This is a genomic window from Mucilaginibacter lutimaris (assembly GCF_042676625.1).
Lineage (GTDB): Bacteria > Bacteroidota > Bacteroidia > Sphingobacteriales > Sphingobacteriaceae > Mucilaginibacter > Mucilaginibacter lutimaris.
Window position 1 is genome coordinate 1 of the sequence record NZ_JBHTIA010000005.1, and the last position, 54887, is coordinate 54887.

Annotated in this window: 62 protein-coding genes, 3 tRNA genes and 1 riboswitch (1 of these 66 running past the window's edge); of the genes, 29 read left to right on the forward strand and 36 right to left on the reverse strand. The window is 44.4% G+C overall.

What is annotated here, in order from left to right; all coding sequences use genetic code 11:
• Positions 1-470: 470 nt before the first annotated feature.
• Positions 471-1538 carry a PAS domain-containing protein gene (locus ACFQZI_RS09625; protein ID WP_377141774.1) on the forward strand — a complete coding sequence of 356 codons (1068 nt, stop codon included), beginning with the start codon at positions 471-473 and terminating at the stop codon, positions 1536-1538.
• A 57-nt stretch (positions 1539-1595) separates the two neighbouring features.
• Positions 1596-2363 (forward strand): hypothetical protein, encoded by a 768-nt coding sequence (locus ACFQZI_RS09630; protein ID WP_377141776.1) that lies wholly within the window; start codon positions 1596-1598, stop codon positions 2361-2363.
• 196 nt (positions 2364-2559) lie between these two features.
• Here the strand turns inward: ACFQZI_RS09630 and ACFQZI_RS09635 are convergent, their stop codons facing one another.
• The 18 genes from ACFQZI_RS09635 to ACFQZI_RS09720 form a co-directional block, all read right to left on the reverse strand.
• A complete protein-coding gene (locus tag ACFQZI_RS09635; protein WP_377141780.1) occupies positions 2560-2796 on the reverse strand; it encodes a hypothetical protein in 237 nt (78 codons plus the stop codon).
• Positions 2797-2942: 146 nt separating this feature from the next.
• On the reverse strand, positions 2943-4163 hold the full coding sequence (locus ACFQZI_RS09640) for a DUF2252 domain-containing protein (protein WP_377141782.1): 1221 nt from the start codon (positions 4161-4163) through the stop codon (positions 2943-2945).
• An 85-nt stretch (positions 4164-4248) separates the two neighbouring features.
• Entirely contained in the window at positions 4249-4731 is a 483-nt protein-coding gene (locus tag ACFQZI_RS09645; protein WP_377141785.1) for a DUF4385 domain-containing protein, read from the reverse strand.
• 35 nt (positions 4732-4766) lie between these two features.
• Positions 4767-5324, reverse strand: coding sequence for a GNAT family N-acetyltransferase (locus ACFQZI_RS09650; RefSeq protein WP_377141788.1), 558 nt, complete (start codon positions 5322-5324; stop codon positions 4767-4769).
• Positions 5325-5363: 39 nt separating this feature from the next.
• Complete coding sequence (locus ACFQZI_RS09655; RefSeq protein ID WP_377141791.1) at positions 5364-5579, reverse strand: hypothetical protein; 216 nt, start codon at positions 5577-5579, stop codon at positions 5364-5366.
• Between the two features lie 67 nt (positions 5580-5646).
• Positions 5647-5784 (reverse strand): hypothetical protein, encoded by a 138-nt coding sequence (locus ACFQZI_RS09660; RefSeq protein ID WP_377141794.1) that lies wholly within the window; start codon positions 5782-5784, stop codon positions 5647-5649.
• Between the two features lie 150 nt (positions 5785-5934).
• Positions 5935-6903 carry a 3-keto-disaccharide hydrolase gene (locus ACFQZI_RS09665; protein WP_377141797.1) on the reverse strand — a complete coding sequence of 323 codons (969 nt, stop codon included), beginning with the start codon at positions 6901-6903 and terminating at the stop codon, positions 5935-5937.
• Positions 6904-6985: 82 nt separating this feature from the next.
• Positions 6986-7783 (reverse strand): polysaccharide deacetylase family protein, encoded by a 798-nt coding sequence (locus tag ACFQZI_RS09670; protein ID WP_377141799.1) that lies wholly within the window; start codon positions 7781-7783, stop codon positions 6986-6988.
• Positions 7764-8732, reverse strand: a complete 969-nt coding sequence (locus ACFQZI_RS09675; protein ID WP_377141802.1) for a glycosyltransferase family 2 protein — start codon at positions 8730-8732, stop codon at positions 7764-7766. The genes ACFQZI_RS09670 and ACFQZI_RS09675 overlap by 20 nt, the downstream gene beginning before the upstream one ends.
• Before the next feature lie 230 nt (positions 8733-8962).
• Positions 8963-10141, reverse strand: coding sequence for a glycosyltransferase family 87 protein (locus ACFQZI_RS09680; RefSeq protein ID WP_377141805.1), 1179 nt, complete (start codon positions 10139-10141; stop codon positions 8963-8965).
• Positions 10142-10198: 57 nt separating this feature from the next.
• Positions 10199-10552, reverse strand: coding sequence for a DUF1801 domain-containing protein (locus ACFQZI_RS09685; protein WP_377141808.1), 354 nt, complete (start codon positions 10550-10552; stop codon positions 10199-10201).
• A gap of 31 nt (positions 10553-10583) precedes the next feature.
• Positions 10584-11036 carry a DsrE family protein gene (locus tag ACFQZI_RS09690; RefSeq protein WP_377141811.1) on the reverse strand — a complete coding sequence of 151 codons (453 nt, stop codon included), beginning with the start codon at positions 11034-11036 and terminating at the stop codon, positions 10584-10586.
• Between the two features lie 11 nt (positions 11037-11047).
• On the reverse strand, positions 11048-12052 hold the full coding sequence (locus ACFQZI_RS09695) for a c-type cytochrome (protein WP_377141813.1): 1005 nt from the start codon (positions 12050-12052) through the stop codon (positions 11048-11050).
• Between the two features lie 127 nt (positions 12053-12179).
• A complete protein-coding gene (locus tag ACFQZI_RS09700) occupies positions 12180-12545 on the reverse strand; it encodes a response regulator (protein ID WP_377141816.1) in 366 nt (121 codons plus the stop codon).
• Entirely contained in the window at positions 12535-14034 is a 1500-nt protein-coding gene (locus ACFQZI_RS09705) for an ATP-binding protein (protein ID WP_377141819.1), read from the reverse strand. The genes ACFQZI_RS09700 and ACFQZI_RS09705 overlap by 11 nt, the downstream gene beginning before the upstream one ends.
• 240 nt (positions 14035-14274) lie before the next feature.
• Positions 14275-14706, reverse strand: coding sequence for a hypothetical protein (locus ACFQZI_RS09710; protein ID WP_377141821.1), 432 nt, complete (start codon positions 14704-14706; stop codon positions 14275-14277).
• Between the two features lie 74 nt (positions 14707-14780).
• Positions 14781-15479 carry a hypothetical protein gene (locus ACFQZI_RS09715; RefSeq protein WP_377141823.1) on the reverse strand — a complete coding sequence of 233 codons (699 nt, stop codon included), beginning with the start codon at positions 15477-15479 and terminating at the stop codon, positions 14781-14783.
• Positions 15480-15615: 136 nt separating this feature from the next.
• A complete protein-coding gene (locus ACFQZI_RS09720; RefSeq protein WP_377141825.1) occupies positions 15616-16065 on the reverse strand; it encodes a pyridoxamine 5'-phosphate oxidase family protein in 450 nt (149 codons plus the stop codon).
• Between the two features lie 167 nt (positions 16066-16232).
• Between ACFQZI_RS09720 and ACFQZI_RS09725 the strand changes: the two genes are divergently transcribed.
• The 4 genes from ACFQZI_RS09725 (at position 16233) to ACFQZI_RS09740 (ending at position 20782) form a co-directional block, all read left to right on the forward strand.
• Positions 16233-16625, forward strand: a complete 393-nt coding sequence (locus ACFQZI_RS09725; RefSeq protein ID WP_377141828.1) for a hypothetical protein — start codon at positions 16233-16235, stop codon at positions 16623-16625.
• A 65-nt stretch (positions 16626-16690) separates the two neighbouring features.
• Positions 16691-18787 (forward strand): phosphate acetyltransferase, encoded by a 2097-nt coding sequence (pta, locus tag ACFQZI_RS09730; RefSeq protein ID WP_377141830.1) that lies wholly within the window; start codon positions 16691-16693, stop codon positions 18785-18787.
• 13 nt (positions 18788-18800) lie between these two features.
• Positions 18801-20006 carry an acetate/propionate family kinase gene (locus ACFQZI_RS09735; RefSeq protein ID WP_377141833.1) on the forward strand — a complete coding sequence of 402 codons (1206 nt, stop codon included), beginning with the start codon at positions 18801-18803 and terminating at the stop codon, positions 20004-20006.
• A 53-nt stretch (positions 20007-20059) separates the two neighbouring features.
• Complete coding sequence (locus ACFQZI_RS09740; RefSeq protein ID WP_377141837.1) at positions 20060-20782, forward strand: LOG family protein; 723 nt, start codon at positions 20060-20062, stop codon at positions 20780-20782.
• Positions 20783-21222: 440 nt separating this feature from the next.
• Here the strand turns inward: ACFQZI_RS09740 and ACFQZI_RS09745 are convergent.
• Positions 21223-21295: transfer RNA gene (locus tag ACFQZI_RS09745), tRNA-Phe, on the reverse strand.
• A 269-nt stretch (positions 21296-21564) separates the two neighbouring features.
• On the opposite strand from ACFQZI_RS09745, the gene ACFQZI_RS09750 reads away from it, so the two are divergent.
• The 3 genes from ACFQZI_RS09750 to ACFQZI_RS09760 are packed head-to-tail and all read left to right on the forward strand — an operon-like array spanning position 21565 to position 24088.
• Positions 21565-22863: a 4Fe-4S dicluster domain-containing protein gene (locus tag ACFQZI_RS09750; protein ID WP_377141840.1), complete on the forward strand. Its 1299-nt coding sequence runs from the start codon at positions 21565-21567 to the stop codon at positions 22861-22863.
• An 8-nt stretch (positions 22864-22871) separates the two neighbouring features.
• Entirely contained in the window at positions 22872-23300 is a 429-nt protein-coding gene (locus ACFQZI_RS09755; RefSeq protein WP_377141843.1) for a DUF2750 domain-containing protein, read from the forward strand.
• Positions 23300-24088 (forward strand): (Fe-S)-binding protein, encoded by a 789-nt coding sequence (locus ACFQZI_RS09760; RefSeq protein ID WP_377141846.1) that lies wholly within the window; start codon positions 23300-23302, stop codon positions 24086-24088. The genes ACFQZI_RS09755 and ACFQZI_RS09760 overlap by 1 nt, the downstream gene beginning before the upstream one ends.
• Here ACFQZI_RS09760 and ACFQZI_RS09765 read toward each other — a convergent pair.
• Positions 24083-24568 (reverse strand): hypothetical protein, encoded by a 486-nt coding sequence (locus ACFQZI_RS09765; RefSeq protein WP_377141849.1) that lies wholly within the window; start codon positions 24566-24568, stop codon positions 24083-24085. The two genes, ACFQZI_RS09760 and ACFQZI_RS09765, sit on opposite strands and share 6 nt — an antisense overlap.
• Positions 24569-24614: 46 nt before the next feature.
• Here ACFQZI_RS09765 and ACFQZI_RS09770 point away from each other — a divergent pair, with 46 nt between their 5' ends.
• The 3 genes from ACFQZI_RS09770 to ACFQZI_RS09780 are packed head-to-tail and all read left to right on the forward strand — an operon-like array spanning position 24615 to position 26070.
• Complete coding sequence (locus tag ACFQZI_RS09770) at positions 24615-25097, forward strand: ABC transporter ATPase (protein WP_377141852.1); 483 nt, start codon at positions 24615-24617, stop codon at positions 25095-25097.
• Positions 25098-25149: 52 nt separating this feature from the next.
• On the forward strand, positions 25150-25437 hold the full coding sequence (locus tag ACFQZI_RS09775; protein ID WP_377141855.1) for a YciI family protein: 288 nt from the start codon (positions 25150-25152) through the stop codon (positions 25435-25437).
• A gap of 15 nt (positions 25438-25452) precedes the next feature.
• Positions 25453-26070 (forward strand): YdeI/OmpD-associated family protein, encoded by a 618-nt coding sequence (locus ACFQZI_RS09780; RefSeq protein WP_377141857.1) that lies wholly within the window; start codon positions 25453-25455, stop codon positions 26068-26070.
• A gap of 131 nt (positions 26071-26201) precedes the next feature.
• On the opposite strand, the gene ACFQZI_RS09785 is transcribed toward ACFQZI_RS09780, so the two are convergent.
• From ACFQZI_RS09785 to rpsF, 6 genes are all read right to left on the reverse strand, one after another.
• Positions 26202-26537 (reverse strand): hypothetical protein, encoded by a 336-nt coding sequence (locus ACFQZI_RS09785; protein ID WP_377141859.1) that lies wholly within the window; start codon positions 26535-26537, stop codon positions 26202-26204.
• 24 nt (positions 26538-26561) lie between these two features.
• The gene (locus tag ACFQZI_RS09790) at positions 26562-26762 is read right to left on the reverse strand and encodes a hypothetical protein (RefSeq protein ID WP_377141861.1); all 201 of its coding nucleotides are present in this window, start codon (positions 26760-26762) and stop codon (positions 26562-26564) included.
• A gap of 44 nt (positions 26763-26806) precedes the next feature.
• Positions 26807-27547 (reverse strand): monofunctional biosynthetic peptidoglycan transglycosylase, encoded by a 741-nt coding sequence (gene mtgA / locus ACFQZI_RS09795; protein ID WP_377141864.1) that lies wholly within the window; start codon positions 27545-27547, stop codon positions 26807-26809.
• A gap of 129 nt (positions 27548-27676) precedes the next feature.
• Entirely contained in the window at positions 27677-28120 is a 444-nt protein-coding gene (gene rplI / locus ACFQZI_RS09800; protein ID WP_134335119.1) for a 50S ribosomal protein L9, read from the reverse strand.
• A gap of 16 nt (positions 28121-28136) precedes the next feature.
• The gene (gene rpsR / locus ACFQZI_RS09805; protein WP_067054791.1) at positions 28137-28400 is read right to left on the reverse strand and encodes a 30S ribosomal protein S18; all 264 of its coding nucleotides are present in this window, start codon (positions 28398-28400) and stop codon (positions 28137-28139) included.
• Positions 28400-28765 (reverse strand): 30S ribosomal protein S6, encoded by a 366-nt coding sequence (rpsF, locus tag ACFQZI_RS09810; protein ID WP_377141869.1) that lies wholly within the window; start codon positions 28763-28765, stop codon positions 28400-28402. Before rpsF ends, rpsR begins: the two co-directional genes overlap by 1 nt.
• Positions 28766-28893: 128 nt before the next feature.
• Here rpsF and ACFQZI_RS09815 point away from each other — a divergent pair, with 128 nt between their 5' ends.
• The 3 genes from ACFQZI_RS09815 to ACFQZI_RS09825 all read left to right on the forward strand — a co-directional run bounded on the left by ACFQZI_RS09815 (position 28894) and on the right by ACFQZI_RS09825 (position 31693).
• Positions 28894-29511 carry a hypothetical protein gene (locus ACFQZI_RS09815; protein WP_377141872.1) on the forward strand — a complete coding sequence of 206 codons (618 nt, stop codon included), beginning with the start codon at positions 28894-28896 and terminating at the stop codon, positions 29509-29511.
• 45 nt (positions 29512-29556) lie between these two features.
• A complete protein-coding gene (locus ACFQZI_RS09820; protein WP_377141875.1) occupies positions 29557-29799 on the forward strand; it encodes a hypothetical protein in 243 nt (80 codons plus the stop codon).
• A gap of 76 nt (positions 29800-29875) precedes the next feature.
• Complete coding sequence (locus tag ACFQZI_RS09825; protein ID WP_449288973.1) at positions 29876-31693, forward strand: DNA polymerase III subunit gamma/tau; 1818 nt, start codon at positions 29876-29878, stop codon at positions 31691-31693.
• 115 nt (positions 31694-31808) lie between these two features.
• Here the strand turns inward: ACFQZI_RS09825 and ACFQZI_RS09830 are convergent, their stop codons facing one another.
• Together ACFQZI_RS09830 and ACFQZI_RS09835 are read right to left on the reverse strand one after the other, a co-directional pair.
• Positions 31809-32237: a hypothetical protein gene (locus ACFQZI_RS09830; RefSeq protein WP_377141881.1), complete on the reverse strand. Its 429-nt coding sequence runs from the start codon at positions 32235-32237 to the stop codon at positions 31809-31811.
• A gap of 70 nt (positions 32238-32307) precedes the next feature.
• Complete coding sequence (locus ACFQZI_RS09835) at positions 32308-33024, reverse strand: hypothetical protein (RefSeq protein WP_377141883.1); 717 nt, start codon at positions 33022-33024, stop codon at positions 32308-32310.
• A 264-nt stretch (positions 33025-33288) separates the two neighbouring features.
• On the opposite strand from ACFQZI_RS09835, the gene ACFQZI_RS09840 reads away from it, so the two are divergent.
• The 3 genes from ACFQZI_RS09840 (at position 33289) to ACFQZI_RS09850 (ending at position 36741) form a co-directional block, all read left to right on the forward strand.
• Positions 33289-34518: an NADP-dependent isocitrate dehydrogenase gene (locus tag ACFQZI_RS09840; protein ID WP_377141886.1), complete on the forward strand. Its 1230-nt coding sequence runs from the start codon at positions 33289-33291 to the stop codon at positions 34516-34518.
• Between the two features lie 249 nt (positions 34519-34767).
• Positions 34768-35448 (forward strand): porin family protein, encoded by a 681-nt coding sequence (locus ACFQZI_RS09845; RefSeq protein WP_377141889.1) that lies wholly within the window; start codon positions 34768-34770, stop codon positions 35446-35448.
• Positions 35449-35760: 312 nt separating this feature from the next.
• Positions 35761-36741: a type I phosphomannose isomerase catalytic subunit gene (locus ACFQZI_RS09850; RefSeq protein WP_377141892.1), complete on the forward strand. Its 981-nt coding sequence runs from the start codon at positions 35761-35763 to the stop codon at positions 36739-36741.
• 150 nt (positions 36742-36891) lie between these two features.
• Here ACFQZI_RS09850 and ACFQZI_RS09855 read toward each other — a convergent pair whose 3' ends face one another.
• Both ACFQZI_RS09855 and ACFQZI_RS09860 read right to left on the reverse strand, forming a co-directional pair.
• Positions 36892-37326, reverse strand: a complete 435-nt coding sequence (locus tag ACFQZI_RS09855) for a response regulator (protein WP_377141895.1) — start codon at positions 37324-37326, stop codon at positions 36892-36894.
• 13 nt (positions 37327-37339) lie between these two features.
• Positions 37340-38818, reverse strand: coding sequence for a PAS domain-containing sensor histidine kinase (locus ACFQZI_RS09860; RefSeq protein WP_377141898.1), 1479 nt, complete (start codon positions 38816-38818; stop codon positions 37340-37342).
• A gap of 455 nt (positions 38819-39273) precedes the next feature.
• Here ACFQZI_RS09860 and ACFQZI_RS09865 point away from each other — a divergent pair, with 455 nt between their 5' ends.
• The 5 genes from ACFQZI_RS09865 (at position 39274) to ACFQZI_RS09885 (ending at position 43612) form a co-directional block, all read left to right on the forward strand.
• Positions 39274-40341 carry a 1,4-beta-xylanase gene (locus ACFQZI_RS09865; RefSeq protein ID WP_377141901.1) on the forward strand — a complete coding sequence of 356 codons (1068 nt, stop codon included), beginning with the start codon at positions 39274-39276 and terminating at the stop codon, positions 40339-40341.
• 189 nt (positions 40342-40530) lie between these two features.
• Positions 40531-40646: riboswitch (SAM riboswitch) on the forward strand.
• Between the two features lie 211 nt (positions 40647-40857).
• Positions 40858-41493: a peroxiredoxin gene (locus ACFQZI_RS09870; protein WP_377141904.1), complete on the forward strand. Its 636-nt coding sequence runs from the start codon at positions 40858-40860 to the stop codon at positions 41491-41493.
• Positions 41494-41507: 14 nt separating this feature from the next.
• Positions 41508-41578, forward strand: a tRNA-Cys gene (locus tag ACFQZI_RS09875).
• 257 nt (positions 41579-41835) lie between these two features.
• Positions 41836-42765, forward strand: coding sequence for a DUF5996 family protein (locus tag ACFQZI_RS09880; RefSeq protein ID WP_377141907.1), 930 nt, complete (start codon positions 41836-41838; stop codon positions 42763-42765).
• Between the two features lie 100 nt (positions 42766-42865).
• A complete protein-coding gene (locus ACFQZI_RS09885; RefSeq protein ID WP_377141909.1) occupies positions 42866-43612 on the forward strand; it encodes a hypothetical protein in 747 nt (248 codons plus the stop codon).
• Between the two features lie 3 nt (positions 43613-43615).
• Here ACFQZI_RS09885 and ACFQZI_RS09890 read toward each other — a convergent pair whose 3' ends face one another.
• Positions 43616-44272 carry a class I SAM-dependent methyltransferase gene (locus ACFQZI_RS09890; RefSeq protein ID WP_377141911.1) on the reverse strand — a complete coding sequence of 219 codons (657 nt, stop codon included), beginning with the start codon at positions 44270-44272 and terminating at the stop codon, positions 43616-43618.
• 256 nt (positions 44273-44528) lie between these two features.
• Between ACFQZI_RS09890 and ACFQZI_RS09895 the strand changes: the two genes are divergently transcribed.
• The 3 genes from ACFQZI_RS09895 (at position 44529) to ACFQZI_RS09905 (ending at position 47483) form a co-directional block, all read left to right on the forward strand.
• Positions 44529-46700, forward strand: coding sequence for a DUF5916 domain-containing protein (locus ACFQZI_RS09895; RefSeq protein ID WP_377141914.1), 2172 nt, complete (start codon positions 44529-44531; stop codon positions 46698-46700).
• 108 nt (positions 46701-46808) lie between these two features.
• Positions 46809-46879: transfer RNA gene (locus ACFQZI_RS09900), tRNA-Gln, on the forward strand.
• A 112-nt stretch (positions 46880-46991) separates the two neighbouring features.
• Positions 46992-47483, forward strand: coding sequence for a DUF416 family protein (locus ACFQZI_RS09905; RefSeq protein ID WP_377141917.1), 492 nt, complete (start codon positions 46992-46994; stop codon positions 47481-47483).
• Positions 47484-47545: 62 nt separating this feature from the next.
• On the opposite strand, the gene ACFQZI_RS09910 is transcribed toward ACFQZI_RS09905, so the two are convergent.
• From ACFQZI_RS09910 to ACFQZI_RS09930, 5 genes are read right to left on the reverse strand one after another with little or no spacing between them, the layout of a single operon-like run.
• Positions 47546-48637: an alginate lyase family protein gene (locus ACFQZI_RS09910; protein ID WP_377141920.1), complete on the reverse strand. Its 1092-nt coding sequence runs from the start codon at positions 48635-48637 to the stop codon at positions 47546-47548.
• 7 nt (positions 48638-48644) lie between these two features.
• Positions 48645-49832 (reverse strand): mannonate dehydratase, encoded by a 1188-nt coding sequence (gene uxuA / locus ACFQZI_RS09915; RefSeq protein WP_377141923.1) that lies wholly within the window; start codon positions 49830-49832, stop codon positions 48645-48647.
• 25 nt (positions 49833-49857) lie between these two features.
• The gene (locus tag ACFQZI_RS09920) at positions 49858-50220 is read right to left on the reverse strand and encodes a cupin domain-containing protein (RefSeq protein ID WP_377141926.1); all 363 of its coding nucleotides are present in this window, start codon (positions 50218-50220) and stop codon (positions 49858-49860) included.
• A gap of 3 nt (positions 50221-50223) precedes the next feature.
• Positions 50224-51447, reverse strand: coding sequence for a glycoside hydrolase family 88 protein (locus tag ACFQZI_RS09925; protein WP_377141928.1), 1224 nt, complete (start codon positions 51445-51447; stop codon positions 50224-50226).
• A 1-nt stretch (position 51448) separates the two neighbouring features.
• Complete coding sequence (locus ACFQZI_RS09930; RefSeq protein WP_377141931.1) at positions 51449-52072, reverse strand: YhcH/YjgK/YiaL family protein; 624 nt, start codon at positions 52070-52072, stop codon at positions 51449-51451.
• Between the two features lie 257 nt (positions 52073-52329).
• Here ACFQZI_RS09930 and kduI point away from each other — a divergent pair, with 257 nt between their 5' ends.
• The 3 genes in view from kduI to ACFQZI_RS09945 are tightly spaced (at most 6 nt apart) and all read left to right on the forward strand, a layout consistent with a single transcriptional unit that may run on beyond the window.
• On the forward strand, positions 52330-53160 hold the full coding sequence (gene kduI / locus ACFQZI_RS09935) for a 5-dehydro-4-deoxy-D-glucuronate isomerase (RefSeq protein WP_377141934.1): 831 nt from the start codon (positions 52330-52332) through the stop codon (positions 53158-53160).
• 6 nt (positions 53161-53166) lie between these two features.
• Positions 53167-53982: an SDR family oxidoreductase gene (locus tag ACFQZI_RS09940; protein ID WP_377141936.1), complete on the forward strand. Its 816-nt coding sequence runs from the start codon at positions 53167-53169 to the stop codon at positions 53980-53982.
• Positions 53979-54887: the 5' portion of a PfkB family carbohydrate kinase gene (locus tag ACFQZI_RS09945; RefSeq protein ID WP_377141940.1), read on the forward strand. The gene runs 132 nt beyond the window's last position; 909 of the gene's 1041 nt are visible here — the first part of the coding sequence; its start codon is at positions 53979-53981; its stop codon lies beyond the right edge, outside the window. Before ACFQZI_RS09940 ends, ACFQZI_RS09945 begins: the two co-directional genes overlap by 4 nt.

Consider the following 54887-nt stretch of genomic DNA (forward strand, 5'->3'; position numbering starts at 1 on the left):
CATACTTTAACGCTAAGCTACGAAAACTTATCCCCTGGATAAGATGGTCATTGATGATCTTTTCTTCTTTTAGCTTGTTCATCTTTTACACTATTTAAGTGTAAACTTATTTTAGGACAAGTCATTTGGGATTTGGGAGGTAGGATTTGGGAGGGAAATATTTAGTAAGGCACACGCGGCACACGTGAGCCAGCACGTGTCAAGTGGCATGGCTGGAGTTAAAAGATGTTTTGCTGGCGCACGCGTGCCGCGTGTGTCATAATTAATAGTTAGGGAACCTTGCTTGTGGGATGCCAAAGTTAATTCGGCATGACTGTATCTTTCCTGAGAGGGGAAACGCTTACCCATCGGTAAATAATAATGAATAAACTGAACAGGTATTTACCCGGTTAATAATTGTGAAATAATTTTCTTATTTATTAATATAGGGGTTCTAAACCTTTACCAATATAAACCGCCGGGATCTTGAAATGAAAAGTGTTGATGAAAAGCTATTTCACCTTTTGGTGAGCAGCGTGAAAGATTATTCGATAGTATTAATAGATATTAACGGCGAGGTGCTGAGCTGGAATGCAGGCGCCGAAAATATCAAAGGTTACAAAAGCGAGGAAATTATTGGTAAAAACATCTCCATATTTTATAAACAGGATGATAACGAAAGGTTACAGTTGCGGCATAACCTTAACCAGGCGCTAAAAAACGGCAAATATGAGTGTGAGGGTTGGAGGGTACGCAAAGATGGCAGCGTTTTTTGGGCGAATGTGGTTTTTACCACCCTTTATAATGATGCCGGCCACCTGATAGGTTTTGCCAAGGTTACCCGCGACATTACCGGGCAAAAACAAAATGAGCAGATAGCGGCGGCCAATAAGGCTAACCTGGAGCGGGAGGTAAAGGCAAAAAGCGAAAAGATAATTGCTAACGAGTTGCGCTTTAGGGAACTTATTGAAAATAGTTATGATGGCTACTCGCTGTTTAATGCCGAAATGAAGGTGATTTACCGCAGCCGCTCGTCTGAGCGTATTAACGGGTGGACCTATACCGACAGGGAGGCCGAAAACATCATGGCCATTCTTCACCCGGATGATGTTCCCCTGATGCAGCAGGGTTTGCCCGGCTTGCTAAATAACCCCGAGATCCCGGTTCATTTTACGGTACGAGTAAGGCATAAGCAGGGCCACTATGTTTGGGTGCAAGGCGTGTTTACCAATATGCTTGCCGATAAACATATCGGAGCTATCATCTGTAATTTTAGGGACGTTACCCGGCAAAAGATGATAGAAGATGAGCGGGAGAAGATGACGGCAACCCTGTTACAGCGTAATAAGGACCTGGAGGAATTCGCGTACATGGTATCGCATAACCTGCGGGCACCCGTGGCCAATATTGCGGGCCTTATAGGCATCCTCAACAACAGCGAATTTGATACTACCGACTACATACATAGCCTGCAAGCTCTTGATCAGTCTGTCACTAACCTCGATAATGTAATTAAAAAAATGAATGACATTTTGCAGGTAGGGGGTAGTAATAGGTAATAGTTTGAGGCACTGGCGGAATGCGTGGGCCGAAGTGGAAAGAAGTTATGTTTACAAATGATGAAAATAATTGAAGCTACAAAACTGATATCTAAAGGACTGTCTTTTTTGAATAACTGCAATTATTTAAAAGCTTTAAATAATGATATTTTCGAAAATATAGCGTATCAGATAATTACTTACTCTAGCGACTTTAATCAAAAAGAAATTGAGTTTGTGTTAGCAGCGGAAAGAGAATATATCGATATAATTATAAGAAGGATCAATAAAGCGGCTGATGATGAAGATGACGATAACTCCGTTAATATCAATGATGCGGCATGGTTATTAAGGGGGGGGGAGTATAACGAGGAAACATTCAATTATAATTTATCTGGCAGAGAGAATGTGATAGCTAACGCCATTGACTTGATTTATCGAAATAAAGACTTTTTTTGTAGCACGAATTGGTTTGATATGGAGGCTTTAAAAAAAAGAAAAACGGAATATTATAAGAATAAATTTAATATTGATATTTCCTTATATGATTCAAAAGATAAACCGTTGTATCGGTTTAAAGAGGCTACTCAATTTTTACAAAACGAAGGTTGGGAGTTAATACAAGATTCTGATACAATGCCTTTTTATAAACGCAAAGTTTGGTTTATTTCATTTAAGAAAGGTGAGGATATTATAAAGATAGCCCAAGCTGATTGGAGAGATAGTTATTATATTTATCAATTAATTTTTAATGGTAATTTATTGGCCGAAATTAATGCCAACAACTACAAAACAACTGCTGATATGGCGAGCCATATCAAATATCTTATCAAAGAATTGATATAACCCTCGCACGCGTGCCGCATTTGCCATGAACTGAGATAGCAGCAGCGTCATCCTGAACTTTTTTCAGGATCTCTCAGGACAACTAAGAACCTTGCTTGTGGGATGCCGAAATAAATTCGGCAAGACTGGAGTTTGTTAAAGTAGTAAAGTACAACGCCGGCCCTAAGGCAGCGCCGGTGCCATAATTGAACAGCCTCTAGAATGCCATCTTTCGCCTTACCAGTATGCTATCTATGCGTTTGCCTATGGCGTTTAATACGTGCTCGTCCAAAAAGTCTTCGTTGCGCTGCATCCATTCACTGCCCAGCTTAAACAAGGTGGCCGCCTTGCCATCGGGGAATTTTACGTTCCAAACGTGCCAGGTTTTAAAGTAGGCACTGGTAATTTCTATCAGTTGAAGGGTTCCATCGGGCAATTTAATTTTGTGTTTCATGGTATAGCAGATAGTTGTAGAGCGATGTCCTATAATTACGTTTAAAAACGCCCGAATATTGTAGGTTGTTTGTCGCCAAATTGTCTGTTTTGGTGGTACAACGCTAAGCCGCTAATTATCAATCTCAAAAAAATTAAAGCGGGCTTTTATTCGCCCGGTTCTTTTGCATCAAATACACCGGCCTTATAATCTTTAAGGTATTGTTTATAGTAGGTTTTGATCTTTTTAGCGTATGCTGAGGCATAGTTCAGCACTTCCTCCTGCCAATCGTCTGCCTTCCCAAAGGCCATCAGCTCATCAATAGTAGCCGAGCGCTGGATGCCGCCGCTGCGTAGCTGCGAGGAGGCGGTAAGCATGGCCATTTCGTCTATCACCTCATACAGGTCGCGGTAATCATCGCGGATCATCTTAAAGTTGATGGAATCTTTTACGGGCTGCAATTCCTGTATCACATAATCATCTCCTCTAAAGCTGGTGGTGCTTAGCAGCATGGGCGTTACATACTGCATGCGCTGCTGTATGGTAATAATACGCTGGGCGTTATTATCCCACTCGGGTTGTTTGGTATTTATATAATTGCCAAGAGCCGAGGGCATCGACTGCTTCATATCTATCAACAGGTATTGGTTACGCACGTTGATGCTTTTGAGCAGGAAAAGGTAGCGCTTTACCCCAATACTACCCGTACCCGCCAGCCTAAACACACAGCTTTTTACCTTATAGCTGTTTGGGCTATCGGTGCTTTGGTTTATCCAGGTGGTAAGGTGGGCAATAAGTTCGGCGCGGAGCTTTTTATCTACCTTAAAATGGCGCTCATTCTCTAAAGAAAGCACAACCTTGTTCTTTTTTGTCTCAGTGCGCTTTTCCAGCAGCCGGCTGGCCTTGCTGTTTTCGGCGGCTTTTAAAAACTTGCACACGATGCCCTTTGCCGTGCGCGGCTCTATTGCGTAGGCCTTGCCTTTTGCCAGCGTTGCCGAGTAGGTTTTAAGAAACAATTTAGCCATGCGCCCGGCACGCTCGGCATCTATCTTCAAGCTTTCGAAGCCGATAAAAATACTCGTCACCAAACGCGATACTTCGTAAAAAGCAGGGGCGAGAATGGCCTCGTCAAAATCATTCAGGTCAAAATAAACCAGTTTGTTTTCGCCGCGGTAGCTGCCAAAGTTTTCGAGGTGCAGGTCGCCGCAGATCCATGTTACGGGTGTTTTGGGGAGTTTATTGTACCCTGCCAGGTCCTGGTAAAACAGCGGGCAGGTGCCGCGGTAAAACCTAAAGGCATTCTCGGCCATGGCTTCATATTTATGTGGCAGCATTTGTGGCAGCAAGCCCTCGTTAAAAGCAATAATACGGTCGGAAAGTGCAGACATCAGGTTTAGATATATTGTACCCCTAATAATATGCTTTACCCTAAAATGGTTTGAGGTTAAAAAATTAATTAGTAGGGTAGTTGGGTTAGCCTTTTTCTTTCTTCCAGGCTGCCTTCACGCTTTTGTATTGCGGGTTAGCCTCGGCCTGTTTGTATAGATGGTAGAAAACGGCTGCTGCGCGGGCCTTTTCATCTTCGCCGGTGCCGCGGTCCAACTGGGCGTAGTTGTTTTGCTCGTCGTATTTTTTTCCGCCTTTGTAATTGGCGTAGCGGCGGGCGCGGGTATAGCCCATCTGCAGAAATTTGCGGGCCATATCGGCGCCTACAAAATCTCCGGCAGTTAAATAATCCAGAAACATGTGGTAGATAACATCGCTGCTTTGCCGCGCGATGGGCTCGGTTTTAAAGCGCCAGTGCTGGCCAATTTGGCTTTTGTAAGGTTCGCAAATGAGCACGCCCTGCTCACCTTTTCCAACGCGGTATTTTTCGGGGTGGGCGCGGTAATCTATATCCGGTTTCCAGGGATAGGCAGCTTTATTAAAATTAAGGTATGAGGGTTTATCGGCCATAGCTTATCAACAGGCATGGCGGGCGGGATGTTTGGTTAGTATAAATTCTTCTGTAAATGGTAGTGGGTGCCGCCAAGTAATTGCTTTTCGCCCTGCTCTACAAAACCCAGATCGGTGTAGAGTTTTTTGGCTTTGTGGTTGCCTTTATCTACCAGCAGGCCAACAGTAGCGTGCCCCAACTCTTCGGCGCGTTCAAACAAGGCGTTAAATAGTTTTTTGGCGATGCCTTTTCCCTGGTGCCCCGGTAATACGGCGAGGCAGTCAATGTAATATTCGCCGTGTTGGGTCTCATCCTCGGGTGTGCCGGTGAACCCTAATTTTGTGCGGGTATAATTGAGGAAAGGCCGGCGCAACACTTCAAGCTTAGCGCCATCATAAGCCATGATCATTCCGCAGGTTTCGCCTTGCTCATCCCATGTTAAAATGTTGGTGTAGCTGTACTGGTTGCCGGTAAGCTTCGCGAAGTGTTGAAATAACTCCAACTGTTTTGCAGGATCATCGCTATTGGCAAATTTGGCGGCAAGCGGGCCCATTGCTGATATAATAAGGTGCGAGATAGCTGTAGCATCAGCAGGCGTGGCTTGGCGTATCATAGTGATGTAAAGTAGTAAGAATGTAAATTAGCAGCAATATCAGGCTGCTACAAAAATGCCATCGCCCATTACCTGCCTGATATCCAGATCTACAAGCGAGATCAGTTCTGAACAGCACAGCAGGCAGGTGTGCTTTTTTCTGAAGGTTGAAATTGTGTAAGGCAACCGCAATACCTGGGCGTATTTATGGTTATATACCGAGCCAAAGCAGGCTTTGTTAAAACAGTAGTAAGATATGCTTAATTCGGTTTTCATACTTCACGGTTCATAAAAAAAGCTTCCTTTAAGAAGCTTGTTTCCATTGGTAGATGGTATATATGGATCAGGCAATTATGCCTGTAAATTGCACTTGCATGTTGTTAAAAGTCTTTAAACAAAAGGCTTTTTCTTTAAACAGGCTAACCACTTTGGCTTCTATTTTTTTTACAGTGCTGTTTCTTTTGATGTGTACTACTTTCATATTATTGGTTTATCCAATTCCGTGCCAGTAATGATCAGGGCGGCGTAAACTATACAACCACGTAGAAATACCTGTACAATTTTGCTACAAAAACAAAAACGGCTGTCTAAATAATAGACAGCCGTTCAATTATAGCTAAAAAGTGTACACTTACTTAGCCGGTGTTATAATAATGTTCCGGTAATCAATTGGTCCATGGTCGCCTTGTATAAACAATGGGCCCGGCTCACCTTCCTTGCTATCAATAGCTCCACCGGTAAGGCCCGGTATTATTTGCCTGGTAATAACTTCGGTACCGTTGGCAACGATGGTTATCATTCGGCCAACTAAAGTAATATCGTATGACTGCCATTCGCCGGCGTTTTTAGCCATCATTTTGTTTGGCGGCAAAAAGCCATATACCGAACTGAATTGATTGTTGATAGGCTCGGGTTCGTCGGTTTTGGTATCGATGATCTGGATTTCGTAACGGCCGCGCAGGTAAACGCCGCTATTGCTGCCCTGTTTATAACGGAACTCGATGTGCAGTTTAAAATCGTTAAATTTTTTGTCGCTGATGAGGTTTGCGCCCGATTTAAGGCTGCGCAGTATACCATTCTCTACTATCCACTGGTTTTTACCATCCGTATGAAAGCCTTTGGTATCCTTACCGTTAAATAAGCGGATAGGTTTGCCCCATACAGGTGCTTTGGTGCGAATCAGTTCGGGCGCGCGTTCGCCTGTAAAATTATAGCTTTTACCATCGGTGTAAACCATGGTGCCTTTTATGGTGTTGCCGCTTACTTCAAATTCAAAATCCATATTGCGGGTGCCTTCTTCCCATTGCGGAGGGATAGAAAAGCTATACTTGCCACCGGCAGGTTTTACCTCAGATATTGGCCTCGCGCTGCCAAAAGCATAAGTAAAGCGGCCTATAAGCGTATGTGTGCCCGATTTTTGAACCTCCAACCATGAAGGAATGGCCTTGCCATCTTTTTGCATGGTAATATCCCAGCGGCCAATTACATCGGGGGCTTTGTCAATTAATGCTGCTTTTGCCGGTATAGCCGTGCTTAAAAAAATAAGTAAAGCCATTACCATTTGTAGCCCGGCAAGGCGGGAGATAGTTTTGCTGATCATATTCGGTAAAAATTTGGTTTGTAAATAGATGCCTAAGCTACAAACTAAATCGGCAAATTAAAATGAAGTTGTACCGTGGGGATCAAAAGGCTTTAGATTTTTTACTGATTATACCCTCGGCAAAGTCGCCGGTTTTACCAAATACATATCCTTTTGCCTGCGCCCAGCTTATAAAGTCTTTAAGGCGGTTCACAAAAGGTTCGCCCGAGTTTTTGGCGACATAGACGGGCAGGCCTAATTTTTCTTTATCGTGCAGGTTGGTAAACTCCCAGGGGTGAAAGTAAAGGTTTAGGTAACCATCTTTTTTATAAGCGCTATTGCTAAGCCATTTAATAAGCGGCATAGGCAGGTTATGAAAGCTAAGCCAAAAAAGCGGGAACCTGATCAATGGCGATACCGACGCGGGGATCTGCAATACATTATGATCGTAAAACCAGGTGCGCGGTTTATCAAAATTATTATAGCGCCCCGGCAGCCAGGTAGGGTTTAGGGATGAGTTGTAGGCATACCCGGCCTTTTCTATTTCTGCCTCATCAACAGGCATCATCCGCGCCATGCGGAAACCCGTCACAGGTTTTCCCGAGATCTCCTCAAGTTTAAGCTTTGATTGTAAAAGATGTTCGGCTTTAAAATCTGAATGGTAATAGCCATGCGATGCCAGTTCGTGGCCCTGCGAAACAATCGCCTCAATAACATCTGGCTTGTGGATGGCATAATTAGCCGTACAAAAAAAGGTAGCCTTTATACCCGCGGCTTGCAGCACATTAAGCACTTTAAGGGTGCCGGCGGTTGAAATGGCTAACTGTTCATCAAAAGGAAGCGATTTGCCATACTCAAAGGGCATATCAAATTCCTCTACATCAAACCCCAATAAGATCATTATTTACAAGGGTAAGGTTTGTAGAACGGATAATGTAATTTGGGCGATTTTTTGACTGCATAAATATTTTGCCCACATATGTACCTATGATGCCCAATACCAATAATTGCAGGCCGCCAAAGAAAGCTATGGTGGCAATAATAGATGCCCAGCCGGTAACCGCATTACCGGTTACATAACTAATAAGCACATATGGAATGTATAAAATGGCCAGGGCCGAAAATGTTAAACCAATACCGCTAACAATATAAAGCGGGCGGGCGCTAAACGTCATGATGCTGCGCAGGGCAAGTTTAAGCAATTTAAAAAAGGAGTAGCTGGCTTCGCCGGTATGCCTTTTAGATGGGGTATATGGTATGCCCAATTGCTTGTACCCCGTCCATTTAATGATGCCCCTTAAAAATATTTCGTACTCGTCAATCTGCTTTAGCTGGTCCACAACCTTCTTATCCATCAGCCTGAAATCGGCGGTGCCGTTCTCCAGCTTAATGTCCGACAGCATATTGATGCCCTTGTAAAACATTTTTGATGTAGCCTTTTGGTAGCTTTTGGCGTGAGGGTTGGCGTTTTGACGATAGGTGTAAACAATATCGTAGGTGTTTTCCCAATAGCTCAGCATCTTCAGGATCATTTCCGGCGGGTGCTGCATATCGGCATCCATGGTTATTACCACATCCCCTTTGGCCATGCTAATGCCCGCTTTAAGGGCGTGGTCTTTACCAAAATTTCTCGATAGCTCTATGTAGTAAACATTGCGGTGCAGCTCCGAATTAAATTTGAGCTCGTTAAGGGTATTGTCCCTGCTACCGTCATCTACAAATATCAGTTCGTAATTATAGTCGGTTTGCATCAGCACTTCGTTGATCTGGCCAATCAAAAAAGCAATGTTCCTTTCTTCGTTGTACGTAGGGATTACAATAGAAATCTTCTTTTTTACAGAGGGTACCATTTAACAATAGTTAGGGGATGTAAATGTTGCGGGCCGTTTTAATATTTTATCATTTAACCTGAAGCGAATGTTGCCCTTTAACATTACGTTGAGGCACACCCTAATGATACATTCCTTGTAACATTAAAGTTGCAAGGCTATACATGGTGTAACATTCGCGTTACAAATATAAAAATATTACGACATATGCAACTGTTAAATAACTGTAAATTAAAACGGATGAATTCTATTTACTGCTGTTTGGCGTCACTTTCGGGTAAAGCTTCTGCAGAGAAATTACGCGTTAAAGTTTCGTAGATTATTTTAAGCCATATTAAAAATACGGGCAGCACTTTTAACCTGTAAGGCTGTATATACATACGGTTAATGGTTTTCGGGAAAAGGTCTGACGAGGCGAAACTTGTGATGATAATAGCAAAAACCAGCAGGAACACATCAAAGCCCGTAGGTTTATCTAAATTCATGTACCAAATGGAAACGCCCGCAAACGCGATGATAAATGTCGCCGATTCGGCCGAGCTGCTGAATATGACCGTGAAAATTAAAACGGATGCCAGTATGAGCAATTGATACTGCGTTGACCTGTAATGTTTGATACGCAGGTACGACAGGCCAAATACTACTAAAGCAGGCGCTATTACATACAGGTTGTTCAATGCAGGGTAAAAGAGCCTGCGCACCATCCCCATAACGCAGTAATCCTGCATTTTAGAGCCTTCGTTCTCGGCATTTTTGGCAATAAGGTCGTAAAACCAGTCGTGATAGGTGCGGATGATGAACGATGGTGACGATATGGCCATTGGCAACACAAATAGCACGGCCGACCAGAATATAAAGCTTGCGATAAACTTTAATTTATTGTCTGAAAAGAAGAAGAACGCAAGGCCAACAATGCCGTAAAGTTTGGTAAAGGTACCCAAGGCTATCATGAGCGCAGCCCAAAAATCCTGCTTGCGCTTAATAAAGTTAAAGCTGAGAATAATAAGAGCCGTTATAAGCGGGTTAGACTGAAAGTAAAGGGTGGACCCTACGAGGTCATTGGCGCAGAGTAATAAAATAATCACGTATTTATGCCCGGCCAGGGGCAGCATTTGAATGGCTTTAAACAATACAAAGGCGCTGAACGCTACCCAAAGTATAATGCCAACACTATCGGGCAGCAGGGCAAAGGGCGCAATGATCAACGCGAATACCGGGCCGTAGTGGTTACGGTCGAAATAAAACTCGGGCTGCTGAACGTACAGGTTTTGCTGCGAGATGGTGTTTAAAAAGTTATGCTTAAATATGAGGTAGTTATTGATTGGCTGATGCGTTAAAACGCCTTTTAAAGCTAAAAGTAGGCATACGCCAAACCATAAGGAGTACACAAAGGGCTTATTATAAATAAGCCGGGTAAGCGCTTGTTTCATTAATTAGGGGATTTAATGGATGCGAATATACAAACTCCGCTATTATCTGTAATATTCTTATACGCTCTTTTTAATAAGAGCGATACAGGCGTTTAGCTTTTGGATGATGAGCGCTATTGGAAGGTCTTCATTAGGGTCTATCACTACAGATTGGTATTGGTCTTTAGGCTTTATACCCGCATTTGCCTGCTGCAAACTTTTATCAATACAAAAGCCCATTTTCAACTTTTTACGGTCGAGCCAAAGATAGGCCAGCTTTTTGTCGTGATAGGTAAAGAACGGGATTTGGAATTTACGCACATGCCTGATATCTGGATCGACCCGCAAAACAATATCTCTCAGCGCCAGCAGGCAGCTTTGGTAAGGCTCGGGCTTAGAGAGGTAGTAGCTTTCGAGGGTTTTGGGCTGCATATGTTGTTAAGACATAAGTGTAATTGATCAATTACGGATGCACCGTTGCCCAGCCCTCGTACTGGCGCAGGATGATCTCGCCGTTTCCGCTGGGTACATAGAAGATGAAGGGGAAAAGTTCACTCTTATCAATCTTTCGCTCTCTTATGGTATTGCTGCACTCGGTTAACAGCACGCCTTTGGCTTGCAGATCTTTTAATTTTTGTTCAAAAATGCCGCTCTTCATGTACACGGCTACGCCATCGCCAAAGGCCACCAATTGGATGAAAAGTTTTCCTTTGAGGCGCGGGTCTTCCAGCGCGTTGTTGATGTTGCGCAGGGTGCCGGTTATTTTTTTCTCGTCGCCCGAGTTGAGGATGTACAAGGCGTTATAATGTTTAAGCTTAGCTGTAGCGCCGGTAAACACCGAGTCTTGTTGCTGCGCGCAGGCAGGTTTTACAAATGCTAATAAAACGAATACCGATAGGATGAGATACTTTTTCATGATATGATGTTTTACAATTTTTGGTTGATGAGCGCGGTTTCCGCGGCTTTAATAGGTTTAAAGGGACCAAATTTATGCTGTTTTTCGCTAAAGCCATCGGCATAAGGGCCAAAGGGCGCGTCAATGGGTTTTTTCTTCAGGTCGGGCCAGTCTGTTTGTTGGTCACGATGGGGGCGGGGCTGCGAGTTTACAAACGCGGCTACATTCCAGGCCTCTTCATCGGTGAGTTGCGGGTTTTTGTAAGTTGTTCCAAAAGGCATGTTGTTTTTCACAAATGCGGCAAAGTTGCTTAAACGATACATGCCGGCACCATCATTATAACTATGCTTACCCCATAATGGCGGGTACGTATACGCTTTATTATCGGCAGTGGGCAGGCCTTCGCCATTTGCGCCGTGGCAGGTTTTACATTTTGCTACAAATACCTGCCTGCCTTTTGCCGGGTCGGCCGCGTTATTCATAAAGGCCAGTTTAGTAGCGCCAGCCCCGAATGTTTTTTGGCCTTTACTCGTATTTTTGCCTACCCATGTTAAGTAAGCCAGCATGGCGCGTACTTCGGGTCCGGCGGTATCCGGCGCTTGCCCGGCAAGGCTGCGCTCAAAGCAATCTGTTATTCGTTTTGATGGTGGCTCAACTCTGCCTGTGCGGTTACTTATTTTAGGGTAACTGCTCATAAACACCCCGAAGTTATTGCCGAATAATTTGGTGCCCCCCGTTAGGTGGCAGTTCTGGCAATTCATGCCGTTGCTTATTTTAGCAATGCTGCCTTGCGGGCCAAAATACCGGGCAGTGTGCATGATAAGTTCGCGCCCGTACCTGATGGTTTCGCCGGCTTTGCCCGCGGGAATGGTATTGTCATCAGGCGCATGCCAAATACTATCTGTTGAAGTTGAGGTTTTTTGCGCGCCACCGGCCGGAGTATGAGAGTTACATGCAGAAATTAACACCGCGATTATAGGAATGCAGGTAATTAAGCCCCTAATTATATACCCGGTATCTTTTGGCTGTTGATGCATTTAAACTTAATGATCAAAAATACATTTAAAAGACCGGGATTATATGACAGGTGGCAGATTAATATCTTGAACAAAAAAAAGCCTTTAGTCTTTCAACTAAAGGCTTTCTGTTTGAATGTATTATCGGTTATGCAGCTTTTACCAAAGTTTTAACGCGGCCTAATAACTGATCGAGGTCAAAAGGTTTTGCTAAAAAATCATTAGCGCCCGCGTTCATAGCTATGGTTTTTCCGTCTCCGCTTGCCGAAATTACAATAACGGGCAGATCCTTGGTTTCGGGATTGTTTCTTAAAGCTTTTAACACCTGGTCGCCGGATAGTACAGGCATCCACAGGTCCAGCACTAACAGGTCGGGGTTTTCTTTTGTGATGATAGACGCGATGTTAAGGCTGTTAATTTCGGGCACGGTTTCGTAGCCCTCATCATTAAACACCATTTCTAACAGGTCTAATATTCCTTCATCGTCATCGCAGATCATAATTTTAGCGGGCATCTTGGGCTCCTTTCTGTTCTGATAACGGAAGCGTAAAGCTAAACACCGATCCCTTACCGGGTTCACTTTCTACCCATATGCTTCCCTCGTGATTGCGGATAATTTCGGCGCATATATATAGCCCGATACCCATGCCAGGGAAACGTTGTTGTGTACTACCTACCCGATAAAACCTGTCAAATATTTTCGGCTGTTCATCCCGTGGTATCCCCACACCATTATCTGTTATAGCGCACTTGATATAATCGCTCACTACTGATAGGTGTACACCAACCGTTTGATGGTTTGGCGAATATTTGATGGCGTTACTTAATAAATTGGTAATTACCTGTGTTATATGCGATTCGTCACCGTTAAAAGTGCAGCCTGTTTTACCCGTAACGGTAATTTTGTGCGAATGGCCGGCCTGCTGCAGGTTTTCAACAGCATCGGCAACTGCGGCATCAAAATCAAACGGTACTTTGTGCAGCTCGATATTCCCGGATTGTATCCTCGAAACATCTAATAATTCGCTAATAAGGTTGTTAAGCCTTTCTACATAGGTTGTAGTTTTTTCAACAGCGCCTTTAAGCTTTTCGTTTTGTATGTCGGCAGTGAGGCGGCCAATTATTTGTATATAGCCTTTTATAGTGGTTAAAGGCGTTTTTAATTCATGGCTGGCGATTGATAAAAAATCATCCTTTCGCTGCTCAATAGCCCGGCGCTCGGTAATATCCTCAATGGCTATCAGGATCCTGTCTTTATACTGTCCCTCAAGCTCTATGCGGTGAGCATTTAAAAGCATCAGTTTTTTACCTATATGCGGAAAATCGTGGCTTACCTCAAAATCTATAATCGGGTTGTTGGTGGGGAGTATCTTCTCCAATAATTTTTTTAGTTCGGGTATATTCCATTGGCCGTTACCAAGGTCATATAATAACTTACCTTCAGTCTCCTCACGCGATACCTTAAATGTTTTGATGAAGTGGGAATTAACGCTCAGCACTTTCAGGTTTGGCGATAGCACTATCAAACTTTCGCGCACGGTTTGTACAATGCTTGCCAGGTATTCTTCGCTTTCGCGGAGGCTTTGGGTACGCTCCTCAATGCGTTGCTCCATCTTTTTCTTGTCAGACTGTAACTCTTCTTCTGCAAGTTTCCTGCGGGTAACGTCATTTTGCACGCCAATAAAAAATAAAACGTTGCCGTTTTCATCTGTTATGGGCGACATGTAAAGTTCATTCCAAAAAAGTGTACCATCCTTTTTGTAGTTACGTATCTCAACCACACATTTTCCACCTTCTTTAATGGCGTTAAACAACGTTTCGCGGGCCGGCTGGTTGCGGTCTTCCTGCTGAAGAAAGCGGCAATTATGGCCAATAATCTCAGACCGTGTGTAACCTGTTATATCTTCAAATGACTTGTTGCAATAAATGATAGGGTTATCCGGTTGTTGATGATCCGTAATAATAATGCCTGAAATAGAAGCATCCAGTGCTCCAGTTAACAACTGGAAGTCTTGTTTTGACGTTTGATTAGTAAAGGAAAATTGTCCTCTTTGTAAGCTATCCAATTTTAAAATTTTACATTATAATACATGCAAGTGCCTATAATGTTTTGAGCTTTTGTTACATGCATGTGATTAACCTGGTTGCTGAGTGTCAGATGATGGCTTTGTATAACCAAAAGATTTAATTAACGCCCTTGATCTTTCAGCTAAATTCAATCATTTTAGGTCGTAAAAACAATCTTAAGAAACAGCATCTATTTTTAATTTACCTTTTATTTTTATGATGATGAGGTTAATGGTGACCGTTTCCTTTTGTAGCTTCCCCTTTTCATTATATTCCTCATAATAATAAGATACGGTGTATGAGTTTGGGGTTTTACTATCTCTTTTAATGGTTAAAGTTTTAGCATAACTGGCATCACTATCCTGCCCTTTTATGAAAGGATCGCCATCGGTTTCTTCAACCAATTTTTTATATAAACGCTCACATTTTGAGGTGCAGTATTTCTTTCTTAATTCAAGTAATTCGTCTCCGGTATCTTTCGAAAAACTGGTCATATAAGCGGTATAGAATGTTTTAAGCATAGCCTTTACCCGGCTTTCGTCGGTATGTTGTGCCTTCGACACGGCCGAAGCTGCCAAAAACAGGCATAGTATTAAAGCCTTTTTCATTCCAGTTAAGTTATCTTGTGAGATCATTCCACCGGCTAAACGTTGCTGGCATCATCGTGTGATATTTAATGTTATCAACGGCGCCGATTTTTTACAAAATAGATATCACCGTCAATTACCGCCATAATGGGGGTATAACCGGGGCGGCAGAAAAAGGAATGCGTTTCGGTTGTGCCATTTGCAAATGTTAGGGTGAGTACACCATTGCTGATCTTATAAGTGCCGCCACCGCTGCTTTTATGGCTATTACCACCGCCAACATTTGAACCGGAAACTATTACAGACGTTTGGCTATTGTTGCTAAAATTGCCTTGTCCGTCAAAATAAAACCCCTTATTTGAAAAGCTGCCTACAGCAGTACTGCCTGCACCACCGCCGGACCCGCCTGCCGAACTAAATTCATAGCTCCCTTTGGGTACGCTGCTATCGGTAGGTTGCCTCACTAAATTAAAGCTGCCCCCATTCATATTCCCATCTTTATCCAGTGTATAGGTAATGGCCCTGTTATCGCCAGGTGTGCGGAGCGATACGGTACGGCCGCTTACCGTATACCTGCCCGACACCCGCGTTTGCCAGCCCTGTTTGCGCAAGTCGTCATTATAGGTGCCGTTGGGCCTAAATAAGATCACTACATCATTACGGCTCATGCCACCCATTGCAGAGGGCATGATCTCGACACCCGCATACACCCCGTTCAGTTTGGTAGACTGGCCACACACAACTAAGGATTGAAATAAGAAGAGTATCGGTAGGCATTTCAAAATTTTTTTCATGGCATAAGATTGATTATCAAGTAACAAACCAGTATGGTTACTTGTTTAAACAACCGCGAAAAAAGAAAATGAAAGGCTCGGTTAAGATTGCCATGTTGTGGCCAGGCTTTTCCATTGGTTTCTACTGGTAATCTATTCAGCGCTCAAACCTGCCGGTTTTTTTTGTTATTGCTATGCGGTAAACTATTAGCTCCACTGTAGTACCCACATCTGCTTCCTGCGACGTGATGCCATGTGAAGGATGGTCCGTCGGCTGATCTGCCAGCGGCATGATCCGGTGAATGAGCCCCTGCATGATCCGTTGTTTTTCGTCCAGGTCATCCACTTCTTCAAACCGGCCCCACACAATAACACTTTTCCAGCGGAAAACATGCGCTATCTCGTCTACTTCAAAACAAACCGCGGGATTTTTCCGCATCATGTTTATCTTCATGCCGTTGGCAGAGTGCGCGTAAATAAAATTGCCGTCGTAGGTATAATTTACAGGCACCACATAAGTGGTACCATCGGCGTGGCAGCCCAGCCGCCCGGTAACCTGTTTGTGTAACAGGGCGTCGATCTCTTTATCATTTAATTCTCCCAGCATTGTTATAGTTTTCTGTTACCAAATTTTGCATAACATATGTTTTGATAAGACAAAAATGAATTAAAAGAATATAAGGAATAGTGACCAGGGTCATATTAAGGCATGACGCTGAACCTTAATTCGTTAAGTGCCGGGGCGGATATTTGTTACATTAAAATAACCAGGATATGAAAAAGATAAATGAAGACCCGGAACTGGAATTTGAACTACAGGAGGTTTACCTGACCAGCAAGCAATGGCTAAGCGACCTGGCTTTCCTGGAAGAGGAGACCAGATTTTTGGAAGAACAGCTTGGCGGGACAGGGCATCTCCACATTAAGGTTAGCAACCAGCAAAACCTGGCTGCCCGGCTACAGAATGCACGACAAGTTCACCAGGATATCCGCCGTAAGCTGGATGATTTCGTCAATCAATTAGAACCATTGCTGCTGGAAACCGACCCGGACCCAAGCTTAAAATTGCTGGAAGATTTTATTGCCCTGCAGGCCGCGGTTGGAAACGCCCTTATCGTATTGAAAGGAATTAAATACGCGCTGGTTGAAGCCCGGCGGGCGGCTTGATCAATTGGCAGCAACAATTAAGGGCGCCAAACGTTAACTAATCAGCCATTAAGCGATCAAAGAAATTGACAAAAAGTATATTTATTGCCTCCGCCGAACCTTACAGCGGTAAATCCATCCTGGCCCTGGGCCTGGTTAACATGTTGCTGGCGCGTGCACAAAAAATCCGTTATTTTAAGCCGGTCATCAGTTCTTCAGAACAGCCGGCCGACCCGCATATTGAGGCGGTGCTTTCACATTTCCAATTAAAACAGCACTATAAAGACGCCTGGGCTTTTACCAGGCAGGAGGCTCTGCATTATTTGAAGGACCACCGCCAAGGCGAACTGCTGGACCGGCTCATCAGCTCTTTTAAGGCCCTTGAGGCCGATTCTGATTTTACGATAGTAGAAGGCTGTGATTTTACAGGCAGCGGCACCGCGGTAGAATTTGAACTGAACCGCCTCATGGCCAGAAATCTTAACGCGCCGGTGGTGTTGCTGGTATCGGGCAACAATAAAACCGCAGTGGAAACCGTACAGGACGCGCTCAACTTTTGGCAGGCTTACCAGGAACAGGACATACCGGTACTGGCCGTAGTTGTTAACCGGCTGGCGGCAGCACAAGTTGCCGAAGTGCGCGAGCAGCTTACCGCCCAGCTCCCCGCTACCATCCTGACCGCTGTTATACCTGCCGACAAAGCTCTTGAAAACCCTACTGTGGGTGAGATCTTCAACCGCCTGGGGGGCAGGTTATTATTTGGAGAAACGCTGCTGGAAAACCCGGTGGACAACTTTGTGACCGGGGCCATGCAGGTGCCGAATTTCCTGAATTATTTAAAAGAGAATGTGCTGATCGTGACACCCGGCGACCGCGGGGATATTATCATTAGCTCGCTGCAGGCAAATATGTCGACCAGTTACGCACGTGTAGCCGGCATTGTCCTCACAGCAGGCAGCGTGCCGGAAACGCCTGTGATGCGGCTGATAGAAGGACTCCAGGTGGTAGTGCCCATCATGGCGGTTAACACCGGCACTTTTGAAACCACCAACTTAGTTGCGGGTGTGCATTCCCGAATCCGCCCGGACGATTCAAAAAAGATCAGGCTGGCGATCGAAACCTTCGATCGCTATGTAGACCAGGAGGCCCTGAATGAAAAGATAGTGCTGCACCGGTCTGCAGCAATAACGCCGCACATGTTCCAGTACCAGCTTACACAATGGGCCCGGCGCCAGAAAAAAACCATCGTTTTGCCTGAAGGTAATGATGACCGCATCCTGCAGGCTGCCGCCAGGCTTGTGGCGCAGGACGTGGTCAAACTGATCTTGCTGGGCGATCCTGCAGACATAGCCGCGTCCGTTAAGCGACTGGGCCTGGATCTTGACCTGCAAAAGATCAGCGTGGTTGATCCGGCAAAGGCAATGCAATTGGAAGATTATGTACAAACCCTTTATGAACTGCGTAAGGCTAAAAACGTTACGTTGGAGATGGCGCGTGACCTGATGACCGATGTTTCCTATTTTGGCACAATGATGGTTTACAAAGGCGAAGCCGACGGCATGGTTTCCGGCGCGGTCCATACCACTCAGCATACCATCCGGCCGGCTTTACAGTTTATCAAAACCAAACCGGGTATCTCTACGGTATCTTCCATTTTTTTCATGTGCCTGGCCGACCGGGTTTCGGTATTTGGCGATTGCGCCGTTAACCCCGATCCCACGTCAGAAGAACTGGCGGAGATAGCGATCTCCTCAGCAGATAACGCCGGGCGTTTTGGTATTGAGCCGCGTGTGGCCATGCTGTCTTATTCCTCGGGGACGTCAGGTGTTGGCGAAGATGTTGAGAAGGTGCGGAGGGCAACCGAGCTGGTTAGAGAAAAGCGGCCGGATATTAAGGTAGAAGGCCCAATCCAATACGACGCGGCTGTCGACCCGGTAGTGGGCCGTCAAAAGTTGCCCGGCTCTCAAGTTGCCGGCCAGGCCAGCGTACTGATCTTCCCGGACCTTAACACAGGTAATAACACCTATAAAGCCGTTCAGCGCGAAACCGGGGCCCTGGCCATCGGGCCTATGCTACAGGGGCTCAATAAACCGGTGAACGACCTTAGCCGCGGCTGTACAGTCGACGATATTTTTAACACAGTCATCATTACCGCGATCCAAAGCCAGGACGAGACCTTCTAAATTCTTATTACTCATGTATATATTGGTTATCAACTCGGGCAGCAGCTCTATCAAATATCAACTTTTTTTACAGCACAGCGATCAGCCGGTTTGCAGCGGCCTGATCGAGCGCATTGGCCAGGATAACGGCCTGATAACGCACGAGATCTTTAGAGCGGATGTAGCACAAACCCTTAAGCTGGAACAAAGCATTAAAGACCATGAAACCGGGATGCAGGCCATGGCCGGGTTGCTTACCCGTGAAGATATTGCCATGATAGACAATGCGGCGCAGATTGGAACAATTGGTCACCGGGTAGTTCATGGCGGCGAAACGCTTACAAAACCTACGGTCATCACGGCAGAGGTTAAAGAAAAGATAATGGCATTGTATGCTTTAGCGCCCCTGCACAATCCCGGCCATATCAAGGGCATAGAGGTGGCCGAAAAATTGTTTCCGGCGGCTACACAGATCGCCGTTTTCGACACGGCCTTTCATCAAACCCTGCCCGAAAGGGCTTTCCGCTATGCCATCCCGGATAAATTTTACCTCGAGGATGGGATCCGCGTTTACGGCTTTCACGGCATCAGTCACCAGTATGTGGCGGGTGCAGCCATCACCTGGCTGAAAGACCCGGGAGCCAAACTGATCACCATTCATTTAGGTAACGGTTGCAGTATGGCGGCGGTAAGCGGCGGGCGGTGCATTGATACCAGTATGGGCCTTACACCGTTAGACGGGCTGGTGATGGGTACGCGCAGCGGCGCTATCGACCCATCTGTACTGCTATACCTGCAGCAGCAAAAAGGCTATACGGCTGAACAACTGACCGGACTATTAAATAAACAAAGCGGGATGCTGGGCTTAACCGGGTATAATGATATGCGGGACATTAGCCGGTTGTATCATGAAAACGACCCTGCCGCCAAACTTGCTTATGAACTGTATGCTTACCGTATCAAAAAATTTATCGGCGCTTATACAGCTGCTTTGAACGGACTGGATGCCCTCGTGTTCACTGCCGGGGTAGGTGAGAACGACGCGCTGACGCGTGAACTGGTTTGCCGCGATATGGAATTTTTGGGTATCAATATCGACATCGCTAAAAATCAGTTGCGGGAAAAGGGCTTGCGCGATCTTACCGCCGGGGGCGGTCGTACACGCATCTTGGTCATCCCGACCAATGAAGAGTTGGCGATTGCCCGGGAATGCCGGAGGCTGGGCGCTGAAGGTCATTAAGACCTGTGATCGCCGTCACTTTTTTAAATTGCTACCATCATTAGGTTTGCGGCATGGCAAACACCCCCGAGATCAAGTTTCTGGACGGCCCGCAGTCGCGCTGGCAGGAGCTTAAATTCACTTTTGGAACCATGATGGAGCTGATCCGCGGTTTCCGTGCCCTGCATTTCATAGGGCCCTGCATCACTGTATTTGGGTCCGCTCGCTTTAAAGAAGACCATCCTTTTTACAAGCAAACGCGGGAGGCAGCCGGCGCCTTTGCAAAATTAGGCTTTACCATCCTCACCGGTGGCGGGCCGGGCCTGATGGAAGCGGCTAACCGGGGTGCTAAAGATGTTGGCGGCCGGTCGGTAGGCTGCAATATCCGTCTACCGGTAGAACAGCAGCCCAACCCTTACCTGGATAAATGGGTTTATATGAAGCAGTTCTTCCTCCGCAAAGTACTGCTCGTGAAATATAGTTTTGCCTTTGTGGTGATGCCCGGTGGCTTTGGCACAATGGATGAGTATTTTGAAGCGCTGACCCTCATCCAGACGCATAAGATCAAAAACTTTCCGGTCATTATTTTGGGTAAGGAATATCACCGGGACCTGATCCGCTACATCGAAAACATGAAAGCCTGCGCGACCATCGCTGAAGAAGATATGAACCTTTTCCTAGTCACCGATGACCTCGAAGAAGCTGTACAACTGATCAGGGAAAAAAGTATTAAGGAATTTGGGCTGAAACCGGTCGGCAAACACAAACCCTTCCGCTGGTTGTTTGAGAAATGGTAGAAATTTAGCGGTTCATACCATGCAAGAGATAGCGGCTGTGATAAAGGCTGGCATTGGCATAAAGATGCGTGGAACAACCCGTTTCCGCTTAGGTCCTGAAGACCTGCTATGCTGAATTGACGGTCTTTGTGTACCTATTCCAATACCGGTTCACAGTAGCTTTCGTCCAGTTCATCCGTTTCGATTTTCATTAGGTGCCGTATACCACATCCAGGTTACATATCAGCTCCAACTTACAGCCGTTTTAAACGGCCACATCCGTATTCACGAAATCCCTTTTCAGCTTACAAGTTCAGGTTGTATTTAGTTACAGAACAGCGATTAATGGAGGCGATAAAAATGGTTGTGAACTATTAGGCCTAAGGTTTAAACTTAAAAAGCCTTCAGATTTTCTGAAGGCTTTTTAAGTTTTTAAATAAATTGACCAGGTGGCCGTTTTGTGGTATCAGCTGGGATCGAACCAGCGACACAAGGATTTTCAGTCCTTTGCTCTACCGACTGAGCTATGATACCGTTCCGTTTAAGGTTTGCAAATGTAGCGTTTTTTTTATTTTCCGAAACTTTTTTTTCAATTTTAGTTGCATCATTCTTGTATTCCGCCGCTCGGTAATTGAAATTCAGGGAATTACATTAAAAGATTATTTTAACTTTTTTTGAGTGGGCTTGTATATCCGCCTTATTTAAACAAATTCTAAGTTTAAAACATTTCGGCAATATCTGCCTTAACATTAAATCAAATTCCTAATTTAGCTTTCAGTTACTATGCACGCATAATATAATATATGGTCGGACAGGTTATCTTTATTATCATTTTACTGGGGGCTGCCTATTTATTTGGCAAGAATGCGGCTAAGGTAAGGCGCAACATTTTACTTGGCCGCGATACCGACAGGAGCGACCGCCCTGCCGAGCGCTGGGCCATTATGGCCAGGGTTGCCCTGGGCCAAACCAAAATGGTGAAACGCCCCGTGGCCGCTGTGCTGCATTTTTTTATTTATGTGGGGTTCGTTATCATCAACCTCGAAGTGCTTGAGATCATGATAGACGGTATCTTTGGTTCGCATAGGGTATTTTCAAAACCTTTGGGTAGTTTGTATGGTTTCCTGATAGGCGGGTTTGAGGTACTTGCGCTGCTTGTGCTGGTATCTTGCGTAGTATTCCTGGCCCGGCGTAACATCCTTAAATTAAAACGCTTTAGCGGTACCGAGATGACCAGCTGGCCAAAATCAGACGCCAACTATATTCTCACCATCGAAATTTTACTAATGACGGCCTTCCTGACCATGAATGCCGCCGACTATAAATTACAGGCCCTGCATTTTGGGCATTACGTTACTGCGGGCAGCTTCCCGGTGAGTGATCTGATAGCACCACTGTTACCATCGGGCGCCAATACGCTGGTAATGATAGAGCGCGGCTGCTGGTGGTTCCACATCATTGGCATATTAGCGTTTTTAAACTACCTGCCGTATTCAAAGCATTTCCACATTTTGCTGGCCTTCCCTAACGTTTATTATTCTAAACTGGAGCCAAAGGGCCAGCTCAGCAATATGGCATCTGTTACCAGCGAAGTTAAGGCCATGCTCGATCCATCGTTTGTGCCGGAGCCTGCCGAAGTAAGCCGTTTTGGTGCTAAGGACGTTACCGACCTTACCTGGAAAAATCTAATGGAAGCTTATACCTGTACCGAGTGTGGCCGGTGTACATCTGTTTGCCCGGCAAATATCACGGGTAAGCTTTTATCGCCCCGCAAGATCATGATGGATACCCGCGACAGGCTGACCGAGGTAGGTAATAATATTGACAAGCACGGTAAGGACTATACGGATGATAAAACCTTGCTGGATAACTACATTACCCGCGAGGAGTTGTGGGCTTGTACCACCTGTAACGCCTGTGTGGAAGCCTGCCCGGTAAATATCAATCCGCTGGAGATCATCACCGAGATGCGCAGGTATATAGTGATGGAAGAATCGCAGGCGCCTGCAAGCCTCAACAACATGTTCGGTAACATGGAGAACAATGGCGCGCCATGGAAATACAGCCAGTCCGACAGGTTTAACTGGGCCGAAAAGGAATAAGAAGAGATATGTCGCAAAATTTAGAAGCAAAATATACAGCATTTGTAGAGAAGGTAGCCGCTACCAAGCAGGTGTGGGGTTTAAAGAGTAAAACGGGCTGGGCCAATGCCGACGCGAGCGATAACGCGGAGGTTGCGGTGATCCCATTCTGGTCCGAGCGTGGGCTGGCCAAACTTTGCGCCCGCGACGATTGGAAAATCTACACACCAACCGAGATACCGCTGGCCCTGTTTTTAGAGAACCTGTGTATGGATATGGCCGATAGCGAAGTGTTAGCAGGTGTGGAGTGGGATACAAAAATGTTTGGTACCGAGGCTGACGCGATGGTGCTGGTACAGGATATTCTAAACAGGCTTGCCACCATCAATTCGGCCATTAGTTTTACCAATTACAGCAGTATACAGGATTTTATAACCGAGATAAGCGAAGAAGAATAATGGAACTAACCATCCCAACCATGGCCCAGCTGGCTGCCGAGGGCAAAGAACCCGAGATATTATTTTGGGTAGGCTGTGCCGGTAGTTTTGACGAACGCGCGCAAAAAATAACCCGCGACATTTGCAAGATACTGCACCATGTAGGCATCAGCTACGCCGTACTGGGTACCGAAGAAAGCTGTACCGGCGACCCAGCCAAACGCGCGGGGAACGAGTTCCTGTTCCAGATGCAGGCCATGGCTAATATTGAGGTGCTGAATGGTTACAACATTAAAAAAATTGTTACCGGCTGCCCGCATTGCTTTAACACCATCCGTAACGAATACCCGGGCCTTGGCGGTACTTACGAAGTGATCCATCATACCCAGCTCATCCAATCGCTTATTGACGAAGGCAAGCTAAAAGCCGAGGGCGGCGAAAGCTTTAAAGGCCGCAAAATAACTTTTCACGACCCATGTTACCTTGGGCGCGCTAACAACGTTTACGAGGCTCCACGCGCAGCTTTAGAAATATTGGATACCGAACTGGTAGAAATGAAACGCTGCAAAAGCAACGGCCTGTGCTGCGGCGCAGGCGGCGCGCAAATGTTTAAAGAGCCGGAGCCCGGTAAAAAGGAAATTAACGACGAGCGTATGCTGGATGTGATTGAGACCGGGGCCAGCGTCATCGCATCGGGCTGCCCCTTTTGCATGACCATGCTGAGCGACGGCGTTAAGCATATGGATAAAGAGCAGGAAATAAAGGTGCTGGATATTGCCGAGATAACAGTTAGGGCGAACGGTTTATAAGCCTTTACCCTTTAAAAAATTCAACGCCTGCTTTAAGCTATCCAGCCTTTGTGGTGATAACTTTTTGACAGGGATATCCCAGGCGGTAGCCATGGAATCGATGTCGCCTTGGGGGTCTTCGTAGGTTTGATAAATAATGTCATCGGCTTGGGTCTTCATCTCAAGGGTATCGGTAGCGGCTGTCCCGGGGATATACCCCATTTCTGCAAACCGCTTTAAACTGAACGAATAATACTCCTGTTTACCCTGTTGATAAGTTTTACGCAGGCGCATAAAATGATCAGGCGTAAGGGCTATCTCAAACTTTTTTATCCCGGGCTCAACGGTTGGGTCGTAATTCTCGTTAAGGAAGCGGTTGCCCCAGTTTATCCATTCCTGTTCGTCCATTACCGGCCTAAAACCACCAAAAAACAGCCCGGAAAGGGATATTAAGGTAATTAAAAACGCTTTACGCTTAGCAGGTATAAGTGAAGTTTGCATGACAACTTATAATAAACCTAAGTTAATAATTTGATAAATTTGCGATATGGAATTTTCTTCACACTCGAGGGTTTGGATCTATCAAAGCGATCGTAAATTAACCGATGCCGAAACACTGCAAGCACAGGTTTTGCTGGATAATTTTACCACCGGGTGGACGGCCCACAACAACCAGTTGCTCGCCAAAGCCGAAATTAGGTACAACCGTTTCCTGATTTTGTTTGTAGACGAAAGCCTGGCCGGCGCAAGTGGTTGCTCTATAGATAAATCAGTAAACTTTATGAAGCAGTTGGAGCAGCAATTCGGCATTAACCTGTTTGACAGATTTAACCTGGCCTACCGCGATGGGGAAGAGATCGTATCAGTCCCACGCCACCAGTTTGAAGACCTGTTGAAAGTAGGTGTCATCAACACCGAAACCATTGTGTTTAACAACCTTGTACAAAACGTTACTGAGCTGCAAACAAAGTGGGAAGTGCCGTTTAAAGATAGCTGGCATATACAGTTGTTTGCAGATATGGTTAGTTAGTGAGCACTTTCAATTACTCACGATTTAACTATTCATCACTCGCAAACAGACCATGTTCATCATCAGCCTTAAATACATTGTCCCTTTGGAAGAGCTTGACCGGCACATGGCCGCCCATGTGAACTATCTTAAGAAATACTACAAGGCTGATGTGTTCTTGATGAGCGGCCGCAAGGTGCCGCGTACGGGTGGCATCATCATTGCCCAGGCAGATTCTAAAGATATATTGGAGCAGATCATAGCCGAAGATCCATTCCACAAACACAAACTCGCGGAGTTTGAGATCACCGAGTTCCTCACCTCACAATATCATCCCGATTTGAAGGATTTGATCCGATAATTTTTAAATTGCATCATGGAAAAGTTTGATGCACGGATAGATGCCTATATCGAAAAATCGGCAGATTTTGCAAAACCAATTTTAACCCACTTGCGCCAGTTGGTGCACAAGGCCTCGCCCGAGATAACAGAGACCATGAAATGGAGCGCGCCGTTTTTTGAATATAAGGGTGTGCTATGCTTTATGATGGCATTTAAGCAGCATGCAGGCTTTGGTTTTTGGAAAGCCGAAAACTTGCCCGACCCGCATGGCATTATCCAGGACGAAGGCAACGCCGGCAGCATAGGAAAATTGACCACCCTTGCCGACCTGCCGAACGATGATGTGCTGATCTGGTACATACGCCAGGCTATGGAAGTAAAGGACGGCGCACCTACCGCAAAGATTGCGACGCCAAAGATCAAAAAGGTACCAGCTGCCGCCACACCGCTCGCCACCCCCGATTATTTAATAGAGTTATTGGCCGATAATACCCAAGCGGCAGAACATTTTGATAATTTTAGCCCCTCGCAAAAAAAAGAATACATCACCTGGTTTGAAGAAGCCAAAACAGAGGCCACCCGCAACAAACGTTTAGCAGAAGGCATTGCCTGGATAGCTGAGGGTAAAACAAGGCATTGGAAGTATAAATAGCAAGGTCATCCCGAACTGATCCAGGATATTTGAGGCGTTGGGCTACTTACATGTGAATACCGAGTAAATTTATTTCGACGCTGTGTGATGCTTTGCTTATTGAGCAGCGTAATGTCAGGCTTAAATAATCATTAGCCACCCGTATTGTAGGAACCCGTGATTACGTGTTTTACGCCGGATTGGTCAATAACATTTACTTTAAAATAACCTTTTATTACGTCAAAACCATCGGTATCTTCGGTAAACGAGGTGAATTTTACAGTTCCATCCCCATCTTTTTGATAATCGAAGGTTTTGGACTTTAAACTGAACTGTGAAATAGGAAATATACCTGTCGCATCATTTACATCAACACTAAAGGAAATGTCTATTTCCTTATCATCAAGGCTATGCGCGGATAGATTGGTAACACCTTTAAACGGAATTGAAGGATCGGGATCCTGATCAAGCGTTAAAAGATTGTGCATGGTAACAAGCGGCCCGTTATCGATCTAGTATATGAATGAATCGTCTGCGCCAATGCCTACAGTATAAGTAGCATCTGTGCCCGGGTCGGGCGTATTGGTACCCGAAGTCCCGGGCTGGCCGGGTTTTACGTAAATTACGCCTTCTGGGTAAATAACGGGGTCGGGCTTGCAGCCGGTATTTAACAAAATCGCGGCAGCTACGATCAAGGTAACATTGATTTTCATTCTTTTAACTTATACGTAACAAGTTCCCTGAAGTTGTGTGGTTCTTAAAACTCCAGCGGACCAAGCCTGCGCATGTTCTTCATAATAAGGTACTGCCTGTGCCTTAGGTAGCGGGTAGGCTTGGTGGCACTCCAACGCAGCGGGCTTGGGAATATCACCGCTATTGATGCCGCCTGCCTGCGGGTAAGCTGCGATGCCGGTTTGTGGAAATAAGCTTGCGAGGCCGCCTCGATGCCATAAATACCATCACCCATTTCAATTACGTTGAGGTAAACCTCCATAATGCGTTTCTTGCTCCAAAAGGTTTCTATCAGGATAGTGAACCAAGCCTCGAAGCCCTTACGCACGAACGAACGCCCCGGGTACAGGAAAACGTTTTTGGCCGTTTGCTGGCTAATGGTACTGCCGCCAATCAGCTTTTTGCTTTTAGCGTTCTTTTGAATGGCACGTTCAATCGCTTTAAAATCAAACCCGTGGTTCTCTAAAAAGGTTTGGTCTTCGGCAGCAACGGCGGCGCGTTTCATATTGTCGGCAATGTCATCAAATGCCACCCATTTTTTGTCAATTTTCCAATCTTTGCCATTGGCCTTGCGTTCAAAGCCGCGTTGTATCATCAGCCAGGTAAAAGGCGGGTTCACAAACTTAAAAAGCAGCACACCGAAAAGGCTTAGTCCCACAAACGCTATTACAACCAGCTTTACAATGCGCAGCACCAGCCGCATAATGCCGTTTGATTTCGGATTTCGGAATTTCGATTTTGGGTTTCGGTCTTTGGACTTTGCCATAATTCAATTATACAAAAAAGGTGTTTAGCCTAAACTAAACACCTTTTTAAAATTCTAAACGCTAAGTTCTAAATTCTAAGTTTTGAAATTCAAATCCGAAATCGGAATTTTGAAATTCCAAATCAAGTATTACTCAGCAACAACTGAGAAAGGAACCTGAACTTTAACTTCTTTATGCAGGTTAACAATTGCGGTGTAATCACCAACAAATTTAGGCTCCTGGTCAAAAGTAATGCGGCGACGGTCAACTTCAAAACCTTCTTTTTTCAATGCATCAGCTACCTGTATGGTATTGATAGCACCAAAGATCTTGCCGCTTTCGCCTGCTTTAGCGCCAATAGTAAGCTTAACGCCTTCTAATTTAGCTGCGATAGCATCCGCGTCTTTGCGTATTTTTTCTTGTTTAAACTGAGCTTGCTTTAAGTTTTCTGCTAAAACTTTGCGTGCGCTAACAGTTGCTAATATTGCGTAACCTTTTGGGATAAGAAAGTTGCGGCCATAACCTGGCTTTACATTCACTACATCGTCTTTATCGCCGAGGTTTTTTACGTCTTGTTTTAAAATAACTTCCATTGCTTTTTACCTCCGATTATTTTAATGAGTCTGTAACATAAGGTAATAAACCGATGTGGCGTGCACGCTTAACAGCCTGTGCCACTTTGCGCTGGAACTTCAAAGAAGTACCTGTTAAACGGCGTGGTAATACTTTACCCTGGTCGTTAATAAACTTCAAAAGGAAGTTAGCGTCTTTGTAATCGATATACTTGATACCGTTTTTCTTGAAACGGCAGTATTTTTTACGGTTATCCTCCACTTTAGGAGCGGTAACGTATTTAATTTGGTCGTTTGCCATTAGTTGTTTTCCTCCACTTTAGCTGCAGGTTTCTTGTTAAAGGCACCGCTGCGTTTTTTGTCGTTGTAAGCTATGGCATGTTTATCCAAAGCAATAGTAAGGAAGCGTAACACACGCTCATCGCGCCTTAATTCAACTTCCAGTTTGTTAATTAATTCACCGGGAGCCTTGAATTCAGTTAGGTGATAGTACCCTGTAGTTTTCTTTTGAATAGGGTACGCTAATTTTCTCAAACCCCAATTATCCTCCTGGACAATTTCGGCTCCGCCATCAGTTAAAACTTTGCTGTATTTGGCAATTGCCTCTTTAGCAGTTTCATCTGATAACAACGGGGTTAGAACGATCACGATTTCGTACTGTTGCATTATTATTTTGATTTTTAATTATTTATCCCTGTATATCGGGGCTGCAAATGTAGGCAGAAATAATTTATAATGCAAGCGTGAATATTTGTATTTTGTGAGGCTATTAGTGGCCTTATAATTATTAAAATATGAAAAAACTTGTACTATTGATATTAGCTGTTGCTTGCTACACCAACTCACAGGCCCAGAATAAGATTGGCCCTATACAACGTAAAATGCTTGACACCCTTTGTAACTGCATGAGCAAGGTAGATCTTACTAAAATAAAAACACCTGATGATGCAGAAGAGGTATTTACAAATTGCTTTAATGACCATTTAGATTTACTTGTTGATGTAGCCCAGGAACTGGGTATGAATAACATAACTGAAAACGATGCATCAACTAAGGTAGGCGAAATAATTGGGCAGAGCTTATTACAGGATAAGTGCCCCGCATTTTTGAAGCTTGCCGGTATAATGGCTAAAAGTAAGGACAAAGATGTTAAAGACACCGAAACCACTACCGGCACCCTTAAGCGAATGGACTTGAAAGGCTTCAATTATTTGGTACTCACAGATGCCGCGGGCAGCGAAAGATCATTTATATGGCTGAGGCAATTCCCAGGGTCCGAAAAGTTTATGGGACCAATAACTAAATTCGTCGGCAAAAAACTAAAAATTACCTGGCAGGAAATGGAAGTGTACTTACCTGCTGCCAAAGGGTATTATAAGGTAAAAGAAATTGTTGGGGTTGAAATTTTGTAAAACATAACCGCCCGCCCGGCTGTCTTTATTAAAAACAACACTACTATGCAGTTTGCCAGCCAACAACCCGACCAGGATAATAATGAAGATTTTGCGGACGACCTTAACTTAACGCCACCGGCTGAAGAGGACGCTGCCCTTGAAGGCGATTGGCAAGACGAGGAAGACGAGGACTTTGACGACCAGATGGAGTTTGAGGAAGATATGCGCGAGATCCGTACAGATGATGACCTTGGCGAACCCGACCCTGAGGACGCCGACCACATGCCGAATGGGGATGAGAAGTAGGGGAGCCGCAGGGCATTTTATTCACAATCTATTTTTGAGGTTTTAGGTACAGCATTTTCTTGCTACCTTTATGCCTGTGGATAATTTCATTGTTTCGGCACGTAAATACCGCCCGGCAACCTTCGAAACCGTTGTAGGCCAGCAGCATATAACTAATACGCTAAAAAACGCTATTAAGAATAATCAGCTGGCGCAGGCATTTTTGTTCTGCGGGCCAAGGGGTGTAGGTAAAACCACCTGCGCACGTATCCTTGCCAAAACCATTAACTGTACCAATTTACAGCCCAATGGCGAGGCCTGCGGCGAGTGTGATAGCTGCCGTGCTTTTATGAACGGTAACTCGTTCAACGTGCACGAATTGGATGCCGCGTCAAACAACTCGGTTGATGACATTCGTAGTTTGATAGACCAGGTGCGCATACCCCCACAAGCTGCCCGTTACAAGGTTTATATAATTGATGAGGTGCACATGCTATCGCAGGCGGCGTTTAACGCTTTCCTGAAAACGCTTGAGGAACCACCTAATTACGCCATATTTATATTAGCCACTACCGAGAAGCATAAGATACTGCCAACCATCCTGTCGCGATGCCAGATCTTTGATTTTAACCGCATCAGGGTAGAGGATATGGCTGGCCATTTGGCTAACATCGCCCGGAAAGAAGATATTAAATACGAGGACGACGGCCTGCACATTATTGCCCAAAAGGCAGATGGCGGCTTGCGCGATGCCCTCTCCATGTTCGACCAGATTGTGAGCTTTAGCGGGGGCAATGTAACCTACCGCTCGGTTATTGATAATCTTAACATACTTGATTACGACTATTATTTTAACGTTACCGATAAACTTTTGAGCGAAAACAGCGCGCAAACCCTGTTGTTGTTTGATGAGATTTTGGGTAAAGGTTTTGACGGGGCACATTTTATCTCGGGCCTGTCCGAACACTTCCGCAACCTGTTGGTAGGTAAGGATGCATCAACCATAAAGCTGCTGGAAGTGAGCGAAACTATTAAGGCGCGTTACCTGCAGCAATCGCAGGCGTCGTCGGTATCGTTCCTGCTATCGGCCATGAATATTGCCAACCAGTGCGATATTAGCTACAAGCTAAGCAAGAACCAGCGTTTGCAGGTAGAACTCGCTTTGTTAAAGATGAGCAACCTGCTCTCCGTATTCAATATGTCGGCATTGCCGGCCGGTCAAAACGCTGCTGCCCCAAACGGGGAGGTAAAAAAAAAACCTGATACCTCAGTAAATAGCACCCCACCGGCACCAGATACAGCTGATGATTTAAGCGTTGCACGCGATAACCCGGTAACTTACAACCGTACTCCACCGGCAACTACGCCGGCTACGCCGGCTACGCCGGCTACGCCGGAGCCGCCTGCCGAAAAGCCAAAGTTTTTTGTACCTAACGCCCATGCGGGGGCAACGTCGGTTAAGATACCCTCATTAAAAGATCTGGGTAAGCAGGTAGAGGAAGCCGCGCTGGAAGAAGAAGATCCGTATTTAAAAGGCACGGATAAGGAGGCATTCACCATAGACCGGTTTCTGCAATTATGGACAGAATATGGTGGCAATCTTAAAAAAGAAGGTAAACCTGCCGGGCTTTATACCATCTTCACAAGTATTACTCCAAAGGTTTTAGGCCCGGAATCATTTGAGGTGTGTTTGGCAACCAAAGTGCAGGAAGCGGCTTTTAGGGACCAGCGGCCACATTTGCACAACTACCTGCGAAGCAGTTTGAAAAACTTCAGCATCGAAGTAAATTCTAAAGTAGAAGAGATAGCCATGGTACGGAAGCCATATACGTCGTTAGAAAAATTTCAGCATATGGCGGCTAAAAACCCGCAGCTCATCGAGCTGAAAAACAAATTTAACCTTGACTTTGATTAGGATTTTACCACAGGGTTAGCAGAGATATAATTTATTTATAAACACAGAGAGCACAGAGATTTTATTCCCTGTGCTCTCTGTGTTTAGCTCCGTTACCTCTGTGGTTAATGATTAACTAAACGCGGGGTGTATCATTTTTAGGATAACCTTCTTCGTCAAGGTCATCGCGATCATCCTCGGGGGTATGTGCTAAGGCTTCATCGCGCGGATCAAGTTCAACAATTTTACCGCTATCTATATGCATCCCTAAGCTGTCGGCATCTGTTTCTAAAGACCGGTCGGCATCGTATTCACCATTCGTATCGTACGGGTTGGCTTCATCGTAGGTAGAGTTGAAGTCTTCGCCGTTTTTTACAGTAGTATCGTAAGGGTCGGGGTGGTCGTAGTCGGGGTTATCACCTTTTACATCGTACTCATAACTATTTAAAGTCTCGTCGTAATTAAGGTTTTCGCTGTCAGCTGTTTCGTTGCTATCGTCGTTTAGTGGGGCGTTCCTGTCCTCCGGGTCGGTAACAAAATCCTGGTTGTCGTTTTCGGGTATCATAGGTTTTATATTTACTGTATATACCCTAAAAACCCTGCCAATAAATTATTGTTTTGGTAAGAGGGCAGTATTATTGAACCGATTTGCGGTAGGAGGTAACATCGCCAAGGGCAAACTTTAAGCCTATGGAATATTGCACCAGTTTATCTTTATTCCTGCCGGCGGTAAAGCCATCCATGTTATCCGTAAAGTCGTTATTGAACTGGTATGCCAGGTCTATCTTAAACGATGGCTGGTTGTACTGGTTAAAAAACTTTATCTCGTAACCCAGGCGCACAGGCAGGTAAAGTTCATTGCTTTTGTTTAAGCCGCCGGTAAAAAACTGTGGGTCGGTATTTGAGTAGCGGTTAATGTTATCATCATGTATATCATTAAGGATATAACCCAAACCGGCCGATACATAAAGGCCTTTTAAAGCGCCTGCTATACCACCGTTAGAGTAATCCATTAATTCGCCTGCCTGTAACTGGCCCCTAAAAACAATAGCTGTAAAGTTATTTTTAAAATAACGGCCAGACAGGGTTTCTGTCCTGCTGCCACCTTCCAGTTTACCGGTTTGTATTTCTACAAGGTAATTTAAGTAAGGTGTTTGGTTATAGTTAAAGTTTACAAACACTGATGGGGTACTTTTTACCTTACCTTCGGCATCGCCGTAAACCTGGTTAATAGTACCGCCGAAACCAATATCATACTGGGCATAATCGTAACCAATTTGTGCTTTTGTTATTGATGTTATTGCCGATAATAATAGCGTGAAAAATAAGGTTTTAGTAAGCAACTTTATCATAATGTAAAAGCCAAATTTTGCTGAATGGTAAATTTTTTATTTTATAAAAGTAGCATCAAACTTTTAAAAAGCAATACTATATGCCATAATTAATTATATACCATACCTATGAACGACAATTTTGAAACTCTATTTTACCCCTGTAAAACATTATAAAACAAAGGGGATAAATAAATTGTAATTTTTACGCCCTTAAATTTTTACAAATAAAATTTTATGTAAGTTTGAAGCCGTTTCAAATAAAAATTAACCACAAAATCAGGTATGTCAAAAATTAAAGTAGAAAACCCGGTAGTAGAGCTGGATGGTGATGAAATGACCCGTATCATCTGGAAATTTATAAAAGATAAACTGATCATCCCTTACCTTGACCTGGATATAAAATATTATGACCTTGGTATAGAGTATCGTGATGAGACTGACGACCAGGTTACCATTGATGCTGCCAACGCTATTTTAAAATACGGTGTAGGTATTAAATGTGCTACCATCACCCCCGATGAGCAGCGCGTAGAAGAATTTGGATTAAAACAAATGTGGAGGTCGCCAAATGGGACCATCCGTAATATATTAGATGGTACAGTTTTCCGCGAGCCAATTGTAATGAGCAATGTGCCGCGTTTAGTACCAAACTGGACAGCCCCTATCTGTATTGGCCGCCACGCTTTTGGCGACCAATACCGCGCTACCGATTTTGTTACCAAAGGCAAAGGTAAACTTACCGTAACCTTTACGCCCGAAGATGGCGGTGCCGAGCAGTCTTTTGAAGTGTATAACTTTAAAGGCGATGGTGTTGCTTTAACCATGTACAATACCGATGAATCTATAAAAGGCTTCGCGCACGCTTGTTTTAACCAGGCGCTGATGAAAGGCTGGCCTTTGTACCTGTCTACCAAAAACACCATCCTTAAAAAATACGATGGCCGTTTTAAAGATATTTTTGAAGAGATCTATCAAAACGATTACAAAGCCAAATTTGCCGAAGCGGGCATTACTTACGAGCACCGCCTGATTGATGACATGGTTGCATCTGCCCTTAAATGGAACGGCAACTTTGTATGGGCTTGTAAAAATTACGATGGCGACGTACAAAGCGATACCGTAGCGCAAGGCTTTGGCTCGTTAGGTTTAATGACCTCTACTTTGGTTACACCTGATGGTACCGTAATGGAAGCCGAAGCCGCACACGGTACGGTAACCCGCCACTACCGCGAGCACCAGGCAGGCCGCCCAACTTCTACCAACCCTATCGCGTCTATCTTCGCGTGGACACGCGGTTTAGAGTTCCGCGGTATACTGGATGGCAACCAGGAACTGATCAACTTCTGTAAAACTTTAGAAGAAGTTTGTATCGAAACTGTTGAAAGCGGTAAAATGACCAAAGACTTGGCCATTACCATAAAACCAAAGGTTGAACACGGTACCGATTACCTGTACACCGAAGAGTTTTTAGAAGCCATTGACGAAAACTTAAAAGCAAAATTGGGTAAATAATTTTTGCCCGCTAATAAATAGGAGAGGCTGTCTCAAAAGTAAAATTGAAGCTCTGAGATTTGGCTGTACGAAAGCTGTATCAGCCACCTATCCGAATAAACGAAAGAAAAAAGAGGCTGTTCTCGACTTATGAGACAGCCTCTTTTTGTTGATAGCTCTTAAATTAACATATTGTTAAGCATTAAAAGCAGTGTATTTAACGCATTTAAGTACTAACTTAAGGGACAAATTTTACACACTTTTATATTTATGAACTTTATTAAGGCTTTATTAGTTAGCTGTTTATTGCTGGCCGGGCGCGGTTTGTATGCCCAGGAAAAATCGGTAAGCTTTGGTTTTAAGGCAGGTGCGGGTATCGGCACGTTATGGCGCGCCACCGTGCAGGATGTTATTGTGCAGGAAAGCAACAAACCTTTACCCTCGTTTTCAGCCGGGGCATATGCTAATTTATCTTTAGGAAGTGTAACTATACAGCCCGCTGTATATTACTCAGCCAAAGGTGGTAAAACTACCGAAGAAGTGGCTGTTGGAGATATTATTTACAGAGCATATGGCAATATGCGTTTAAGTTACATACAGGTGCCGGTAAATGTCGTGTACAACATTCCGGCAGGGAGGGGAAGCTATTTTCTTGGAGCAGGCCCGTATATTGCTACTGCTTTAAAGGCCAGTTTTAAACCTATATCTGTAGATGATAACGATGTAAACAATTGGCCTACCACTAAATATGAATTAGGCAGTGGCGATAACAATACGATAACGCGATTTGATTACGGCGTAAACATGCTTGCCGGCTACCAATTTGTAAATGGTATAACCATAAACGCAGGTTACGATGTTGGGTTTTCAAACATCAAAACTGAAACTTACCTGTATCGCTCTACCAAAACACGGGCAATGTTGATTTCAGTCGGTTATCAATTGCCGTAGAAGATTGAAAAGCCATTGACGAAAACCTAAAAGCGAAATTGGGTAAGTAATTTTTGCTTTGTTTGATATAAGAGAGCCCGCTTTTTGAAAAGCGGGCTAACGTACACAACTGTTTTGCATTAAGTAGCGATGGGTTTTAAACCCATCGCTATGTTATAGATATAAGTAGTCCCAAAAATATAATTGATAATTGTTCAAGATAAATCCTCAATATGTGCTTCAATTCATTAAGCATCACAAAAAATCTATAACCTTTATTATGGCTTGGCTAAATTCCCTAACTTAGCCACTTCAAAACGAATATAACTCACCATGTCATCATTATATCCATTAAAATTTAAAACCATATTTAAAGACAAAATATGGGGCGGCCATAAAATTGAAACGTATTTGCACAAAAACATTGGCGACTTGCCAAACTGCGGCGAAACCTGGGAGATCTCGGGCGTAAAGTCGGATGTTTCTGTTGTAGAGGGCGGCGAGTTGCAGGGCCAGTCGCTGGCTGACTTGCTGGAGAAATTCCAGGGCGAGCTGGTAGGCGAGAAGGTTTACAAGCACTTTGGTAATATCTTCCCGCTGTTGGTTAAATTTATTGACGCTAATGATGACCTGAGCGTACAGGTACACCCCGATGATGAGTTGGCTAAAAAGCGCCATAACTCTTTCGGTAAAACCGAGATGTGGTATGTGATAGAGGCAGACCCGGGTTCGTCATTAATTGCAGGCTTTAACCGCGAAATGACTGAAAAGGAATATGTTGACGCTTTAAACAGCGGGCATATTATGGATATCCTGAACAGAGAGGATGTAAAAGCGGGCGATGTTTTCTTTTTACCCGCGGGCCGTGTGCATACCATTGGCAAAGGATTGTTAATCGCCGAAATTCAGCAAACATCAGACATTACTTACCGTATCTATGACTTTGACCGCGTTGATGATAAAGGCCAAAAACGTGAGTTACATACTGAAGAGGCCCTTGCCGCTATCGACTACAAACATTACCCGGAATACAAAACCGTGTACACGCCACAAAAAAATGAGGATGTGCATTTGGTTACCTGCCCATACTTTACTACCAACGTGTTGGATTATACCCATGAGGTAAGTAAGGATTACTCGAACCTCGATTCGTTTGTAATATACGTTTGTATCGAAGGCGAGTTTACCATAAAGTATAACGAACTGGCATACCCCGTACAAATGGGCGAATGTATTCTGCTGCCAAAAACAATTGATAAGGTGGAATTAAAAACCACATCAGGCTTTAAAATATTAGAGAGCTATATAGAATAGTTTTTATGATCACTCTGATATTAGAGTAACAGCTTCATTGACAATAAAAAATCCTGTTTGATTATCAAACAGGATTTTTTTATAACTGATGCGTCGAGATTTTTAGTAGTCGGTGTAATCAATCTCAAACATCGGTGAAATCAACTGATATTAATTGTATCGCTTCATATCCGTTGGGTTCTTCAGCGAATTAAATATGTCGGTTAGGTAAGCTTCATCAAGGGGCTTCAGCAAATAATCGGTAACTACAGGGCTATTTTTTGCACGCCTGATATCGTCGAGATCAACTGATGAACTAATGTTATAAATTGTGATATTTTTTCCCAGTTGAGATTTTATTTCCTCAAATGCCGCGTTAAATTCCCAGCCGTTCATCACCGGCATATTAATGTCAACGAATAAAACGTCGGGTAAACGGTTGGCGTTTTTTGGGTTAATTAAATAATCAATAGCTTCCTGTCCGTTGCTAAAGTTCAGTATTTCGTTAAATAAGCCCTTTATTACTGTTAGTTTCTTAAATCCGTAGGTAAAAATCTCATCATCGTCAACAAGGCCGGCAGTCACAATTCTATTATCAGTTATCATTCTGTGGTATTAATTATACCAGCTTAACTGTAAATTTTGTGCCAACATTTACCGTGCTGTCAACCTGTATGCTTCCGCCCAGTGCTTCTATCTGGTTACGGGTCATGAAAAGGCCTATGCCTTTCGAGTCAGAATTTTGATGGAAGGTTTTGTACATGCCAAAAACCTGGTCGCCGTAACGTTTCATATCTATGCCAATACCGTTGTCTTCAAATACCAGGTATATCTCATTACCAACCTTTCGGGTGTTTATGCTTATAACCGGCTTGCGGTCGGGGTGTTTATACTTAATGGCATTGGTAAGCAGGTTTTGAAAGATGCTCTCCAGGTAGGCCGGAATGTAATCAATTTGCGGGCAGTCAGCAAAATTGGTGTTAATAATAGCGCCGGAATTTAAAATATTGGTTTGCAGTGCCGATGCCACATTATTAAATATGGTCTGAAAGTTTACCAGCTTACGTTCTTTAGCAATTTCGGATTGTATGCGAACAATCTCGTCTAGGTAACCCATAGTGGCGCTAAGGCTCTCGCTAATGGTCTTAATGTGCGAAAAGATCTCCGTTCGGTCTTCTTTAAGCTGGCTGTCCTCAAAAAGGTTTACCATAAACTTAAGGTTACCAGCATGAGAGCGCAAATTGTGCGATACGATGTAAGCGAAGTTTTGCAGGCGTTTATTCTGGTCGTCGAGCAAATTGATAGACGATTGCAGCCTGATGCCCTTTTTCTTAATACTATCAATATCCTGGAAAACGCCCCGTAGGGTAATACACTCCCCATAATTGTTTAACACCGGTACCCCTTTAGAGCGTACCCATATTACATTGTTTTTAGCGGTTCTGAATTGGAGCTCAACATCATACGGCTTACAAAATTTCATAGCCTGGTCTATCGAGTCGGTTATTAAAGAACGATACTGTGGCTCAAAAAAGCCAATAGCTTCCTCTACCGACATGTTTGGCCGGTTATGCAGCTCAAAGATCTCGTACATCTCGTCCGAAAATTTTAGCCCCATAGTAGCAACATCAATTTCCCAGCTCCCAAGCTTGGCAATTCGGCCTATCTCGGCAAGTTTAAAGTCGGCTTCAGCGGCGTTTACTTCTTGTAGTTTAAGCTTGTTTATATTGGTTATAACGCCGTATATAACAGGGCCGTTGCCGGTATCGTGCTTTTGAGTGGTGCTTTCAAACCATTGGTAGCCATTTTGCTTGGTAAGCAGCCTTATTTGCGTAACGGGCGATTCGCCCATGCGTGGGTGATAAGTACTTTTTAAAAAGACATTTCTGTCGTGATAATATAAAAGATGGTCAAAAAAGTTGGTGTATGAGCATTCTATCTCGCCCGGGGAGTAGCCCAGCGCAGTATAAAAACCTACCGACCATTTTGTTTGCCCGGTATCAGTGTTATATTCCCAAATGCCTAAATTAATATGATCAATTATACGCGCAATATGAGCTATGCTTTCGCCAGAAAACTTATGTTCTTCAGAACTCATTGTACACTTTAATCGCTAATTTATTTTTTATTACAGGGTATTATAAAATACATGCCAAAAAGGCAAGTGCACGTTATTTACAACGCGTTGTTGTTGTAAATTGCCAAATGCGTTCAAAATTACCTACCGGTTAATTATTGCATTCAAAACTTCAAACATCAATAACGACGCTATTGTGCTGGATGTTATACAATTAACACCGTAAAAGTGTTATACGCTTAATTAGCCAAAGGGTTATGAAAATTTAAGCAGGTAAAATAGTATACTATTAACCGAAAAAATATTAAGGTTAAAAGAAATATTATTTCTTTCACTGCCGGGTTCGGGGTGCTGTTATGAATTGTTAATTTACAGGTAAGCAAGTAGTGAAACTAATATTCAATTAGCACGAAAATCAAAAAATGTTATTCTTAAATAAATATTTTATATTTACTGTCCAACCAACAATTATAAAAATGAGAACCTATTTTGTAAAGATCCTGGCGGTATGCCTTATGTTTTTATCTGTAAATGCATCTGCGCAAAAAGCGGCTCCGGGCAAGGTGTGGTCGGTAGCTAAAGCAAATACCTGGTATGCCGGCCATAAATGGATGAGTGGGGCCGATTTTATACCAAGTACAGCCATTAACCAGCTGGAAATGTGGCAGGCTGATACCTTTGACCCGGCTACGATAGACCGCGAATTAGGTTATGCGCAAAGCATAGGCTTTAATACCATGCGCGTGTTCTTATACAGCCTTGCCTGGAAACAAGATAAAGCCGGTTTTAAGAAACGTGTGGACCAATACTTAACCATAGCCAACAAGCACGGCATTAAAACCATGTTTGTTTTTTTTGACGACTGCTGGAACGCTGATGCTAAAATTGGCAAACAGCCTGCGCCTAAAGTGGGTGTGCACAACTCTGGCTGGCTGCAGGATCCCGGTAACCGCCTAAACAACGCGGGCGAAACTGCAATGCTGCAAGCCTACGTTACTGATGTACTAACCGCCTTTAAGCACGATAAACGCATACTGCTTTGGGATTTATATAACGAACCGGGCAACTCTAACAAAAAGGACGCATCTATGGGCTTACTTGTAAAAGTGTTTACCTGGGCGCGCGCAGTAAACCCCGACCAGCCAATTTCTGCAGGCCTTTGGGACTGGAGTTTTGAAAAGTTAAATGCCTACCAGGCCTTAAACTCCGATATTGTGACTTATCATGATTATACCGACGAAGCATCGCATCTTAAAACCATACAATTACTAAAAAGCCATGGCAAGCCATTGATTTGTACCGAATATATGGCACGCACCCGAGGCAGCAAGTTTGCCAACGTAATGCCAATGCTAAAAAAAGAAAACGTAGGCGCACTTAACTGGGGCTTTGTAATGGGTAAAACCAATACCATCTTTGCCTGGGATAATCCTATACCTGATGGTAGCGAACCTAAGGAATGGTTCCATGATATCTTCCGTAAGGACGGTACACCTTACAAGCCCGAAGAAGTGGAGCTGATAAAGAAGCTTAACGGGAAGTAATGATCATGTAGCGATGGGTTTTATACCCATCGCTACATGTAAGGATTGATTAAAGCTTGCATAATATTGTAATACAAAATTTTCTCATTGAAATTCAATTATTTAAAGAATATTTTAAATAATAAATATTAAGTCTATAGGAATTATAGATTTAATATGTACTTTTGTGATGTAATCGTTCTTTAAACATACTTATCCAGAAAGACAGAGGGAAGGGCCCTATGATGTCTTAGCAACCTGTACAGCTTTAAGGCTTGTAAAAGGTGCTAATTCCTGCTTCGCTGCTTAGCGGAGACAGATAAGCTGATTTAATAAAAACCGAATGCTCATGAAGCGTTCTGTTTTCACCTTGAAGGCCTCTCTCTTAATCGCTTTTCCGGATAAATTACCGAAACAAAATTGAAATGTATAGCTTTATGGAGCCTCACCCAAACCCTCTCCGAAGGAGAGGGCTTAAAAAGTCTCCCCTTTCGGGGGAGATTTAGAGGGGGCTTAACAATATTAAAAACCAATATCATGAGTTTAAGACTTGGCGACGACGCCCCAAATTTTAAGGCCCAGACATCGCAGGGCGAAATTGATTTTTACGAATACCTGGGCGATAGCTGGGGTGTGCTATTCTCGCACCCGGCAGATTATACACCGGTTTGTACTACCGAGCTTGGTAAAACCGCCTCATTAAAAGATGAGTTTGAGAAACGCAATGTTAAGGTTATAGCCCTAAGTACCGACAGTGCCGAATCTCATAAGGGCTGGATAAATGACATCAACGAAACACAAAACGTTGAGGTAACATTCCCGATAATAGGCGACGAGGACCGCAAAATATCTGAGGCCTACGACATGATCCACCCGAATGCATCATTGGTAGCTACCGTTCGTTCGCTGTTCATCATTGGGCCGGATAAAAAGATAAAACTTATCATCAGCTACCCGGCATCAACCGGAAGGAACTTTCAGGAAATACTGAGGGTGATAGACAGCCTGCAACTAACCGCCTACCACAGTGTAGCAACCCCTGCCGATTGGAAAGACGGTGAGGATGTGGTAGTGCTGCCATCTATTAAAACAGAAGATATTCCGGCTAAATTCCCTAAAGGGTTTACCGAGGTGAAGCCTTATTTAAGGACGACACCACAGCCCAATAAATAGGCTATAAGAATCAAAGTCGCGTGGCCGAGAGGATAGGTGTGGGTCTGCAAAACCTTTAACGGTAGTTCGAATCTACCCGCGACGTCTAAACTGACTGACTAATAATGACTGGGCGGTGGGCTGAGGAGCTCATCGCCTTTTTTATTTATTCCGTATGGACTCACCCCGCGACGCTTCGCGCGCCACCCTCTCTCCGCTACGCGGAAAGAGGGTGGAGGAAAATAAATTTACACACCCTCTTTGCGAAGCAGAGAGGGTCGACCAGCGAAGCGTAGTCGGGGTGAGTAAACTATTGAAGAGCGATTTATACACAATCCCGTTCCCAGCTTGTATATTTACATTATGAGCAACTCTACCCACAACTGGCCTAAACTCGATTTTCATTATCTGAAAGATACCATCAACACCGTTCACCAGTGGACGCAGATGATAGGCAAGGTACGCCTCAAAAAAATGCCATGGATAAACCACTCCTGGCAGGTTACCTTGTATGTAAGCGCCACGGGTTTAACAACGGGCAGCATGCCCTACAAGGATGGTGTATTCCAGATAGACCTGGATTTTATCGACCACCAACTGCATATCATAATTAGCACTGGCCAAAAGGTAACATCTGCCCTGGGTGCCGAAACCATTGCCGGTTTTTACAACAAATTGATGCTAAACCTCAAAGCCGTTGGTGTTGAGGTAGAGATCTATGCCGTACCCAATGAACTGGAAGTTGCCATTCCTTTTGCCGAAAATACCGCGCCCTGCACGTATCATCCCGAGGGGATGAACACTATCTGGCAGGCGCTCATCAAAATCCATAACGTGTTTACCGATTTTAGGTCGGGATTTTTGGGTAAGTGCAGCCCGGTGCATTTCTTTTGGGGCGCGTTCGATTTGGCGGTTACCCGTTTCAGCGGCAGGCCGGCGCCAAAACATCCCGGCGGCGCGCCAAATATGCCCGATGATGTGATGCAGGAAGCCTACTCGCACGAGGTGAGTTCCTGCGGGTTCTGGCTGGGCGGCGAACAGTTTCCACACCCCGCTTTCTACAGTTATTGCTACCCCACGCCGGAGGCATTCAGCAAGCAGCAGGTTAGTCCGCCCGAAGCATTTTACAGCGGCGAGATGGGTGAGTTTTTACTCACTTACGAAGTGGTACAGCAATCTGCCAACCCCGAAGAAACCTTGAAACAATTCCTGCAGAGTACATACAACGCCGCTGCCGTTACAGGTAACTGGGATAAGAGTTTAGAATGCGATTTGCAGGGGTTGAAGGGCTGAGATTAATAGTTAATTCATTTTCACTCTTTAAATAAATTAAAACTGCAATAAACCATGCTGTAAAAGGGGTGTCAAATAAGGGCATAAACTAAACCACAGCATGAAAATAAACCTTCAAATAAAAAAGCTATTACTGGCGACATCGCTTGTATTTGTTAGCCATCTATCGAACAGCCAAAACATTACCACTAAAAGAGACATCTTTGGAAACATTGTGACGGAGGACGCTTCAGGAAGTAAAAAGGTTTATGAAAAGGATGTTTTTGGCAATACGATTTTAAAGGACGAACACGGAACAACTATCGCTACTGTTAAGAAAGATATTTTTGGTAACGTAACGGAAGAATATACCGATGGGATAAAGAGGGTTTACAAAAAAAATATTTTTGGAGACATTACTGTAGAAGATGAAACCGGAGCTACTATTGCCACAACCAAAAAAAATATTTTTGGTGATATAACAAAAGAATACCGCGACGGAACCAAAAGGGTTTACAAAAGGAATATTTTTGGTGATGTTACTGTACAAAATGAATCGGGAGAAACTATCGCTACGTTTAAAAGGAACATTTTCGGTGATAAAACTGAAGAGTACAGTGATGGAACAAAAAGGGTTTACAAAACAAATATATTTGGTGATGTTACCGTAACAGATGAAACGGGCAAAACTATTGGTAAGATTAAGAAAGATATTTTTGGCAACAGGATAGAAGAGTACGATGATGGAACGAAAAGAATTTATAAAAAAAATATCTTCGGCGATATCAACGTAGAGGATGAGTCTGGAAAAACTATAGGTACTTACAGGAAAGATATTTCCGGTAATATTATCTTTGAAACGAAGTGATTTTTAAAAGTTTATCGATTGCACACTCTCTTTTGATGCGCGTTGTGTAAGGCCCTTTTGAATGCACCATGTAGTCATACACCTCAACCCCTGCACATTAGTAGTTTTAATGGGTTCAAAAAGCTCCCCGCCAAGGTCTGTAGTATATTCAAGCAGTACTTGTTCGTTTACCAAAAAACGTTCCGAGCCATCGGGCAGGGCGTAGCGGCTGTTGCCGACGGGAATCACTTTATCTTCGATACCAATATCTGATGCGAGGCGGGCAAAAAGGTAGCCGCCGGGTTTCAATACCCGCCATATGGAGCGCAGCATGGCGTCGAAATGGTTGCTGTCGGTAGCAAAGTGTAATACCGCGCTGCTTATCACCAGGTCAAATGTTGCATCATCAAACGGCATATCTTCTGCCGGTGCAACCTTAAAGTTTTGCTGCGGTAGTTTTGGCGCAAGTTCTTTAGCTAACTGCCGTACCTGCTCAACCGCGTTAGGATTTGGGTCGATGCCGTAAACATCAAATCCGTTCTGCAAAAAATAAACCAGGTTTCGCCCGCCGCCACAACCGGCGTCGAGCACTTTTTTACAGGCATCAAACCGGGCTTTTAAAAGCTGGTCGAACAAGTAGATATCAATATTGCCGAATTGTTGTTGGAGGGAAATTGCCATGGTGGTTTGTGTTACGTGTTAGTTACTCACCCCGCGGCACTTCGTGCGCGACCCTCCTTCCGCAAGCGTAAAGAGGGTTAAGGAAGTTTTACTCCCTCTCCTTTGGAGAGGGCTGGGGAGAGGCTAATGTAACAAATTAAACGCTCTTCCGTAATCAATTTCCTTCTACCTCAAATTATCCCATAATATTTATATTATTGTGTATCGCCAACACAATAGCGATGGTATTATCTCACAAAACAAATACCCACACAAATTGCCTAAAATTAAAACCATACTGCTATTGCTATGCTGCTGCATGCTTAGTGGTTACGTAGTTGCTCAAAAAAAAAATGCCGGTTATCAATATCATATCCGCCGGGCGGCAACCCCCATAAAAATTGATGGCTTGCTTGACGAGGCCGATTGGCTCAGCGCAGATACCGCAGGTAAGTTTTTTATGGTTTTACCTATGGATACCAGCTTTGCCAAATTGCGTACCGTGGTGCGGATGGCTTATGATAACGATAACTTTTATATTTCGGCAGAATGTTACATGCCTACGCCGGGGTACATGGTAGAGTCGCTTAAGCGCGATTTTGGCTTTCTGAAAAACGATAACTTCATCTTTTTTATGGACCCGTTTGATGCACGTACCGACGGTTTTAGCTTTGGCGCAAATGCGGCAGGCGCACAATGGGACGGCACCATGTACGAGGGTAGCAAAGTAGATTTGAGCTGGGATAACAAATGGCATTCGTCTGTAAAAAATTACAACGATAAATGGGTGTTCGAGGCGGCTATCCCCTTCAAGAGTATCCGTTATAAAAAAGGTATTAAAGAGTGGGGTATCAATTTTAGCCGCAACGATCTAAAAACTACCGAAAAATCGAGCTGGGCGCCTGTGCCAAGGCAGTTTCCAACGGCTGCATTGGCTTATACCGGTACTATTATTTGGGACGAAGCACCACCCGTGGCTACACGCAATATTTCTATTATTCCGTACGCGCTGGGTGGCATCACCAAAGATTTTGAGAATAAGAAAGATGCCGTTTACCGCAAAGAAATTGGCGGCGACGTAAAGATCGGGCTAACTTCATCACTTAATCTGGACCTAACGGTAAACCCTGATTTTTCGCAGGTGGACGTAGACCAGCAGGTGATCAACCTGAACCGTTATGAGCTGTTCTTTCCCGAAAAACGCCAGTTCTTTTTAGAGAACGGCGACCTGTTTGCCAATTTTGGTTATGCCGATGTACGCCCGTTTTTTTCTCGCAGGGTGGGGCTTAATGCGCCTATCCGGGTAGGGGCAAGGCTTACCGGTAAAATTGATAAGAACTGGCGCATTGGTGTTATGGACATTCAAACGGGCCAATCCACTCCGGACAATTTGCCCGGGCAAAATTTTGGCATTGTTACCCTGCAAAGGCGGGTATTTTCACGATCTAACATAGGGTTTATGTTTGTGAATAAGGATGGAACGGGCAGCGCGCCAATGCCGGGCAGTACTGCAAACGCCTACAACCGTAACGTAGGGGCCGAGTTTAACCTGGCATCATCAAATAACCAAATAACGGGCAAGCTGCTGGGCTTAAAATCGTTCACCCCCGGCGTTAGCGGCAGCGATTTTGTTGCGGCCGCTAACCTGCAATACCTAAGCAAATATTGGACGTTTGCCATGCAACAGCAATATGTAGGCAAAAATTATAATGCCGAAGCCGGGTACGTACCGCGCGTTGGTTACAATAAACTAAACCCGCTAATACAACATAACTTTTTCCCTAAAAGCGGGGCCATACTATCGCATGGTGTACAGGCCAGCGGTGTTTACTTTTTTGATGAAAGCTTTAGATCTACAGATAATGAAACTATCCTGAGCTACCTTATTACCTTCCGTAACCGTAGTACACTAACCGTATCCGGCTTGGATGATTATGTAAAGCTCCTGCGCCCGTTCGACCCTACAAACACCGGTAAGCCAGCGCTTGCAACAGGTTTCGAAAACCATTGGAACACCATAGATGTGCAATACGCCTCAAAACCGCAAAGCGTATTCACCTACCTGTTTGAAGTAGCCCGCGGTGGTTATTACGATAATGGTACCAAAACCACCCTGATAGGCCAGCTGGGCTACCGCTTTCAGCCTTATGTGAATTTGATACTAAATACATCCTATAACGACCTGCATTTGCCCACGCCTTATGGCCGCAACAAATTTTGGCTTATTGGCCCCCGCGCGGATGTTACCTTCACGAATACATTGTACTTTACCACCTTTGTGCAATACAACGAGCAGGCCAGAAACATGAATATCAACAGCCGTTTTCAGTGGCGGTACAAACCCGCTTCAGATCTGTTCATTGTTTATGGCGATAACTCAATACCGTCACCATTCACCGTTAAAAATCGCCAGCTAACCATCAAGTGGACGTATTGGTGGAATATATAAAGCGGATATGCGGACCAGCTATTAACCGCTTAGTGTAAAAAAACAAAAACAGCTATTGTGTAAGCTATCCAAAATTTTACTTTTGCAACGTTAAGCCTATACCGGTATTTTCCTGTAGTGTAACGGTAGCACACCAGACTCTGACTCTGTTAGTAGTGGTTCGAATCCATTCAGGAAAACTAAAATCGGGGCTAAGTGAAATAATTGTCACTTGGCCCTTTTTACTTTTGTGACATACCGAGGAAGAATATCAAAACATATATTTGTTATATCAAAACTCCTCATCATAATATGAATTACAACCAATTTATTTCGCTTTTCAGACAGCAGCTTGCAAATCTTTCGTATACAAAACAAATTGATTTTGCCTTAGCTGTTTGCAATAAATTATATATTGATTATCAAAAATTTGTTGAAGTACATAATTGGGGAAATCCTGATTTATTGATGACAGCTATCAAACTTTGTGAGCTTAATAGAATTGATAACGTTGACAGAAAAAAGATAGAAGCAATGCTTCCTGAAATAGAGGCTATTGCGCCGGATATGGATGACTTTGGAGATAATGTAAGTTCTTATGCGCTAAATACAGCGGGTGCTGTGTATGAAACCTTGGAGTTTTTAATAGATCATGATATAGAACATATTTACAATGTCGGTATATGCCTTACAGATAATGTAGACTTTAAAGTTCAGGAAGACGGCGCCATTACGGAAGATGAAATAGAAAGCCACCCGATGATGCTTGAAGCATGGGAGTATATAATTCAGCTTTCCAAATAGCTTATCACTTTTTTGCAAACAGTTAAAGAATTGATGATGACCGGATATAACTAACGTACTGCTTATGATTTGCCTACAGTAAAATTATTCAACGCCATTCGCCAGTTCAGGTAATTTTCGTCCATGGCCGTTTTGCGGATAGCGGTTACATATTCATCATCAAAAAAAGCGGCCAGGCTAAACATGTAAATGCCGTTCTTAGGTTCAAATAATGTGCTCGGCGCATAGCCTTTCTCTCCATTTTCGGCGCGTTTTTTATCAAAGGGCACTTTGCTATTTACAAACTCGGGGTGCGTTTTTTCGCCGGTCATGTAGGGCCTCATATAATCCACACACTTTTTAAGGGTCGATCCGTTAGCGGTTTGCCAGGTGAAATAGTTTTTGCCAGTTGCCCGGTAAATGGCGATGCAAGCGGATAACAGGGGCTCTACATCGTATGTCTGGTAATGAAACGCGTCGCGTTCCATTAGGTCATGCGTGGTGCCATCGGGGTTTAGGTTGATGTTAAGCTGCTGCTCTAAAGCTTGGGTAATAGCGTTTTGGTAGCTGGTATCATGCAGGGCATAGGCTATCAGTGTAAACATCTTTATCCGGTGCGAGTTCCAGTTGTTAATGGCTGTGCCCTTGTTGCCCTTGGCCGTCCTGCTGTTCAACTGGGCATCGGCCATGCTTTTCATCCATGTGTTTATTAAACTACGGTCGTTGGGTTTAATATCATTCCTGATGAGGTCGTAAGCGGTAACCATATCCTCCAGCTTTGTTTCGTTAATGGGGTCTTCGGTAGCTTTGTTAACCTTTGCCCAGGCGGTTAAAAACTTTGTGGCTTTAGTCAGATATTCTTTTTTGCCGGAGTACGTGTAGACCAACGCCAGCGCGTAGGTTTTATCAGCATCTTCAACCGCTTTAAGGCTGGCGGTTTTCCTGGGATCGCCCGCTAGCAGGCCCTGCGACAGGATGGTTTCTATTGGGTTTGGTGTTTCTTTTAATGCTTTATCCGCTGTTTTTTGAAATGGCTCAAATGCTTTTTTGTATTGAACATTGGTTTTGATTGACTTCCTCATCTTCGCCACCTCCTTTTTATCGAGGCTTATAATTTGCGCTTGTAATGAAAATACAGCAGCCATTAATAAACAAATACAAATAAGCTTTTTCATGCGGAGGTTAGAGATTTAGGGAGCGTTTAATGCCCAGCTCCAGTCCGCGTAATTCGGCCAGGCCACGCAGGCGGCCAATGGCCGAGTAGCCGGGGTTTGTTTTTTTATCCAGATCATCCAGCATCTTGTGCCCATGGTCGGGGCGGAATGGCATGCCAATATCTTTACGGCCCGCGGTTATGCGTTTTTGCTGTTCTTCCAGCAATGCTTTCACAACGGCGTACATGTCTACATCGCCTGCAAGGTGGTCTGCTTCATAAAAATTGCCGTATTTATCGCGCTTTGTGCTACGCAGATGGATAAAATGAATCCTGTCGCCAAGGCGTTGCACCATGCCCGGCAGGTCGTTACTTGCTATCACACCAAACGAGCCTGTACAAAAGGTGAGCCCGTTATTGGGGCTATCTACAGCATTATAAATATCCAGTATGTCCTGCTCGTTACTTACCACTCGTGGCAAGCCTAAGATGGGGTAAGGCGGGTCATCCGGGTGGATGCACATCAGCACACCGGCTTGTTCTGCCGCGGGGATAACCTGTTGCAAAAAATAAGCGAGGTTAGCTTTAAGCGTTGCCGCGTCAATATCGCAGTAGCTCGCCAGCATTTGCAGGAATTGCTGTGTAGTATAACCCTCTTCAGATCCCGGTAAGCCTGCTATAATATTCTTAACAAGCTGTTGTCGGTCTATCTCATCTAAATTATCGTAGTATAGTTTTGCACGTTGCTGTAAGGTTTCGTCATAATCATCTGCCGCGCCCGGGCGGTTCAAAATGTACAGGTCAAATGCGGCAAATGCGGCGGTATCAAACCTTAAAGCGGTTGAGCCATCGGGCATGGGGTAATCAAGATCGGTGCGTGTCCAGTCCAATACGGGCATAAAGTTGTAACAAACAATGTTTAACCCACACCGGCCTATGTTTAAAAGGCTTTGGCGATAGTTTGCGATATACTGCTCATAATTGCCGCTACGTTTCTTAATATCCTCGTGTACGGGCACGCTTTCAATTACTGCCCATCTCAGGCCCGCGTCCTCAATCAGTTGCTTCCTTTTCAGGATCTCATCTATAGGCCAAACTTCGCCGTTAGGGATATGGTGCAGGGCGGTAACAATACCTGTAGCACCGGCCTGTTTGGCATCGGCTAAACTAACCGGGTCATTTGGGCCATACCAGCGCCATGTTTGTTCTAAACTCATTTTTGTAGATTTTCGTCGGCCTAATTTACAAAGTATATTGTTCGCTATCGGTGCCTAAAAAATCCCAGCGGGCGGGGCTAAAGCCATCCACAAGCATCCCGTCTTCCAGGCAAATACAGCCGTGTACGGTAAAGGGCGGCACGTAATAGCCATCGCCCTTGCGTATTATCTTTACCGTTTCGCCAAGTGTCATTTCAAAAGCGCCGCTTTCTACATAACTCACCTGTGAGTGTGCGTGGCTGTGCAGCGTACCGCAGGCGCCTTTAATAAACTTTACCTTTACCAGCATCAGCTTATCATCATAACCTAATACCTGCCGCTGTACACCATCGGCAACGGTTTTCCACTCGGTGCTTTCTTCAAACTGAAACAAATTGCTTTGTATCATACCTTATTTTTTTAAACTGCCGGATGCATTGATTATTGGCCTCTTCTCCGCCAAACGTTTTTGGCGAAGCAGGGCTTCCAGGTAATAATAATCCGCGTAAATAATGGGTACATCTATTTCGCTGTTGGCAGGTTTGTGGCCGGTGCTGTGCAACAATAAAAAGCCGCGGGCGCTGTCCGGCTGGGCCTGGTATTTAGTGGCAAGGCTGTTCATGATCTTATCTGCTGTGCTTTTGTAACTCCTGGCATTCTTGCTAAAAATGCTTAATTCATACAAAGCCGATGCTGCAATAGCCGCGGCAGAAGCATCTCGCGGTTGGTTGCCCAGTTTGCCGGCATCGAAATCCCAGTAGGGTATGAGGTCGGCGGGCATTTGCGGGTGGCTAAAAATATATCTGGCAATTTTTTCGGCCTGTTGCAGGTAAACTCTGTTTTTGGTTTCGCGGTAGCACATGGTATAGCCGTAAAGCCCCCACGCCTGCCCTCGCGCCCACGCCGAACTATCTGCAAAGCCCTGCGCGGTTTGCCGGTTTAAAACCTGCCCGGTTTGCGGGTCGTAATTTATAACGTGGTATGAACTGTTATCCGGGCGATAGTGGTTCTTGAGGGTAGTATTGGCATGCGTAACCGCTATCTTGTAAAAGCTGGAGTCGCCGCTAAGCCGTGTCGCTTCAAATAGCAGTTCCAGATTCATCATATTATCAATGATGACCGGGAATTGCCACTGCTTTGCGTGGTCCCATGATTTAATGCAGCCGATAGTTGGGTTAAAACGGGTAACCAATGATTTTGCCGCCTGGATAATATCGTCCCTGTATTTTTGCTCGTGTGTTAAGCGGTAAGCGTTACCTACACTGTTATATACCATAAAACCCAGGTCGTGGGTGCCTGTGTTGTTTTTTTCCTGCTCCATTCCGGCGGTAAAAGGTATAGCCTGTTCCATCCAATATTTATTGCCCGTGTATTCATACAAAAACCAAAGGTTACCGGCAAAGAAACCGCTGCACCAGTCTTTTGGAGATACAATGGTTAGCTTGCCATTCTCTACAGTACGTGGCGATAATAAGTTAGGCTTGTTTACAGATGCCTTCCCTTCGGCAGTTTCTTTTAATAACAATTTGGTTTGATGTTCGGCAAATAGCATGGCCTTTGCCGTATTTTTTTGTGCCGATGCGCTAATGCTCGCCGCGCTTAGTATCGCTATGGTGAATATGTGTTTTGCCTTCATGTTAGTTTACCACTTTAATTTTGATCACTAATTTTTTAACCACGTCATAACCATCAACCTTAATATTGGGGCGATGCACATCCTGCGGAAAGAATAGGTAGAATGTTCCGGGTTCGGCTATGTAAGAGGTGCCTTCGGCGGTATAGTTGGCCGCATCTTTGGCTTCGTTGTAGGGGTTGGTTACCGTTGCTTTATTAATGTCAACAACATCTATCCGTTCCTTGCCCTTTATCACATATTGCAGGTCAATGTGTTTTTTATGCGATTCCCACCCTGCTTTATCCAACGCTTTCGACGGGGCCTCCGTTACGCTGGCGTAGGCATTGTCGCCATCAATGGGGTGCTTGCCCGTGCTTAGGGTATCTAAATTGGTTTGTTTAAGATAAAGGAATACCTTGTCCCATACAGCCTTATTATTATAGTATTGTTTATAAAACTCAGCCGCGTTTACCGATGGGGCTACCTCAAGCTTCAGGCCATCTTTCCATTTGCTGCTTTTAAGCCAGTTTTGCGCTGTTTGTAAGCTCATGCCGGCGTCTTTTTTGGTTTGTGCAATTACAGTGTTCTCCATCATTATTAAACTAATTGCAGCTATCAAAAGCCGCAGTACTGGTTTGTTTTTCATTTGGTTTACTAATTGGTTTTGTGACTAAAGCGGGTGTTATTGAGGTATAACATTGGCTACCACAACTCAATATTACAAGGAAATATGTTTAAATTAGTTGCCTGCAGGTACTATTTCTACGCAAACGTTATAGTAACAAGGCATGTAAATTTCTTCGATAACGTTATCGTAGAAATAACCTGCCGATTACTTTTGATTGCTGCATCAGAATTGTACACTTGCCTGCAATTATAATTTAACCTAACAATCCTTTTGTTTTGAAAGTAATACACAGCGTTCATCCTGATGATTTTAAATCTTATCAGACAGAACAGATACGTGACCGTTTTTTAATAGACAACCTTGTGCAGCCAAACCAGGTGAACTTTGTTTACACCCATTACGACCGTATCATTGCCGGTGTGGCGCACCCGGTAAACCAGGCTTTAAGGCTGGAAAACTATGATAACCTAAAGGCTGCTTACTTTTTAGAGCGCCGCGAAATAGGCATTATAAATGTGGCGGGCAGCGGTATAGTTACTGTGGATGGCCGGGATCACACCTTGCAAAAAATGGATTGCCTGTACATTGGTAAGGGTGCCAAAGAAGTAACCTTTTCGCCGGGTAATGAACAGGAATCGCCGGTGTTTTACCTTTTATCGGCACCTGCGCATACTGTTTACCCCACAACTTTAATGACGCTTGAGCAGGCTGAAAAAGTACAGGCAGGGGCCGATGAAACCGCAAATAAACGCACCATTAATAAATACATCCATACCGCGGGCATCCAAAGCTGCCAGCTGGTAATGGGGCTTACCATCTTACACCAGGGCAGCGTATGGAACACCATGCCTCCCCATGTGCACGACCGCCGTATGGAGGCCTATTTTTATTTTGACGTCCCGGCAGGGCAAAGGGTTTTTCATTTAATGGGCGAGGAAACGCAAACAAGGCATATTTTAGTAGATAACTATAGCGTAGTAATTTCACCGCCATGGAGTATGCACTCCGGCGCGGGCACAAGCAATTACAGTTTTATATGGGGTATGGGCGGCGAAAACCTTGACTATACCGATATGGACGCGATTAAGATTGAAGACATCAGGTAATAAACCATGGAAAATAGTTTTTCGTTAAAAGGTAAGGTGATAGTGGTAACCGGCGGCACCGGTATACTTGGAAACTCGTTCATAAACGGTATTGTAGAGGCGGGTGGCGCGGTAGGCATTTTAGGCCGAAATAAACAGGTTGCCGAAGAGCGTGCCGATGTTATCAATAAAAATGGCGGGCAGGCAATAGCGCTGGTTGCCGATGTTTTAAGCGAGGATGATCTGCAAAATGCCAAACAAACCCTGCTTGATAAGTTTGGCCGCCTGGATGGGTTGGTGAACGGTGCGGGAGGCAATATGCCTGAGGGCGTTCTGCAACCTGATGAGGATATTTTTAAAATGAATATAGAGGGTATGAAGCGAACGCTCGACCTGAACCTTTGGGGCACACTTTTACCAACACAGGTTTTTGGCGACGCCATTGCCAAAACAGGCAAGGGCAGTATCGTTAATATCTCCTCTATGAATTCTAAACGCGCTATTACCAAAGTTTTGGGTTACAATATGGGGAAAGCCGCGGTAGACTGTTATAACCAATGGTTTGCGGTTGAACTGGCAAACCGTTACGGCGACGCTATCCGCATGAATGCCCTGGCCCCCGGTTTTTTCCTTACCGAGCAAAACCGAAACCTGCTCACTACGCCCGATGGCGGTTATACCGAAAGGGGCGAAAAGGTTATCAGGCAAACACCCTTTAAGCGCTTTGGTAACCCCGATGAATTGATAGGCGCACTGGTTTGGCTGCTGAGCGATGCCTCGGCTTTTGTAACCGGTTCTATGATATGTGTTGATGGCGGGTTTTCCATATTTGGCGGGGTATGAAGGATATGGACGCTTCAAATACCGGCGCCGTATTAACCTTTGGCGAGTTGCTGCTCAGGATCTGCCCCGACGCGGATGGTGACTGGCTAAATGCAAACCAATTACCCGTGCATGTTGGCGGCGCCGAATTGAATGTTGCCACCGCGCTTGCTTTATGGGGTATCGATACAAAATATTTTACGGCTTTGCCGAATAACGGACTTTCAAATACGTTGGTTAATTACATGGTTGGTCGGGGTATTGATACCTCGGCCATTTTTAAAGGCGGCAGTCGCCTTGGCCTGTTTTATCTCACTAAAGGCGCCGATATGAAGCACGATGCTGTAATATACGACCGGGCAGGTTCGGCCTTTGCAGAATTAAAACCTGGAATGATAGAGTGGGATAGAGTGCTTGATGGTGTAAGCTGGTTTCATTTCAGCGCTATTTGTCCGGCGCTGAGCCAGCAAACAGCCGATTTGTGCGAAGAGGTTTTAATAGCGGCATCGCAACGAAATATTGTTATCTCTATTGATTTGAACTACCGCGCCAAACTTTGGCAATACGGCAAACAACCGCAGGAGATAATGCCCGGGTTGGTGAAGTATTGTAACCTTATAATGGGCAACGTGTGGGCGGCAGAGAGCCTGTTGGGAATAGCCGTTGACCCGGATATCCACAACAATGGCACACAAGAAAATTATTTGAAAGAGGCGATGAGTGTTTCAGAGAAAATAATGGCGCAATATTCAAAATGCAGGGCGGTTGCCAACACCTTTAGGTTCGACCATCAGCAGGGGATAAAATATTATACCGCACTGTACCAGGATGGTGTACTCCACAACAGTGCAGTATATGTTGCCGAACAGGTAACCGACAAAGTTGGCAGCGGCGATTGCTTTATGGCCGGGCTTATTTACGGTTAC

Coding starts and splice junctions, on each gene's coding strand:
- ACFQZI_RS09680 (WP_377141805.1), bottom strand. CDS start 10,141: ATGAAACAAGCGCTTACCCGGCTTATTTATAATAAGCCCTTTGTGTAC.
- ACFQZI_RS09870 (WP_377141904.1), top strand. CDS start 40,858: ATGAGTTTAAGACTTGGCGACGACGCCCCAAATTTTAAGGCCCAGACA.
- ACFQZI_RS09750 (WP_377141840.1), top strand. CDS start 21,565: ATGGTCGGACAGGTTATCTTTATTATCATTTTACTGGGGGCTGCCTAT.
- ACFQZI_RS09885 (WP_377141909.1), top strand. CDS start 42,866: ATGAAAATAAACCTTCAAATAAAAAAGCTATTACTGGCGACATCGCTT.
- ACFQZI_RS09755 (WP_377141843.1), top strand. CDS start 22,872: ATGTCGCAAAATTTAGAAGCAAAATATACAGCATTTGTAGAGAAGGTA.
- ACFQZI_RS09860 (WP_377141898.1), bottom strand. CDS start 38,818: ATGAGTTCTGAAGAACATAAGTTTTCTGGCGAAAGCATAGCTCATATT.
- ACFQZI_RS09675 (WP_377141802.1), bottom strand. CDS start 8,732: ATGGTACCCTCTGTAAAAAAGAAGATTTCTATTGTAATCCCTACGTAC.
- ACFQZI_RS09840 (WP_377141886.1), top strand. CDS start 33,289: ATGTCAAAAATTAAAGTAGAAAACCCGGTAGTAGAGCTGGATGGTGAT.
- ACFQZI_RS09815 (WP_377141872.1), top strand. CDS start 28,894: ATGAAAAAACTTGTACTATTGATATTAGCTGTTGCTTGCTACACCAAC.
- ACFQZI_RS09650 (WP_377141788.1), bottom strand. CDS start 5,324: ATGATACGCCAAGCCACGCCTGCTGATGCTACAGCTATCTCGCACCTT.
- ACFQZI_RS09660 (WP_377141794.1), bottom strand. CDS start 5,784: ATGAAAGTAGTACACATCAAAAGAAACAGCACTGTAAAAAAAATAGAA.
- ACFQZI_RS09670 (WP_377141799.1), bottom strand. CDS start 7,783: ATGATCTTATTGGGGTTTGATGTAGAGGAATTTGATATGCCCTTTGAG.
- ACFQZI_RS09700 (WP_377141816.1), bottom strand. CDS start 12,545: ATGCCCGCTAAAATTATGATCTGCGATGACGATGAAGGAATATTAGAC.
- ACFQZI_RS09820 (WP_377141875.1), top strand. CDS start 29,557: ATGCAGTTTGCCAGCCAACAACCCGACCAGGATAATAATGAAGATTTT.
- ACFQZI_RS09640 (WP_377141782.1), bottom strand. CDS start 4,163: ATGTCTGCACTTTCCGACCGTATTATTGCTTTTAACGAGGGCTTGCTG.
- ACFQZI_RS09655 (WP_377141791.1), bottom strand. CDS start 5,579: ATGAAAACCGAATTAAGCATATCTTACTACTGTTTTAACAAAGCCTGC.
- ACFQZI_RS09865 (WP_377141901.1), top strand. CDS start 39,274: ATGAGAACCTATTTTGTAAAGATCCTGGCGGTATGCCTTATGTTTTTA.
- ACFQZI_RS09765 (WP_377141849.1), bottom strand. CDS start 24,568: ATGCAAACTTCACTTATACCTGCTAAGCGTAAAGCGTTTTTAATTACC.
- ACFQZI_RS09690 (WP_377141811.1), bottom strand. CDS start 11,036: ATGAAAAAGTATCTCATCCTATCGGTATTCGTTTTATTAGCATTTGTA.
- ACFQZI_RS09920 (WP_377141926.1), bottom strand. CDS start 50,220: ATGATACAAAGCAATTTGTTTCAGTTTGAAGAAAGCACCGAGTGGAAA.
- ACFQZI_RS09740 (WP_377141837.1), top strand. CDS start 20,060: ATGGCAAACACCCCCGAGATCAAGTTTCTGGACGGCCCGCAGTCGCGC.
- uxuA (WP_377141923.1), bottom strand. CDS start 49,832: ATGAGTTTAGAACAAACATGGCGCTGGTATGGCCCAAATGACCCGGTT.
- ACFQZI_RS09855 (WP_377141895.1), bottom strand. CDS start 37,326: ATGATAACTGATAATAGAATTGTGACTGCCGGCCTTGTTGACGATGAT.
- rpsR (WP_067054791.1), bottom strand. CDS start 28,400: ATGGCAAACGACCAAATTAAATACGTTACCGCTCCTAAAGTGGAGGAT.
- ACFQZI_RS09695 (WP_377141813.1), bottom strand. CDS start 12,052: ATGCATCAACAGCCAAAAGATACCGGGTATATAATTAGGGGCTTAATT.
- ACFQZI_RS09710 (WP_377141821.1), bottom strand. CDS start 14,706: ATGAAAAAGGCTTTAATACTATGCCTGTTTTTGGCAGCTTCGGCCGTG.
- ACFQZI_RS09785 (WP_377141859.1), bottom strand. CDS start 26,537: ATGCACAATCTTTTAACGCTTGATCAGGATCCCGATCCTTCAATTCCG.
- ACFQZI_RS09685 (WP_377141808.1), bottom strand. CDS start 10,552: ATGCAGCCCAAAACCCTCGAAAGCTACTACCTCTCTAAGCCCGAGCCT.
- ACFQZI_RS09775 (WP_377141855.1), top strand. CDS start 25,150: ATGTTCATCATCAGCCTTAAATACATTGTCCCTTTGGAAGAGCTTGAC.
- ACFQZI_RS09735 (WP_377141833.1), top strand. CDS start 18,801: ATGTATATATTGGTTATCAACTCGGGCAGCAGCTCTATCAAATATCAA.
- mtgA (WP_377141864.1), bottom strand. CDS start 27,547: ATGGCAAAGTCCAAAGACCGAAACCCAAAATCGAAATTCCGAAATCCG.
- ACFQZI_RS09910 (WP_377141920.1), bottom strand. CDS start 48,637: ATGAAAAAGCTTATTTGTATTTGTTTATTAATGGCTGCTGTATTTTCA.
- ACFQZI_RS09630 (WP_377141776.1), top strand. CDS start 1,596: ATGATGAAAATAATTGAAGCTACAAAACTGATATCTAAAGGACTGTCT.
- rplI (WP_134335119.1), bottom strand. CDS start 28,120: ATGGAAGTTATTTTAAAACAAGACGTAAAAAACCTCGGCGATAAAGAC.
- ACFQZI_RS09880 (WP_377141907.1), top strand. CDS start 41,836: ATGAGCAACTCTACCCACAACTGGCCTAAACTCGATTTTCATTATCTG.
- ACFQZI_RS09665 (WP_377141797.1), bottom strand. CDS start 6,903: ATGATCAGCAAAACTATCTCCCGCCTTGCCGGGCTACAAATGGTAATG.
- ACFQZI_RS09645 (WP_377141785.1), bottom strand. CDS start 4,731: ATGGCCGATAAACCCTCATACCTTAATTTTAATAAAGCTGCCTATCCC.
- ACFQZI_RS09905 (WP_377141917.1), top strand. CDS start 46,992: ATGAATTACAACCAATTTATTTCGCTTTTCAGACAGCAGCTTGCAAAT.
- ACFQZI_RS09770 (WP_377141852.1), top strand. CDS start 24,615: ATGGAATTTTCTTCACACTCGAGGGTTTGGATCTATCAAAGCGATCGT.
- ACFQZI_RS09720 (WP_377141825.1), bottom strand. CDS start 16,065: ATGCTGGGAGAATTAAATGATAAAGAGATCGACGCCCTGTTACACAAA.
- ACFQZI_RS09835 (WP_377141883.1), bottom strand. CDS start 33,024: ATGATAAAGTTGCTTACTAAAACCTTATTTTTCACGCTATTATTATCG.
- ACFQZI_RS09940 (WP_377141936.1), top strand. CDS start 53,167: ATGGAAAATAGTTTTTCGTTAAAAGGTAAGGTGATAGTGGTAACCGGC.
- ACFQZI_RS09715 (WP_377141823.1), bottom strand. CDS start 15,479: ATGAAAAAAATTTTGAAATGCCTACCGATACTCTTCTTATTTCAATCC.
- ACFQZI_RS09830 (WP_377141881.1), bottom strand. CDS start 32,237: ATGATACCCGAAAACGACAACCAGGATTTTGTTACCGACCCGGAGGAC.
- ACFQZI_RS09760 (WP_377141846.1), top strand. CDS start 23,300: ATGGAACTAACCATCCCAACCATGGCCCAGCTGGCTGCCGAGGGCAAA.
- ACFQZI_RS09635 (WP_377141780.1), bottom strand. CDS start 2,796: ATGAAACACAAAATTAAATTGCCCGATGGAACCCTTCAACTGATAGAA.
- ACFQZI_RS09890 (WP_377141911.1), bottom strand. CDS start 44,272: ATGGCAATTTCCCTCCAACAACAATTCGGCAATATTGATATCTACTTG.
- ACFQZI_RS09845 (WP_377141889.1), top strand. CDS start 34,768: ATGAACTTTATTAAGGCTTTATTAGTTAGCTGTTTATTGCTGGCCGGG.
- ACFQZI_RS09725 (WP_377141828.1), top strand. CDS start 16,233: ATGAAAAAGATAAATGAAGACCCGGAACTGGAATTTGAACTACAGGAG.
- ACFQZI_RS09930 (WP_377141931.1), bottom strand. CDS start 52,072: ATGAAAAACAAACCAGTACTGCGGCTTTTGATAGCTGCAATTAGTTTA.
- ACFQZI_RS09790 (WP_377141861.1), bottom strand. CDS start 26,762: ATGAAAATCAATGTTACCTTGATCGTAGCTGCCGCGATTTTGTTAAAT.
- ACFQZI_RS09625 (WP_377141774.1), top strand. CDS start 471: ATGAAAAGTGTTGATGAAAAGCTATTTCACCTTTTGGTGAGCAGCGTG.
- ACFQZI_RS09780 (WP_377141857.1), top strand. CDS start 25,453: ATGGAAAAGTTTGATGCACGGATAGATGCCTATATCGAAAAATCGGCA.
- rpsF (WP_377141869.1), bottom strand. CDS start 28,765: ATGCAACAGTACGAAATCGTGATCGTTCTAACCCCGTTGTTATCAGAT.
- ACFQZI_RS09925 (WP_377141928.1), bottom strand. CDS start 51,447: ATGAAGGCAAAACACATATTCACCATAGCGATACTAAGCGCGGCGAGC.
- ACFQZI_RS09850 (WP_377141892.1), top strand. CDS start 35,761: ATGTCATCATTATATCCATTAAAATTTAAAACCATATTTAAAGACAAA.